A 57,671-nucleotide genomic window follows, 5' to 3' on the forward strand; every position below is an offset into this window, starting at 1 on the left:
GGTTTTAACGCCTTTTCAAATTTCGCCCGCAGTGGATGACTTTTAAAATTATTCCAAAATTTAAGTGCATAAATGGTGATGATTGAAGACGGACCAAACTTCGCAAAAGACGTCACGATCAGTCCCATTGGCCCAGCGACATGCCATCCCACTAAAGGAACAATCATCATGTTGGGACCGGGTGCAGCTTGCGCCATTGCAAACATAGAGCTGAATTGCTCAGCAGTCATCCATTGGTGAATCACAACCACCTGATGTTGCATTTCAGGTAAGATGGCATTCCCGCCACCAAAGGCCAATAAAGACAGTTGAGTAAACACTAAAGTCAGTGCGATGAGAACATACATCTTATTTTACTCCTGAATCACTTTAGTTTGATTAAATGCTAAAACTGCCATATTCACGGTGACTAAAATCAACAGCGTCAGTGCCAAGGGCAATTTAATCAACAGCATAAAAATAATGGTCAAGATAATGGTGAAATAGGTCAGCTTACTTTTCATGATTGGTTTTAACATCTTAAAACCTGTAGCAAACAGTAGACCCGCAGCAGCGGCAGCTAAACCTTGAATCATGTGCTGTACCATTTGAATATCTTGAAAGCTGCTATATAACTGGTACAAAGAGATGACAATAATGGTCGGGGCCAGCATAAGACCCAATACCGCACTCATCGCACCTTTTACTCCAGCAAAGTCATAACCAATCGCCACTGCCATATTTACAATATTTCCACCAGGTAAGATTTGGCAGACACCCAACAAGTCGGTAAATTTTTCAGATGTTAACCATTTCTGATCTTCTACAATTAAACGATGTGCGAGAGGAAGTACCCCACCAAATCCCATGAGGCCAAGTTTCATAAAACCTAAAAATAATGCTTTGCAATTGGGTATGGTCATGGATTGTTCCATTGGGATTGCTTCAGTATTCATTTAGACCTCTTCAATTTGCTGTGATGTACTTGGCTTGAATGTGATTATCTGCTTGTTGAGTCATAAAGAAAAATGCTATTTTTGCTGTTATCCATACCTAAAAAGTATGCTTTGAACGTGGATTAGCACGAAAAAATGAAAAGATCGATATTGAGGTGAAAAGATGATTGATATTCATAAGCTTAATGCGTTTATCGCTGTGGTTGAGGAAAGTAATATTTCTCGGGCAGCGGTACGTTTGAATATGCAGCAACCGCCTTTAACACGAATTATCAAAAACTTAGAAGATGAATTAGATACGGATTTATTGAAGCGTTTACCGCGTGGCGTAGAGGCAACTGAAGCGGGTAAGGCCTTATACCAAGAAGCACTTACCATACTTGCACACGCTCAGGCTATCCCCAAACGCGTGCAAAATATTTCTAAAGGTTTGGAAGGGCAAATCAATATTGGTTTTACCAACTCAGTTGGCTTACATTCCTTTTTACCTGCTTTACTGCGTAATTTTCGTGAAGTATTTTCAGCGGTGTCTATTCATTTGGAAGAAGATGGCAGTAGCTCCCTGATTGATTCGATCATCAATGAAAAGAATGACATCGTTTTTTTGCGTAAGCCTGCACCGATTGGTTTGGGACTCACCAGTTTGCATGTACTTGATGAGCCCTTAATTGTGGCATTGCCCAATAATCACCCCTTAGCTGAACATCCAGATGCCATCCAGTTACTTGATTTAGAGCCTTATGATTTTGTGCTGTATCGCCGTTTAGCAGGACAAGACTTGTTTGATAATATTTTGGCCAGCTGTTATCAGGCTGGATTTAGTCCAAAGATTGTTCAAGAAGCCCCACGTTTAACGTCGAGTTTAAATCTGATTGCAGCTGGAATTGGTTTGTCGATTGTTCCAGAGGCCATTCGAGATTTTTGGAACAAGCAAATTATTTACAAAGCGCTTAAAGCGGATACGCCGTGTATTGCACCAATTTATGCAGTCTATAAGCAGGCTGCTGAAAATATCCGTTTAAAACATATTTTAAATTTGCTCGCTTAATTTATAGGTTGACTTACTAAAGCTCCAGCTAAATAAGTGGATTTATATATTTTGAATGTTGATGCTGTTCACAGTGATTAAAGATTTAGGCTTAAATTGAGTTTTTTGGAATAATCTATGCTGTGAAATTCTATCTTGAAAACAAAATCAGTGAATCATTGCATTTTTGCTACACATAAAGTCTGAGCTCAAGATTACTATTATTGTTTTAAATTCAAACCTTAGAAATAAAATTGAGGATATCGCTTTGAAATTTGGATTTGTAAAAAGTGTTTTAGCATCTGCAATCATGTTGTCATCTGCACCAGTATGGGCTGAAACAACAGGGCAAATCACTCAAATCACTTCAGCTATTGTGAAAGATCAAAAAAAATCGGGGATTGATCATCAATATTTTGATCAAAATATAAAAGGAAATGATGACTTTTATCAACATGTAAATGGAGGATGGTTGAAAAATACTGAAATTCCTGCAGATAAATCACGGTGGGGAACTTTTGATATTTTGCATGAAGAATCATTAAAACAATTGCATGACATTGTCGATGAGCTTTCAAAACAGCAATTGGTGGAAGGAAGTTCTGAGCAAAAAGTGGCAAGTCTATATGCTAATTTTATGGATGAAAAAAGTATTGAAGCATTGGGGATCCAGCCGATTCAAGCGGAAATTACCAATGTTGATGCATTGAAAAGCAAAAAAGATATTGCGCAATTGGCCGCACATTTTTCACGTATTGGTGTAACCAGCCCTTTTGATGTGGGCATTGACCAAGATATGAAAAATTCAACTGAAATGGTGGCAATGCTTGGACAGAGTGGTTTAGGGTTACCTGATCGTGATTATTATTTAAAAAATGATGCCAAATTTAAGAAAATCCGTTCGCAATATTTAAAGTATATTGAAAAAACTTTAAGCCTAGCTGGAGACAAGCAAGCCGCCCAGCATGCGCAAGGGATTTTAAAATTAGAAACTCAAATCGCCAAGATACAATGGAGTAATGTCCAAAACCGTGATGTAACAAAACTCTATAATATTTATAAAACGCAAGACTTAGCCAAACTTAGTCCAAAAATTGATTGGCAAACTTATCTAGAAAAACAAGAATTGTCCGATAAGATTAAAACCATACAAGTCATTCAACCGAGTTACTTCAAAGGTTTAGGCCCAATTGTTGACAATACCTCATTAGAGGTTTGGAAAGCTTATTTTAAATTTCATTTAGTCAGTGATTTTTCATCACTGCTTAGTCAAGCTTTCGTAGACAATAGCTTTGATTTTTATAGCAAACAGCTCAGAGAAATCAAGGAACAGAAACCACGTTGGAAGCGTGGTGTGCAATTGGTTGAAGGAACTTTAGGTGAAAGTCTGGGCCAGATTTATGTGAAAAAGTATTTTTCTGCTGAGAAAAAACAACGCATGGAAGTCTTGGTGCAAAACTTAATGAAAGCATACTCTCAAAGCATAGACAAACTGGATTGGATGAGTCCAACAACGAAAGTTCAAGCGCAGAAAAAGTTAGCAAGTTTTGCGGTGAAAATTGGTTATCCAAACAAATGGCGTGATTATTCAGCTTTAGAAATCAAAAATAATGACTTGATTGGAAATGTGATCCGTTCACGTGAATTTGAACATCAATATGCCTTAAATAAATTGGGCAAGCCTGTTGATCGTGATGAATGGGGCATGACACCGCAAACCATCAATGCGTATTACAATGCCTCTTTAAATGAAATTGTCTTTCCAGCAGCGATTTTACAACCCCCATTCTTTGATATGGATGCCGATGATGCAGTGAACTATGGGGCGATTGGTGCAATTATCGGACATGAAATCAGTCATGGTTTTGATGATCAAGGCAGTCAATTTGACGAATTGGGCAATATGAAAAATTGGTGGACGGCAGAAGACCATCGAAAATTTAAAGAAAAAACCAATACATTGGTTGCTCAATACAACGCTTATGAGCCAATCAAAGGCTATCATGTCAATGGTGAGTTAACTTTAGGCGAAAATATTGCAGATAACTCTGGATTGGCAATTGCTTACAAAGCTTATCAACTGTCTTTAAATGGCAAGGCTGCGCCAGTATTGGATAATTTAACAGGTGAACAACGCTTTTATATTGGATGGGCACAAGCATGGCGTTCTAAAATTACTGATGCAATGCAAGTTGAATTCTTAAAAAGAGATCCGCATTCACCTGATAAAGTTCGTGGCAATGCTACCTTGCTAAATCAAGCGCCATTTTATGATGCTTTTCATATTCAGCAGGGCGATAAAATGTATTTACCTGCCAATAAACGCGTGACCATTTGGTAATAATCTGACCTAAAAGCCTGCCAAGCTGTATCAACACTTGGCAGCTTTTTAACATTTTTTTCACATGTTGTATAAATAAATCGCAATGGAATAGATGTCTAGATAGAGCTTTTTAAGTTTTAACTTAATTGATTATCTCTAATCATTTTTTTTGTGACTTTTTTATCACTTTATTTCGATAAATAGTTAATAAATTCAATGTAATAAGTTTGTTGTTTTGAGTATTTTAAGATATTTTTATGCATAAATATAATTGAGAAATGTCAGGTGAATTTAAAAATATTCTTATTGTTGAGTGGGGTAGGTTTTGTATTGCAGGGTTGTACAACCATGAATACATCAACATCAGACGCTTTTAAACAATATGCTTCTGCTCAAGAACTCATTGAGAAGTACAATATTAATGAAAACAATAGCGCATCTAAAGAATATGTTTATGATTGGGGATCAAAGCAAAGTGATCAGCAGGTGCAGTCTTTAACACCCAAAAGTTACTTAAACCGTTATTGTAGTGCCAAAGGTGGTCATTTTTCTCAAGTGCAAAAAAGCACAATGAGTTCGGTTAAGGATATTTGGGCAAAAAAATTATTAAATACTTATAGCAGTGTTAAACAGGGGATCGGTGCATACCAATGTACTGAAAGTAATGGTCAGCAATGGTATGTATCTATCGAACCTTTATCTGAGCGTAAACTTGATCAAACTGGAACTCGAGTTGTAAATTTGCAAACCAAAGTTTTATCTTTGGATGAGCTTAACAAATTCTATAACAACAAAAGTAATATGGCGACAGTTACCCAAGAAAAGAAATCTAAAAATAGTCATTCAAAAAGCAGTGATGCAAAAAGCACTGATATAAAAACGAACAATTCAAAAAATATTGCTATCAACAACGTAGCAAAAACTGCCCCTGTTAAAGTCGTGGAAGAAAAAAAGCCAGTCGCCACAATTGCAGATGAAGTAAAAGAAAGACTTCAGCCTGAAAAAATCGTGACTACACCGCAATCACAACAGATGCAATTATATACATCAGCGCGTAAGGATTTAGGGCGGGGGCAAAATCAGATCAATGCCTGTAACAATGCAGAACGCGCCTATAATTATGGACGCTTGCATGGGGCAAGTGGAATCAATGTCTATGCCGAATCAGGTGTAATGGTGGCAAGATGTTTAACCAATGTGCCGGGTTACAGTCAGCGTTTTTCTAATCCGCAAGATCGAGCCAAACGTATTTTACAGAATCTGGCGGCTAATCAAAATCATGCTGTTGCCAAACATATGTTAAAGCAGATTAAGTAATGGAATGGGGTATTTCATCTCAATGGAGTGAAATACCCGAATAAACAAAAAGCTTTATTCATCATTTAATGAGCATTCAAAACTACTCGGATTCTCTTTACAACGAACTTTTTTGAGGAAATTCATCATTTGTGGATCATAAATACCTGATTTAGTCAGTGCAATACGAGATTCACGCATCATTTTGATATAGTTTAGTTGTTCATTGGCTGGGATATTCATCCAATATTTTGCGGGAATTTCTTTTTCATATTTTGCTACGATGTTAAATGTTCTGCCCAATTGACTCGCGACCCAAGTTCGAGATTTTTGTCCAAAGCCTTGAGGGAATTTGTCTTTGCGAATAATAAAATTGGCCGAAATTTGAGTCAGTGGAAATTTTACAATTCCGCCTTTTTCTCCTAGGCCCTTATAGAGCTCAAAAGGTTTAAATGCGACAACAGGTGCAGGAAGAATATCAATTTCATGATTGTTAAATTTAGCGCCTGCACTGGTGACATCAACAGAAACAGCTTGTGCGCCCACTTGTTGAACCAATTTTGGTTGCGCTTCGTCATAACGGAACACCCCAATTTTTTTACCGGCAGCTTTTGCTAAAGTATTGATATTTTTGTCATTTACAAAAAGATATGCTGGGCCAATTGTACCTAATCCTGCAATTTCATAAGGACCATTGACCATTTTCTCCGCTGCTCGAGGTAAAGACAATAATTTATAGGCTGAAATGGCTGTTTTCATATCCGTTAATGCACCGATCGCATCTAAGGAGCCAATATATTTATTAAATTGGCGCCCACGTAAACCACTGATAATGGCACCATCACATTTACCCACTTTTAAGTCTTCTGCGGCGAGCCTTTCGTCAGTAACGGCTCTTAAATCTATATCAGCACCCCAATTTTTTGCTTCAAGTGCATAATCTTTAGCTAGGGCATATGCATCACCTGCTTTACCAACCGGATCAAAAACACATACAACTTGCTTTGCAAAAGCAGGTATTGAAAGTGCGAATAAAGTAGTTATTGTGAGAGTTTGAACCATTTTCATATATATTTCCCTATAAACAGTTATGGCATATCTTATTAAAACGTATGTGCTATTGATGAACTAATGACCATGAGGATTGTTTTTTATGTCAAAAAATCCAACAAATGTAGGTTTTTGAATATAGATTATCGATTGAGATCTGAGATATTGGTCTTTTAGATCTTTAATCAGTTTAAGTTAGATGATGGATTAAGAAAGTATTTTATTTTTGAAATTTGAGATGCTTTCTATTTTTAAATACAACCTAAATATTGAATCGAGTTTAGCACAGCAAACAAGATTATTTTCATTAGTGGTTGTTTACAGAGTCATAACAGGCGAATAGGTAGCGCTTGTGATACAAAGGATTTAATTTCGAATTGGACTTTGTTTATGTCACGCCAAATTTTCTCCTCAATGTATTCTAAATTTTCCCATATGGGTCGTTCTGTATTTATGGCGACGGCATTAATGGGAACAGCACAATTTGCTGTCGCAGGACCAACCGTTGATCAACTTAGCGATTGTTTGGTAAAAGCAACCACAGCAACAGATAAAACTACAGTATTACAGTGGACCTTTGCTGCGTTATCTACACACCCTGATCTAAAAGCATTGAGTAATGTTAGTGATGCACAAAGAACACAACTCGATCAAAAGTTTGCTCAGGTTTTACAACGGGTGATTGTAGAGCAGTGTGCCGCACAGACCAAAGCAGTGATTGCCGCTGAAGGTGTGCAAGCAGTAGGTGACAGTTTCCAAGAGCTAGGTCGTACGACAGGTGAAGATATTATTAAAAACCCTGAAGTGAAAAAACAGTTACAGGGTGTATTGCGTTATATCGACTTAAATAAATTGGTGATGACTTTTTTAACCCCTGATATTTGGAATAAGTTGGGTGTGATTCGTCCATAAATCACTTTACCTTTACAGAGCAAGACTTCTTATCTGTTTAAAGGAGTGGGAGTCTTGATGATTCAATTGAAATAATTATAGAAATTTCAACGAAGCTCTTCTTATTATTGAAAGGGTTTGGGGAGTGGAATGAATGCATCAAGAAAGCTTATTAAAGCTAAATTGAGTCTTTGTGTGTAAAAACGTGGCATTTGAGGATATTTAAAAGATTGGTTTTTTTCAGTGATTGCATGCTATCTTGATGATTTGATTCAAAGAAAGCTTTAGGTCAATTTAATGAATTTTGAAAAACTCTTTTTATATAAACAATGGTCAGATCAGCGGTTATTTAAAGCCGTAGATCAGATCAATCAAGTGCAATATTTAGAAGATTATAATTTTGCCAAGCAACAATTCAATCATATGATCATTGTCGAAGAGCTATTTAGATCTCGACTAGAAAACAAAAAAGCATTGCACACCCAAACCAATACTGAATTTTTACCCTCCTTAGATGAACTTAAGCATCGAATTGCTGAATCACATTTATGGTTTATTGAATTTGTCCAAAATATTCCATCGAATCAACTTGCTGAAATTATTCATTTTCAATTTATAGATAAAAAAACGGGCAGTCTTTCAATAGAAGAGATCTTCTTTCATATCATCAATCATGGAACATACCATAGAGGCAATATCGCACATGCTTTACATCATGCTCAGGTGGTTCATCCTGCCGATACATATACAGTCTTTATTCATCAGTATGAACCTGAACGTAGAGTGGGATAAATCATTATCATGATATATGTAAGATGTTGAATTAAAAAATTAAGTGAATAGATAAATAAACATGGACAAGAAAGCAGTCAAAATTTTACTTAAAACCATTAAAAGCTCGCAGGATCAAAATTTAGAGAGCTGGTTTTATTGGGATACATACATGCAATTCATTACTGAAGATGAGTTTGAATATGCAAAAAGCCATTCCGTTATGTTTGAACAAGAAAAAATAAGTCACAATGAAATCTGTCGAAGAATAAAAACAGCAGTTAATCAAATTGAAAAGCAATCTGTGGTGGATGCATTTATTTACAGTCTAAGTACAAGACGATTGGAGTATCGATCTTTTTTATCAAGTTACTGTATTGGTAAAAGTTTGATTGAACATGACTTTGTTTCCAGTCCAGAACCAAACTCAAATATATGTGCAGTTTGTGGGCTATATACGTATGAGTTTGAAAGACTCATTGAGTTTAATACACTCAATTTCTTTAAATACAAACATGGAAGCTGTACCGATAATTTGATTTCTGTTTTATTTGATTTGGAACAATTTCTTAAATTTCCTGTCGTTGAACCAAGCGATGAAGATTACAACATTCTCAATGAACTCAAAACGATAATAGAGACAGCTCAACCCAATGACAGAATAGCTCAACTTAAAAAGAGTATTTCTAAAGCACTCAATTCCAATGACGATGAGCGTTTGGGGCTTTTAGAGATTTTTGGAGTGATTGGTATTTTGCATGATGACAAGCATTTTGGCTATGCTGAAAAATATGTGACATATCCAGAAAGAGAGCACCGACCGATTAGAAATGATGATGTGAACTATCCAACACGATGGTGGCAAGGACAGTTTGGCGTTGATCGTGAGAAATGGGATTATTGGTTTAATAATAAATGATCAGTAGCGCTCCTCATCTCGTAAACGGAGGGAGAACATTCATTATTGGATGAATAGCATTATTAAGATCATATGAAGCTCCCTCTGGGAGAGGGTTGGGTACCTTCTCACAAAAAAATGACATTGAAAAGAAATAATCTATTTGGATATCTGGGAGAGATTTTAAAAACTAAGGGTATATATTTTATGAACTATAAGATCGCTCTTGAATAGTATCATCTTGCCGATACATATACGGTCTTTATTTATCAGTATGAACCTGAACGTAGAGCGCTTTGATAGTTTAAAAATAGCAGATGATTTTTGCTTTCTGATATTAGAAATAAGTTAGGTATGCGAAATCAATCGTTGTCTCATTTGGTTAAAATTTAATTGTTAAAAATTAACCAATACGTATAATTAATTAAATGATACGTATGAGGTGAAATCTTATGCAAGCGAAATTAACTTTATCTATAGATAAAAAAGTGATTGAACGGGCGAAACTTTATGCTCAGGAACATGAGCAGAGTGTTTCGAGTTTGGTTGAAGCTTATTTAGATCGTATTTCAGCACACACTGAAATTTCGAGTGATGTTCAAGCGCCTATTACTGGACGTTTGACAGGGATGTTTGCCGTTCAAGATCAAGGGCAGGATTATAAAGCATTGCTTTCTGAAGCTCGTATGGAAAAACATAAATGAGCGAGCGGATATTTATTGATTCTGATGTAATTTTGGATGTGGCTTTAGCCCGTCAGCCTTTTGTTGAGGCAAGTCAAACTGTTGTAGCGTTGTATGAGAAAGGGCATTTTACAGGGTGTATTTCTTCGAACAGTGTTGCCAATATTTATTATATTTTGCATAAGTTGGGCGGTGATGAGAAAGCGCATCTTTTTATTCAATAACTTTTAAAAATTTTGGTGATTATCCCTGTCGATCATGTTGGGATTTCTCAAGCACTGGTGTCTAAGTTTTCTGATTTTGAAAATGCAATTCAATATTTTTCTGCGTTGAGTTTTGGTTGTAGCAAAATGGTGACGAGAAATATTCAAGAATATAAATTTGCTGAAATAGGTGTTGTTTTACCGAGTACTTTTGTAGGCTGAAGGTATGTTCCCAGATACAAAATTTTGAGAAAATAATAGATTTAAATGTCTCCCAAATTTTAAAAACTAAACATATAAATACTTTAAACAAAGAAAACCCGCTCTAAAGCGGGTTTTCTTTTAAAATTAAATCAGCTTAACCAATCAATTTCTTCATCAATTCATTGACTTGAGCAGGGTTGGCTTTACCACGAGAGGCTTTCATTACTTGACCAACGAGACCGTTGAATGCTTTCTCTTTACCAGATTTATACTCTTCAACCATCTTCTCATTGGCAGCAAGCACTTCTTTGATAATGGCTTCAATGGCACCTGTATCAGTTTCCTGTTTCAAGCCTTTTTCAGCAATGATGTCATCTGCAGTTTTGCCTTCTTCCCACATAAAGCCAAACACTTGCTTAGCAATCTTACCGCTAATGGTATTGTCAACAATACGTGCGATCATCCCACCCAGTTGTTCTGCTGAAACAGGAGAGTCTTGAAGTTCAAGGCTGGCTTTATTTAAAGCACCAGAGAACTCACCCATCACCCAGTTGGCAGCAACTTTACCTTGAGCCGCGCCGCCAGAAGCAGTAACAACCGCTTCATAGAAGTCAGCCAATTCACGAGATAGAGTCAGTACATGTGCATCATATTCAGTCACAGCAAAGTCTTCGATAAAACGCGCACGACGCGCTTTAGGTAACTCAGGAAGTGCAGCACAAGCAGCTTCGATTTGCTCATTGGCAATGATCACTGGAAGCAAGTCAGGGTCAGGGAAGTAACGGTAATCGTTGGCTTCTTCCTTAGAACGCATTGAACGTGTTTCCATTTTGTTCGGATCGAACAAACGGGTTTCTTGATCAATACGACCGCCATCTTCCAAGATGTCCATTTGACGTTGAATTTCAACATTGATGGCTTGTTCGATAAAACGGAATGAGTTGAGGTTTTTTAACTCACAACGGGTACCAAATGGTTGCCCAGGACGACGTAACGATACGTTACAGTCAGCACGGAATGAACCTTCAGCCATGTTACCGTCAGAAATCCCTAACCAACGCACCAAAGTGTGAATCGATTTGATATAAGCAACAGCTTCTTCAACTGAACGCATATCAGGTTCAGACACGATTTCAAGTAAAGGTGTGCCAGCACGGTTTAAGTCGATACCAGACATGCCTTCGAATTGATCGTGAATTGATTTACCTGCATCTTCTTCCAAATGCGCACGGGTCACGCCTATACGCTTCACTGTGCCATCTTCAAGCTGGATGTCGATATGACCTAGCCCGACGATAGGATTGTCCATCTGGCTGATCTGGTAGCCTTTTGGCGAGTCTGGGTAAAAGTAGTTCTTACGCGCAAATACAGAGGCTTGATCGATATAGGCATCAATCCCCAAACCAAAACGAATCGCAAGATCAACCACTTCTTGGTTTAGCACAGGAAGTACACCCGGCATTGCCAAGTCAACAAGGCTGGCTTGAGTATTCGGATCTTGACCAAATTCAGTTGATGAACCTGAAAAGATTTTAGACTGAGTTGCAAGCTGTGTGTGAATCTCAATACCAATAACGACTTCCCAACCGTCAATCAGCTTTGACACGGACGGTGCTAACTTTTGAGCTTCGGTCATTATGCATTCTCCTCAGCAATTGCCGCACGTTTAGTATGCCAATCTGTATTTTGTTGATATTGATGCACAATTGAAAGCAATTGTGATTCTGACCAATAGTTACCAATTAACTGTAAACCTACTGGGAGATTATTCGTATCAAAACCAACAGGTGCGTTAATGGCTGGTAAGCCCGCTAAGTTCACCGCAAGTGTATAGATATCGCCTAAATACATTTCGGTTGGACTCAAGTTCGCACCGATTTTGTATGCTGTCGTTGGTGCAGATGGCGCTGCAATGACATCGACATTCTCAAAAGCTTTTAAGAAATCCTGTTGGATTAAACGACGAACTTTTTGTGCTTTCACATAATAAGCATCGTAATAACCAGCAGAAAGCGCATAAGTACCAATCAAGATACGACGTTGTACTTCTGCACCAAATGCTTCTGAACGAGAGCGTTTATAGAGATCTAAAATATCTGTTGGGTTTTCACAACGGTAGCCATAGCGAACACCATCATAACGTGACAAGTTAGAAGATGCTTCCGCAGGTGCGATCAAATAATAAGTTGGTACATAGGCTTCAGTCATGTTGAGGTCAATTTCAACCAACGTTGCGCCCATGTCTTGCAATTTTTTCAACGATTCTTCAACACGTGTCTTAACTTCTGTATCGAGGCCTTGAACATTGAAGTATTGTTTTGGAATACCAATACGTAAACCTTTCACAGCTGTTGCATTTAAGTTTGCAACATAGTCATCCACTTCTTTGTTGATAGAGGTTGAATCTTTGAGGTCATGTCCAGCAATGGTGTTCATCAAAAAAGCACAGTCTTCAGCAGAACGTGCCATTGGGCCACCTTGATCCAGTGATGATGCAAACGCAATCATCCCGAAACGAGAGACACGGCCATAAGTCGGTTTAAGACCAGTTAAGCCACAGAAAGAAGCTGGCTGGCGAATTGACCCACCTGTGTCGGTACCTGTTGCCAGCGGTGCAAGATCAGCCGCGACAACAGCAGCCGAACCACCAGAAGAGCCTCCAGGAACATGTTCTAAATTCCATGGGTTTTTAGTCGCACCGTAGAATGAACTTTCAGAGGTTGAACCCATTGCGAATTCATCCATGTTCACTTTACCTAAAGTCACTAGGCCAGCTGCTTTGGTTTTTGCCACTACAGTTGCATCATAAGGTGAAATGAAATTGTCCAGCATTTTTGAACCCGCAGTGGTTTTAATCCCTTGGGTACAAAAAATATCTTTATGCGCCAGTGGAACACCAGTCAATACGCCAGCTGTTCCAGATTTTAGTAAGTTGTCAGCAGCATCAGCTTGTGCCAACGCTTGTTCGGGAGTGACCGTTACATACGATTTGACACGATCATCAATTTTCGCAATACGATCCAAATAATGCTGAGTCAATTCACGAGATGAAAATTGGGCAGATTTTAAGCCTTCTGTCATTTCACGAATCGATAAACGGTGTAAATCAGTCATGAGTACAATTCTTTACGATTAATTTTTTAAAATAAGTTCATTTGATCAAATATTATTCAATCACTCTCGGAACAAGGTACAAACCATCCTGAGTTGCAGGAGCAATGGCTTGATATTCTTCACGATGATTCACTTCAGTCACAACATCTGGACGAAGTGGTTGCGGATTATCAAATGGACTCTTAAGTGGCTCAACACCATCGGTATTGATCGCTTTTAAGGTCTCCATCATTCCTAAGATTTTATTTAAACTTTGAGCATATTCAGCAGATTGCGTATCATTCAGCGACAATCGAGCAAGATTGGCGATTTGCGATACAGTTTGTGCATTTAATTCTGCAGAATGCTGAACATCTGAACTTGACATGATGTCTCACCTAATCAGTTTTAAAAAAATTCAAAATATCGTGCGTTATAATAAGCGATTGACTTGTTCAAATCATCACATTTAGTTAAAGTTGCCATCTTGCGTCCATATAAAGTTTAAACTGAGAACGACCCGTGATTCTAAAACGACTAATTGGCTTGTTTTCGCCAGATCTAGCCATTGATTTAGGTACTGCAAATACACTTATTTATGCACCAGGAAGGGGCATTATATTAAACGAACCGACAGTTGTGGCAATTCGTCACAGTGGTTCGCAGAAAATTGTTGCAGCTGTAGGTTTAGATGCTAAGCAAATGCTTGGTCGTACCCCAGCCAATATTTCTGCAATCCGTCCGATGAAAGATGGTGTTATTGCAGATTTCGAAGTTACTGAAACCATGTTAAATCAATTTATTGGTAAAGTGCATGAAAAACGTTTATTTCCACCTGCACCTCGTGTAGTGGTATGTGTACCATGTAAATCAACATTGGTAGAACGCCGTGCGATTCGTGAAGCTGTGTTTAACGCAGGTGCACGTGATGTACGTTTGATTGAAGAGCCTATGGCTGCTGCGATTGGGGCGGGTATGCCTGTTGAGCAAGCGTGTGGTTCTATGGTCGTAGATGTGGGTGGTGGTACAACTGAAATTGCCATCATTTCCTTACAAGGTTGTGTGTACGCAGATTCTTTACGTATTGGTGGTGATGTTTTTGATGAACAAATTATTAACTATGTACGTAAAGCACATGGTTGTGTAATTGGTGAAACAACGGCTGAAACTATCAAAAAAGAAGTGGGTATGGCTGTTGCTGACGGCACAACTTTAGAAATTGAAGTTCGTGGTCGTAACCTTGCTGAAGGTGTACCGCGTGCGATTACGGTTACCTCAGATGAGATTACCCAAGCGATTTCTGATCCATTACAAAGTATTGTTTCTGCTGTGAAATCGGCACTTGAGCAAACTCCACCTGAGTTATCTTCAGATATCGCTGAGCGTGGTATTGTGCTGACAGGTGGTGGCGCATTACTGCGTAACCTAGATAAGTTGCTTGCTCAAGAAACAGGTCTACCTGTTGTTGTAGCAGAAGATCCTTTAACTTGTGTAACACGTGGTGGCGGTAAAGTCTTAGAATTCTTTGACAATCCAAACCATGATATGCTTTTTGTAGGCTAAACTATACTCGATTAAGTTTAAGGATGAGGCGGTGCAACCGAATCTCTTTTCAAGACAACCGCCATCTTTTCGCTCGTTCATCATTGCGGTCATCACTTGTTTGGTAGTGCTGTTTTTTAACTGGCGCATGCCACAAGTGATTCAACCGGCAAGAGATGTCTTGTATGCGGCATATAATCCAATTTATGCCTTAGCAAGTTATCCTGTATTGTCGAAAGAATGGCTAAATCAACAAACTAAATCTGAGGCTCAGTTACGTCGTGAAAATACTGCGATGCAAGCTGAATTGCTTCAGGCTCAAGTACGTCTGCAAAAACTCTCTGAACTTTCTGCTGAAAATACCCGTTTACGTGGTTTGCTTGATACGCCATTGATTATCGATGGGCGTATGGAAATTGCAGAAGTGATTGGAACCGATGCTGACCCATTGCGCCATATCATTATCATCAACCGCGGTGAAGCTAATCATTTAAAAGTCGGGCAAACCGTTTTAGATGATAAAGGAATCATGGGGCAAATCATCAACGTCTATCCCCATAGTAGTCGCGTTATGTTACTTTCCGATAAAGAACATTCTTTATCTGTACGTTTAGAAAGCTCAGGTATGCGCGCCATCGTGACGGGTACTGGTGATTTAGGACATTTGAAAATGGAATATGTTCCAACAAGTGCCAATATCAAAGTGGGTGATAAGGTCTATAGTTCAGGCTTAGGTCAACATTTTCCAGCCGGTTATTTGGTCGGTTCAGTATCTAAAGTTATGCGTCACAACACGGGTGAGTTTGCGCAAATTGATGTGGTTCCAGCTGCACAATTAGCAGGCGGTCATCATGTTGTGGTACTTTTCTCAGATTCTTTAGCGATGGAGCAGCCAAATGTTGATCGCTAAAAGATTACCTTCTGAAAAGCAACGTAAAGATCCATTATGGATCATTGTTGTATCCATTATTATTGGTTCAATTTTAGTGGTGTATCCGATGTCCTATGCGATAGCAGGATGGCGACCACTATATATGTTTTTGATCATGCTGTTTTGGGTGTTGTGTCAACCTACATGGTGTGGAATTTGGTTTGCATTTACCATGGGTCTATTTACCGATCTATTATTAGATGCACCTTTGGGGATGAATGCGTTGAGCTATGTGCTGATTGCATTTTTAACTCGTTATTTTATTCGAGAAAGACGTGTGCTGACATTTAGTAATCTTTGGATTATTAGTATGTTTGCAATCCTAGCACATTTGGTATTTACCTTTATGGCACAAGTGATGGCAGGTACGCATTTTTCGATTACCCGTCATTGGCAGACATTGGTTTCGAGTATTTTTTGCTGGCCAGTTCTTTATTATTTATTAAGAAGATGGCGCATTTAATTCTGGCCTCAGGCTCGCCAAGGCGTAAAGAGCTGCTTTTACAAGTGGGCTTGGATTTTAGCATCCACAGCCCAGATATTGATGAATCTGTCTTAGAGCATGAACAGATTGAGCAGTATGTACAACGTTTGGCTGAAAGCAAAGCCAAAGTGGTATTGAAATTGTACCCGCAAAGCACTGTCATTGCAGCAGATACAAGCTTGGTTTTTGCCAATCAAATTATTGGTAAGCCAACATCTAAGCAGCATGCTTTTGAAATATGGACATTATTGTCAGGTCAAAAACATGAAGTATTGACAGGTGTTTGCGTTGCAAATGCACATCAATTATTGAGTGTCGTGGTTCGCACGCAAGTTGAGTTCCAACAATTCAGTCTGAATGATATGGAAGAATATTGGGCTACAGGTGAACCTTTGGGGAAAGCTGGCGCATATGCAATTCAAGGCATTGCGGCAAAGTATGTGATAGGTATAAATGGTAGTTATAGCAATGTGGTTGGGTTACCGTTGCATGAAACGATACAGTTACTTGATCGTATAGATCAGCGCAGTTGAGGCACTAAATTAACTGCTGAAAAGAATTTTTATAATGTTTTGAGTTTAGTTATGTCTGACGAGTTATTGATTAACGTCACACCTATGGAATGTCGTGTGGCGCTAATTCAAAATGGTACGGTTAACGAACTGTTTGTTGAGCGGACTGTTAAACGCGGGTTAGTCGGGAATATTTATAAAGGAAAAGTTGTCCGTGTACTTCCAGGGATGCAAGCAGCCTTTGTGGATATTGGCTTATCACGTACTGCATTCTTACATATCAATGATATGATTTGGTCGCGTAATCAACCTACGCCGAATGTCTTTGAGTTATTACAACCCGGTCAAATTCTGACAGTTCAAGTGATGAAAGATATGTTGGGTACTAAAGGTGCACGACTGAGTACAGATCTTTCTATCCCATCTCGTTATCTTGTTTTGATGCCATATGGCAGCCATATTGGGGTATCACAGCGGATTGAGTCCGAAGAAGAGCGTGACCGTTTACGTTCAATGATTGAAAGGATTCAAAGTGAGCATAAGTTGCCTGGTTCGGTCATTGTACGTACAGCTGCTGAAGGCATTGAAGAGGCTTCAATTGCTCAAGATATGGCGTATTTAGCCAAGCTTTGGGAATTTATTCAGAAAAAACAAAAAATTATTGCAGTTCCTTCGTTGATTTTTGAAGAGCTTCCTTTACCACAACGTGTTATTCGCGACTTAGCCAATGATGATACGGCAACGATTTATGTCGATTCAAGAGAAATACATGCCAAGTTGCAAGAGTTCGTTTGTGAATTTGTACCGAGTATGGAAAGCCGTTTGCAGCATTATCCTGGTGAACGTCCACTTTTTGATTTGTACAATGTCGAAGAAGATATTCAAAAAGCATTACAAACCCGAGTTGCATTGAAGTCGGGTGGTTATCTGATGATTGATCAGACTGAGGCGATGACTACAATTGATGTCAATACAGGTTCCTATGTCGGTGGTCGTACACTAGAAGACACTGTGTTTAAAACCAATATGGAAGCAACTCAAGTGATTGCACGCCAATTACGTTTACGTAATTTGGGTGGCATTATTATTATCGACTTCATTGATATGCAGGAAGCTGTACATCGTGAAGAGGTCATGAATCAATTTGATAAAATGCTTGAACGTGACCATGCAAAAACTAAAATTACTCAAGTTTCCGAACTTGGCTTAGTTGAAATGACACGTAAACGTACACGTGAATCTTTGGAGCATTTGTTGTGTGAATCATGCCCAACATGTCAAGGGCGCGGATTTGTGAAAACAGCTGAGACAGTATGTTACGAAATTTTTCGAGAAATCTTAAGATATACCCGTGCTTATGAGTCTAAGAGTGGCTTTACTGTTATAGGTCATCCATCTGTAATTGATCGCCTGCTCACTGCGGAAGCCCCAGCAGTCGCGGATTTAGAGCATTTTATTAATCGTGTGATTAAATTCCAAGTCGAAAATTTATACACGCAAGAGCAATACGATATCATTTTAAGTTGAAATTGTAACAGGATATCGTTAAACAGTTGTTACATCTGAAATTTTACTTTTAGGACTGATTTCACAATACTAGATTACAAAGGTAGCCAAAGACTTTCTCCCTTCCACAGTCTTAGCAAGTGAGGTCAAAAATGAGTGTAAGTGAACAATTAATCAGTCGTAGTATAAAACATGTATTGGAAAGCCAACCTAAAAATACATGTGTCATGTTAGATGACAATGGTCAAGAAGTGAAAATTACCAAAGACATGGTTGTAAATGTCTGTCATCAACTGTTAAACAAGTGTCGTAATGTTAAAGATTAAGGGGCATTAATTAGCCCCTTAATTTTGAATCAATTTATGTTTTATATTTAAATTAACCCTAAAATAAAATCAATTATAAAATCAATTATAAAATCTTATACTGACTTTCGTTCGGCAATAGATTCTTTCAGTTTGGCTTGAGTATCTGCTTTTGTTTGAGCATTTGGCTTTTTATCGGCAAGTTCAACTGCATTTTTCTCAGCAATAATGTGCTCAAATTTTTGGATTTCATTTTCTAAATGAGTCAGAAGATTTTGCAATTTAGGCAGAGATTTACGGCAACCGGTTAAACCCACTTCTAATTTGTCTAAATAACTAGTCATGGTGATATTCAGTGCTTGACCATCCAAAACAATAGAAACAGGGTATAGGGCATCTAATTTAGCGCCATTCCAATACAAAGGTTCACGTGGTCCAGGTACATTGGAAATAATCACATTAAATGCCTGACGCTTTGGCATAAGTCCTGATGCAATATTGATGCCTGCTGCACCAAAAACGAAAGCACTATAGTTTAAGATTTGATCGGAACCCATACGTTTAAAACGATTTTTTGCATTTTGTACACTGCGCTTAATGATGTCTAAACGTTCTAACGGACTCTCTTTATGGGTTCCTAAATTTGCCAAAATCATGGTGATACGATTACTCATATCTGAGTCATCATCACGTAATGAGGCAGGAACCATTGCAATCAGTGGCTTTTTCGGTAAAGCCTCTTGTGTGATTAAATAATCACGTAACGCGCCCGCACAGACAGCCAGTACTACATCATTAATCGTGACGCCAAGAGCTTTGGAAATATCTCTGAAACGGTCAAGTTCAAAGGACTGGGCAGCGAAACGACGTGATGAACTTACGCGTTGGTTAAATAAACTACTGGGTGCTTGAAAGCTTGAAACATAATCGGGGTTTTTCCCCATTTCTTTAAATACAGTTTGGAACAGCTCTTGGGTGACCTTGGGGGCTGCTTCAACTTGTCCTTTTAGTGCAGAGAATATTTTTTTAGCTTTATCCAGTTTGGTTTCCTTTAAACGTTTTGCACGTTTACCTTCGACACACCAAGGAGGAATAATAGTTTTGGAATCAGCATCTTTTGAAAATGATTTTTCTAAAAGACGCATACCTGCTACACCATCAATCATGGCATGGTGGATTTTAAAGTACATGGCAAAACGATTGCCTTCAATGCCTTCAATAATATGACAAGTCCAAAGTGGCTTTGCTCGGTCAATCAGTGAACTGTGTTCTTGTGAAATATAAATCAATAATTCACGGATACGTCCTGGATGAGGTAATGCGATATGACGGAAATGATGATCAATATCAAATTCTTCATCTTCATCCCAAAACATACCACTTAAGCGATTGTTAAAAGGTGGGACCGGGATAGATTTTGAGTTACGAATATCCGCAACGAGATCTTGAATGAATGTAGAAGGCGCATGTTCGGGTATTTCAAATAAGAATAACCCACCAACATGCATGGGTTGTTGACGTTTTTCTAAATTTAAAAAAATAAAATCAATGGGGTGTAATGGGCGCATAGTCTTGGATTGCCTCACTGCAATTTCTACCACAACTCATTTATGAGTTGGTGAATTGTTAGAATTATAGAACCGTGTAACTTGGGTCTGTTGATCATTCATCCATGGTTACAACGATGACATGTTGGAAAACAATTTGTACATCGCTGCGTCTTGTGGTGCCGACAAAGCAGTGCTTTGTAGATACTCAGTGTATAGCTAAAATTATCTCAGTCTGTGTGATGAAACTTGAAAATAGTATTGCTATTTTTACATGTCGTTACCTACTCAACTCTAGCCCACAACGCAAGCTATAGGGGAAATATCAACAAATCTTAGTATAAAACTTTTCTAAGCGTAAAATCCAAGCATTTCGATGAACGATAAGTTAATAAGAAGCCATGAGTTTTCATGACTTTTTCTACTATTACTTTTTTAAGTTACCTGCATGTAAGCCACATTCTTTATGCGTTGCTTCTTCCCACCACCAACGGCCTTCGCGTTCATGTTGATTTGGCAATACTGGACGGGTACATGGTTCACAGCCAATTGAGATAAAACCCTTTTCATGTAATGGATTATAAGGAATCTCCATCATACGAATATAGTTCCATACATCCGCACTGGACCAATTTGCCAATGGATTATATTTAATTAGTTGTTTCCCTTCACCAGAAAAACCACTATCCACTTGAATAACTGGTATTTCTGTACGTGTGCCTGGACTTTGATCTTTGCGTTGTCCTGTGATCCAGCCATCTAAAGTGGCTAATTTTTTACGTAAGGGCTGAACTTTACGAATACCACAGCATTCTTTATGATCATCTTGATAGAAACTAAATAAGCCTTTTTCATTAACCAATTGTTGAACGGCATCAGCTTCAGGAAAGCAAATTTCAATTTTAATCCCATAGTGCTTACGAACTGTTTCAAGAAATTGATAGGTTTCAGGATGTAAACGGCCAGTATCTAAACTAAAAACACGAAATGGTTTGCCTAAATTATGTGCCATATCGATAAGAACAACGTCTTCTGCGCCAGAAAATGAAATTGCAATTTCACCTTCCTGAGAAAGCGCAAGTTCTAAAATTTCAGAAGGTGATTTGTCGGCATACTCAGTCGCAAGTGCGTCCACAAGATCTATGGTTGGAATGGCGGTCATATCTGCTCCTGGCAGTTAGCTTGAAGCTACATTTTTCGTAAACATATTCAAAAGATATTTGAATTTAAGCATTTTGGCAAAAATTAGCTCAATTCAACTTCTGTGAATTGCTGCTTTTGACAATCAAGATATTTTAAAGTAAATGAAATATGCCACTTAGCAGATTAATTAAAATGCTTATGAATAAAACAGATTTGTAAACATTTACAAGCCTTATGCATAACCAAATGAAATAGATTTGCTGTAAAAACTTTCAGCATTCTTTTTAAACTTTAGTGCTATGATAAGCCCAAAATTTTTAACTGACATTTGGGAGAACCCATGGAAATCGTATGTCTTGATCTTGAGGGTGTATTGGTACCAGAAATCTGGATCAATTTTGCTAAAAAAACAGGAATCAAAGAATTAGAAGCAACAACTCGTGATATCCCTGACTACGATGTGTTGATGACTCAACGCTTAAATATTCTTAAACAGCATGGTCTAGGCTTAAATGACATTCAAGCTGTGATTGCAGACATGGGGCCATTTCCGGGTGCAAAAGAGTTTGTAGAATGGTTACGTACCCATTTTCAGTTGATTATTCTTTCAGATACATTTTATGAGTTTGCACATCCGTTGATGCAACAGTTAGGTTGGCCAACAATTTTCTGTCATAAATTAGAAACTGATGAAAATGGTATGATCACTGCGTATAAATTGCGTCAACCTGATCAAAAGCGTGAAGCTGTAAAAGCATTACATGGTCTAAATTACCGTGTCATCGCAGCAGGCGATTCGTATAACGATACAACAATGTTGGGTGAAGCTGATCATGGTTTCTTATTTGATGCGCCTGAAAATGTGATTCGTGAATTTCCACAGTTCCCACCAATTCATGGCTATGACGCCCTTAAAGAAGCAATTCGCAAAGCATCTATCCGTGATATTCCTGCTTAATCTAAGATTTAAATCCAAAGGCGCTCAATGCGCCTTTTGTTTTGCTTTGATTTTTAACATACTTTAGTGGATGTTCTGTTTATTTTTAAAAGCAAAAACAAACGCCAAGCTGGCCAACAAAATAATCATACAAATATAGACATCTGCTGTAAAAATTAAGCCAACTTTATTGACAAAGTATCCAGCAATAATCGCAGGTATACTAAAGGCCAAATAGCTTTCAACAAAAAACGCGGCCATTAAACCTGCACGTTGTTCAGGTAAAGCTAAGGGCATTACAGCACGAATTGCACCCATAAAACCTGTACCAAAGCCAATCCCAGTCACCACAGCACCAATAAACAATAAGATTGGTTGCACCAGATGAATGCCAAGCAAAATAACACTTGAGCCCAAGACAATCGTAATTGCAGCAGTAATTAGAATTTTAAATGTTGACGCATTGCGCAGTGTTAAAATCCCAACAGCCCCTGAAACTGATAGAGTAATAAACATCATGCCATTCAGCCATGCCGATTGCACATGGAAAGCTTGAGCCAGCAATGAAGGCATTAACGAGAGGAAGAACCCACTGACCATCCATAACGAGATATTAATTGGACTTACGATCAAGAGTGCTTTTCGGGTTTGTACTGGAATAGTCAGTTGCGGTTTTAATGATGCCAAAGCACCCACACGTTTAGTTGCTGTTTCAGGGCTAAAAATTGCGATAAAGCTGGTAGATACAAAAAGAAAGATGAGTATTTCAAAAATTAGTGTCAATGGAACAGTTGAAAACTCTAAAACAATACAGGTCATCAGCATACCCGCAGCCATGCCGAGCATGGGAGAAATACTATTAATTAAAGAACCCTGTGTTTTACTTAAATCAAGTAAAGCTGCTCCAAATGTAGATGCGGCTAAAGCCGTGGCAATACCTTGCAAACCTCGTGCGATAAACAGCATTTCGATATTGGATGCAAACAAGAAAAAGCCCATGGACATAATTTCTAAAATCAATGCCACAAAAATAACTGGCTTACGTCCAATATAATCAGACAATGATCCTGCCACCAATAAGGTTAATAGCAATGCAAACGCATAGGTGGCAAAGATAAGCGTTAATAAAACAGGAGAAAAATGGAAGTGTTGTTGATACAAACGATATAACGGTGTTGGTGAGCTTGAGGCTGCCAAAAAGGTCATCAGGGTAAAAGTATGTGTGTACAGTGCAGCATTATGGCTTAATTTATAGGAAGTCACTTGACGATTAAAATTAGAGTTGCGCATAATCAACATGTACATAAAAGCTATTAATTAGCTTTTATACCGTATTTTGGATTAAACACAAAGGTTTAGCTAAGATGATTTTTGCTTAAAGCTGTTCTTTAATTATTAACCCATTGATAGATTTTCATTTATAGATTTGTAGTGATTTGCTGATGACGAAAGTGATTACAGGTTTGCGTCCCGGTGGGCGCAGTGCACGAATACAAGCTGCAGTTCATAATGCAGTGCAAACATTACAGCAAAATGTTGCTGTGGCAGATTTGACGATTCCGATGATTGCTGAATTTGCAGGGGTCACCCCCTCTACGATCTATCGACGTTGGGGAGATTTATCTCAACTGCTTGCAGATGTTGGCTTTAATATTTTACATCCAGACAGTGTACCTGCGGATCTTGGTAGTTTTAAGCAAGACTTATATGCATGGATGGAGCAATATTTTGAGGAATATGCCTCACCCGTTGGGCGTACAATCTTAAGCGATATTGTGGCGGAAAATGATTCGCCGACCTCTGGTAAGTGTTATGACTTTTTGATTCAACAGTTAGACATTATCCAGCAACGTGCCCAGCAAAGGAATGAAACAAGCATCGAAAATCAACTGATTATTGAAATTGTTATTGCACCGATGTTACATCGGATTCTATTTACCGAACAAGAATCGAGTTTGGACTATATTTACCATTTATTAGCGCGTTTATTTAATTTTGCGGATGTCCTTAAAAACACGACATCCGATTTAGTCAAATAAACAGCTGCAATCATTTCGGCTTTGAGAAAAAATTAAAGCGCGCCTCGAATTAAAGGATAAATATTATCTAGCAGAATTTTCTGTGCCGTTGCATTGGGGTGGATTAAGTCTTTTTGCATCAAACTTTTATTGCCTGCAATTCCATTCATAAAAAACGGATGCATTTTAACTTTGTATTGTTGGCTTAGGGTTTGGTAATTTTTCTCAAAAGCTTGGCTATAAGCTGCGCCATAATTCGGTGGAATTTTCATACCCAATAAAATGACCGTGGCTTGGCTGTTCTGGCTTTGTTGAATTAATTGCGCAAGATTTTTATGAATCATTTGTGGCGGTTGACCGCGTAAACCATCATTGCCACCCAACTCAATCACCACGATATCAGGTTTATGGCTTTGTAATAGTTTTGGAAAACGCGCCAACGCACCACTGGTGGTTTCACCACTTACACTGGCATTCACCACATTATGTTGTTTAGGAAATTGTTGGTTTAAGCGTTGCTGTAGCAAGAAAACCCAGCCTTGTTGTGGGCTAATACCATAACCCGCACTTAAGCTATCACCTAAAATCATGATTGTTTTTGCAAAACTACTAACGGGCAACAGACAGAATATGCTAAAAAATAAACAATGAATTAGATTTTTCATCATTTTCAAATTTAACAATTTTTTGATTTGCATATAAGGTACTTTATGATGTCTAAGGTTCAGGATGATTCAACTTCTCCCATCATGCCACAAGTGATAATTTCTGCACAGCAACTTACACAAAAGATAGAATTACCTCATCAAACGCTTACAATTTTTGAAAATCTAAATCTTAATATTTATACAGGTGAACAGGTCGCGATTACTGGACGTTCTGGTTCCGGAAAATCAACTTTATTAGGCATCCTTGCTACTCTCGATCAAGCCAGTGCAGGTCAACTCAGTGTTTGTGGTGAATCAATTGAGCATTTAAATGAAGAACAACGTGCGTTGATTCGACTTCAATATATTGGTTTTGTATTTCAATCTTTCCAGTTGCTCCCACATCTTTCTGCCTTAGAAAATGTGATGTTACCATTACGTTTACAGAAGAATTTTAATTATGCACACGCAGAACAAAAATCTTTAAGTTTATTGGCCAAAGTTGGTTTAGAACGACAAAGCCAGCAAACACCGAAAGTATTGTCTGGTGGGGAGCAACAACGGGTTGCCATTGCACGAGCTTTAATTTCTGACCCCAAAATTATTTTTGCCGACGAACCTACAGGCAATTTAGATGAACATACCGCCTTTGAAATTGAACAACTCTTATTTGATTTAAATAAAGAACTCGGTACAACTTTAGTGCTTGTCACTCACGATTCGCAATTGGCCGCACAGTGCCAACGTCATTATGAATTAAAAGATGGTCAATTGATTGAACATGTGCAAACTCCTCAATCGAATGAGGTGGTGTAATTTTGACCTTGTTTAAACCCTTATTTAGGCAAAGTTTTGCCAGTTCAGGCATATATCTGCTGATTATTGCATTGAGTTTAGCCATTAGTGCGACTACTGCATTAAAGTTTAGCAATGATCAAGTCAAACAAGCAGTGACCTTACAAGCTGCCAAAATGCAAGCTGCAGATTTACAACTTAGTGATACAGATCCAATTGACCAACAATGGATCAAACAGGCTGATGATTTAAAATTAAAACAGTCCCATGTCACCATTTTTGGTTCAATGGCCTCTACACAGGATCAGTTTGTTATGGTCAATGTGAAAGCCATTGACACAGCATTTCCCTTACGTGGTGAATTAAGGATTGCGCCAAAACAAGCCTTACAAAGTGGCGGGGTTTGGCTAAGCAAACGCGCACAAGAGTTATTAAAATTAAACCTAGGCGATAGCGTTCAAATTGCCAATGGTCAGTTTAAAGTTACTGGCATCATTGAACATGATTCAAATCAAGAATTAGGCTTTTCTGCCTTTTCGCCAACCGTGATTATCTCTCAAGCAGATGTTGCAAAAACGGGTGCAATTCAAGTTGGAAGTCGGATTGAATATCGTTTGTTGATGGCAGGGGATGCGGAGTCGATTGCAACATATCAGCAATTTTTTAAGACTTTTAAAGCGCAAGAAAAGCAAAATGTGAATCCAAAGATTGCACAAAATTCGGATGCAGATTCAGCTTTAAGTGCACCAAGTGCCACTACATCGACTGAAAATCAGCCAGCAACACACTCACAAACAGATCAATCCATACAAGATCAACAAAATGCGGATAATGAACTAGATGCACAAAGTAATTTAAGACTACGTAATGCAGATGAGGGTAATTCACGCTTACTTAAACCAATTGAAAACCTCGATACTTTCTTACAATTGGCCAATATTCTGACGATTCTTTTATGTGGTTTAGCCATCGCTTTAACCAGTCAGCGTTATGTACAGCAGAACCAAGATCATATTGCACTGATGCGTTGTATGGGGGCAACGAAACGGCAGATTTTTCAAACCTATCTCGGGTTGCTGAGCGTTGTTATTTTAATCGCCATTGTCATTGGCAGTATTTTAGGACTGATTTTAGGTTATTCGTTGTTGCAATTGATGTTGCAGATGATTCCGAACCTAGAGTTGCAATTTTCAATGTTGCAGATGCTGGTTGGTCCTTTGCCTATTGCAATTTTTACCAGTGCAATTGTATTGATAGGATTTATTTTACCGAGCTTGTGGCAACTGTTAAATACACCGCCTATTCGGGTGATACGCCAACAAGAAAAGTCGGCACGTTCAATGTTGTGGATGATGGCTACAGGTTTAGTCAGCTTGATTATTTTTAGTTTGGTCTTGACCGAAAATCTGATACTTACTGCGTTGGTAATGGGTGCAGTCATTGTGTTAACAGCTTTGTTATATGCAGTGGTTTGGATGATTTTAAAGACTTTAAAATCAATGAAAAATAGGCTCTCAGCCTATATCCGAACCCCTTCGCAAACCGCATTGCAAATTACAGCTTTGGCATTGGGTTTAAGTCTGATCACGGTACTTGCTGTATTGAGAACTGATTTATTAGAGCGTTGGCAGCAACAATTGCCTGAAGGAACGCCTAACCAGTTTATTTATGGTCTACCACCATTTGAACTGGATGCCTTTAAGCAACAATTAGCACAGCAACAATGGAAAAGTACACCGTTATATCCCAATGTAAAAGGGCGCTTATTGGCAAAAAATGGTCAAGCTTTTCCTGCCCAATTGGTAAAAACCAATAATTCTTTACGTCGTGAGTTAAATCTCACCCAAGCAGATCATTATCCACAAGATAATATTATTGTTGCGGGAAATGCTCAATTAACTCAAATTGGGCAGGTATCTGTAGAGGCCAAATTGGCTGAAGAATTGGGCATTAAAATTGGTGATCGTTTAACCTTTAGTTTGCCTGAGGGAAATTTGGACGCGCAAGTTGTGAATTTGCGTACCGTGGAATGGCAAAGCTTTAGTCCAAACTTTTTCTTTATTTTTACTCCAAAGACGTTGGATGAAAACGCAGGCAGCTACTTAGGGAGTTTTTATGTGCCACCGAGTGAAAAAATCAAGATGGTTAATCTGATTCAGCAATTTTCCAATACGGTATTTATTGACGTCACTTTAATTTTTGATGAAATTAAAAACTTGGTTTCTGTGTTGGTCAAAATCATTACAGTTTTGGCAGTATTGGTAAGTTTATCTGGTTTTTTGGTGCTGATCGCCTGTATCAATTTGCTGATGGATGAACGTAAAAAAGAAGTGGCATTGTTACGTTCTTTTGGTAGTTCAAAGCGTCAGTTAAAAAATATGATGAGTTTTGAAATCGGTTTTATTGGATTATTGGCGGGGATTGTTTCCTGTTTCTTTGCAGAGGTGATTAGTGCAGTTGTCAGTTATCGTATGGAAATGGTGGTGCAATTACATTGGGAAATTTGGTTGATTTTACCAATTTCGATGGCAGTGTTGTGCGCATTGATTGGACGTTACCGATTGAGCTATTTATCTGAAATCCCACCATTGCAAAGTCTAAGAGAGTTGAATTAAACCGCTTTGTTTAAGTGGTTTTATTTGACTGTTTAATCTCAGTTGAGCCTTTAAAAGGCTGCCCAGTGAAGACAGTAAATTAAAAAATGGCAACCTACTAGGTCGCCATTTTTTATGCTTCTTGAATTCAGTGTACTCTGTAATGTTTTATTACGGCATAGACAAGCTATTTTAGAGATTAAAAGTTTAATTGCTCACGCATTTGTGCAATGGCTTGTTGCCAAAGTGGGCTAAGTGGTCCAACGAGATGCTGGCAATAGAGATAAACGCCATAGGTTGCTGCAATCCCTAAAATCACAATGATAATATTGGCAGCTTTACCCATTTTGGCACGCTGTGTTGCATACCAAGCCAAAGCCATGACCGCACCCATTAACATCCCACCGATATGGGCAGCATTGTTAATTCCAGAGGCTAAAAAGCCAAAAGCTAAGTTGACCGCAAGTACGGTTAAAAGTGATCTTTTATCTAAAATGAATCTTTGATTCGGGGTAGGTGGGAACAACGATAGTAGTGTCAGTGCACCACCAAGTCCCATTACAGCACCCGATGCACCTGCAGATACATGAGGAAAGAGTTTTTGATCAAAATTTTGCAGCAGTTCGTAGCTATTTCGAATATCCAAATAACCACTTAATAAACTTCCCATGAGTCCAGCAAGGATATAAAGTCCAAGGAAATAAAACTTTCCTAAAGTTTTTTCAGCAACATCACCAAAAATATACAGTGCCCACATATTCATCATTAGATGCAGGATACCGAAGTGAAAAAACATACTGCTGAATAAGCGATATGGTTCCTCTAAGAAGGTTAAAGGTGCATAATCAGCACCCCAACGCAACGCGTCCAATGTTGTCGGGTCAGTAATATTGACACCTGATAAGACTTGGATGGCAAATAAACCGACATTGATGACAATCAGCAATAAGGTTATTTTACCAATAGAATTGGGTTGGCTATAAGTTGAAAGATCTTGATATTTAGACATGCTATTGCTTAGCTTTTTATAGATAGATTCAGCTTAACATGAAACGTCAGAATTTTCGGAGTAAGCAGCTGACATGAAAGCTTTTATTGTTCGTGCTTTGTTAATTGTGGTCAGTATTTTGATCATGATTCAGCTATGGATTTTCTCAAGTTTAATTTATTGGCGTACCCATGATGTAGAAACCACCATGTTTATGCGTTGGACATATCTGTCTGATTTTGAGCCGATTCAACATCAATGGCGCGACTATGACAAGATCAGTGATAACTTTAAACATGCAATTGTCGCTGCTGAAGATGCTAAATTTCTCGATCATCATGGTTTCGACTGGGATGGTATTGAAAATGCACTACAACGTAATCTAAAAAAAGACAAAGTAGTCGCTGGTGGTTCAACGATTTCTCAACAATTGGCTAAAAATTTATTCTTCTATAATCGTCGCTCATTTATCCGCAAAGGTCAGGAAGCGATTGCCACCACCATGATGGAGCGGATGTGGACTAAACAGCGCATTTTAGAAGTCTATATGAACTCTGTTGAATTTGGTGATCATATCTATGGTGTTGAAGCTGCATCACAACATTACTTTTCTAAGAGTGCGGCAAGTTTAAGTCGTGAGCAGGCCGCATTTTTAGCGGTGATTTTAACCAATCCGAAGTATTATCAAAAAAATCGTGATGATTCTAAGCTTCATTACCGTAAGCGTTTGGTTTTGAAGTATATGCGTTATACCCGTATTCCAGATTGACACTAAATAAATGAATTTAAAAAAGCACAAATTGATGTGCTTTTTTTATGAAATTGTCACAAATTTGAAGCATACTAGAATTAAGACATTTTTTTTGATGCAGGTTTATTGCATGAATACCGCAGTGACGACAACAACGCCTACAGAATATTCTTATAATGAACGATATATAAATCGTGAGCTTTCAATTTTAGATTTCCATTTACGTGTTTTAGAGCAAGCCGTTGATCCTTTACACCCCTTGCTTGAACGTATGAATTTCTTGTTGATCTTTTCTCGTAATATGGATGAATTTTTTGAAATCCGTGTTGCAGGAATGATGGAGCAATTAACTTTAGGGAATGAAAGTCGTTCACCAGATGGTTTGACGCCAAAACAAGTTTTAGACCAAATCTCTAAAACTGCACATGAAGCGATTGAGCGTCAGTACCGTATTCTTAATGAAGAAATTTTTCCTAAGTTACGTGAAGAAGACATTTGTTTTTTACGTCGTGGTGAGTTAACGCCTGCACAATCTGTGTGGATTAAAAAATATTTCCAAGAACAAGTTGCACCAGTACTTACCCCAATTAGCCTTGATCCTGCACATCCATTCCCACGACTGGTCAATAAAAGCTTAAACTTTATTGTGACTCTAGAAGGGAAAGACGCATTTGGTCGACAAATTGATTTAGCAGTTGTACCAGCACCACGTTCGCTTCCTCGTGTAGTGCGTTTACCTGATGAGCTTACAGGCGGTAAAGAACATTTTGTGATGTTGTCTGCGATTATTCATGAGCATGTATCGGATTTGTTCCCTGGGATGACAGCTACAGGTTGTTATCAGTTCCGTGTCACACGTAATGCGGATTTGGCGCTGAATGAAGATGTAGAAGACTTAGCCAAAGCATTGAAAGGCGAATTGAGTTCACGTCGTTTTGGCCGTGCAGTACGTTTAGAAGTGACAGAAAACTGTCCAAAACATATTTATGAATACTTGCTTGAAGAATTTGATCTAGAACAAGAACAACTTTATAAAGTGGATGGGCCAGTAAATCTGGCACGTCTTGTGTCAAATTTTAAACGTCCACATATGCGTTATGATTCGCATGTACCCGCGATTCCAAAAGTATTGAAAAAGTCTGAAAATATTTTTTCAGCAATGCAAAAACAAGACATTCTCTTACACCATCCATTTGAATCATTTGCACCAGTTATTAACTTGTTGCGTGAAGCTGCACGTGATCCCCAAGTGCTAGCGATCAAACAAACCTTATATCGTAGTGGTGCTGACTCTGAAATTGTTCAGGTACTTGCAGAAGCGGCACGTAATGGTAAAGAAGTCACTGCTGTGATTGAGTTACGGGCGCGTTTTGATGAAGAATCAAATATCGCCGTTGCCAATGTATTACAAGAGGCGGGTGCTGTTGTGGTTTATGGCATCGTGGGCTATAAAACGCACGCCAAAATGATCTTGGTGGTACGCCGTGAAAATAATAAGTTAGTACGTTATGTGCATTTGGGTACGGGTAACTACCATGCAACAAATGCTCGTATTTATACCGATTATGGTTTGCTCACTACAGATAAAGAGCTCTGCGAAGATGTACATCGTATTTTTCAAGAATTGACTGGTATGGGGAAAATGGCAAAGTTGAAAAAACTGTTACATGCGCCGTTTACTCTTCATGCTCAGTTAATTGCTTTTATTGATGATGAAATTGCCAATGCCAAAGCGGGCAAGCCTGCACAAATTATTGTTAAAGTTAACGCGTTAACTGAAGTTCAATTGATCAATAAATTATATGAAGCTTCGCAAGCAGGGGTACAAATTGATCTGATTATTCGCTCAATTTGCTGTTTACGTCCAGGGTTACCAAATCTGTCTGAAAATATTCGAGTTCGTTCAATTGTCGGGCGTTTCTTAGAACATACCCGTGTCTATTATTTCGGAAATAATGGCAATCCACGTATATACTGTTCCAGTGCAGACTGGATGGATCGTAATTTATTTAATCGTGTAGAAGTGTGCTTCCCGATCGAAGATCCAGCATTAAAAAAACGCATTTACCAGCAAGGTTTAGTCAATTACTTAAAAGACAATATCCGCGCTTGGCTATTGCAAGGCGATGGGACTTGGACTCGTGTGCAACCTAAAGAAGGCGAGGCAATTTACAATGCTCAACAAACTTTGCTTGAGCACTTTGTAAATGGTTAAGCCAAGATAATCTGATTGTCTTAAGCCCGATTAAAATTAATCGGGCTTTTTTGTATCAGTCAGTCGGATTTTAATGAAATTGAATGACTTGGTTATTTTAGATTTAAGCTTTTTTAAATCAGCAATCAACGCTTCTAATAAAGCATTGAAGTTCTTAAATACTAGGATGACTTAAGCTGTTGTGGTTTTAAACTCGATAAAATTGCAGGTAGTGCAATTAAATAAATCATCGCGACAACCAACCATATAGCGCCAGTCCATCGTGTTTGGAAATGAAAGTAAAGTGTAGAAAACAATAAGGGGGCAATAATCGAGGCTAGACTAATGGTTGAGGTGATAACACCTTGAAACTGTCCTTGCTGTGCAGCTGGGATTTTTTGTGAAACAACAGCTTGTAGTGCAGGAGTACCAATACTTCCTAGGGCAAAGATCGGCATGATTGCAAAAATGATCCAAGCGTGTTGGGTAAAAGCCATGATGATTAATGCCATACATATACATGCCAGACCAATCAGCACGGTATTTCTTTCACCAAAATATCGGACGGCATGTTGAGGTATAAATGACTGAACCAGTACTTGGCATAAACCAAAAGTGCCTAAAGAAAGACCAACCCAAAATGTATTCCATTTAAAGGTATCATGTCCCCAAAGTGCCCAGCAGACACCATAAGCTTCACCGCAGGCGCTAAACAGAAAAAATATCAGTAAAATGGGCAGTATATTTTTTTGAGCAAGGATAAAACTAAGACTTTTAAATGGATTCATTTCTAAACTGGAAAGTAAAGAAATCGCAGGTCGAGAAATGGTGGGTAAAGGATTGTTGCTTTGGGATTCAGGGAGTAGCCAGAATGCGATAAGCAAGTTAACTGTTGTTAAAATTGCCGCAACGAAAAAAGGTAGCCGTAACCAATACCCGCCCAATAATCCACCGAGGATAGGACCGAGAATAAATCCTATACCAAACATGGCACTCATTAAACCGAAGTATTTTGCTCGATTTTCTTCTGACGTGGTATCAACGATATAGGCTGAAGCCACGGACATATTGGCACTACTTATTCCAGCAATGATTCGTCCAATGAACAGCAAGATAAGAGAGGGTGAGCAAGCAAGAAAAAAATAGTTGATTGCAGAACCCGCAAGTGAAATCAGCAAAACAGGTCTTCGACCAATGCGGTCACTCAAAGCACCTAAGATCGGGGAGAACATAAATTGCATAAGCGCATACAGGCTTAGGAAAACCCCCATTAACAAGGCAACGTTATGCTGATGGCTTAGGTCTTTCAGTAGTGAGGGAAACAGAGGGAATACGATGCCAATGCCAATTGCATCTAAGACAATCGTTGAAAAAATAATATATAAAGGTCGGTTCATACGCGTCCTATCGAAAATTCAGGCACAGAAAACTGTGAAAACCTGTTAACGATGCTTGGAAGATTCAAGCCCTGTGGAACGCTGACCAATGCAAAGGATTGGATATGTGTCGACGAGATGGATGCATGCTTTTTAAAACAAGCTGAGGATAGGTCGATTTTTCGCGATTTTCATCGTAACAATACATACAAAAATAAGCGAGTATTTTGTACTGCTCAAATATTATCATTCTTGATCTAGTAAAAACAAGATCGTTTTAATTTTGCTTATGCTGAGGTGATCTATAGACTTTTTAGATCTTCAATAAAAAAGGAGTCAATTATGACTCCTTTTCAGTATTGGAAAATTAACGTAAATTTGGCGTGATTTTTTGAAGAATTTGTACCAACACATCAAATTCACTTTGTAGCGGTGTACTTTTACGTGTAACCAAAGCCAAAGTGCGTGAAGGCGCATTCTCAATAGGTTTAACCACAATCTGATCATTGTTTTTCAGCATATGTGCATGAATTGCAATCTCAGGAAGCAGTGTATAGCCTAAGTTTGAACTGACCATTTCCACTAAAGTTGGCAATGAGCTTGCTTTTAAACGGTGATCATTTTTACGCTCACCGATTGGGCAAACACTTAAGGTATGATCACGTAAGCAATGACCTTCTTCAAGGAGCATGAGATGAGAAAGATCTAAATCATCTAAGCTTCTTGCATTCATCGCATTTTGATCTGCTTTATTGCAGACTAAGAATAAATCTTCTTTCGCAATTTCAGCAACTTTCAAACCACGTGTGTCGAATGGTAAAGCCAGCATGATCACATCTAGATTGCCATGCTCAAGTTTTTCAACAATTTTTTCACTTTGTGCTTCATGCAGATGCAACTGAATTTTTGGAAGTTGTTTATGCACTTCTTCCAAAAGCTGCGACAAAATGAAAGGGGCGATGGTTGGAATAATCCCTAAATGCAAATCACCAGTTAACGGTTCACTCATTTCTCGACTTAACCGCATCAAGTCCTGAGCATCGGCGAGTAGAACACGGGCTCGGGCAACAACTTGCTCACCTAGAGGAGTTAAACGTACGTTTTGGCGATCACGTTCTACGAGTACGCCACCCAATAAACGTTCTAACTCCATGATTCCACCAGATAAAGTAGATTGAGTTACAAACGAACGGCGCGCTGCTTCAGTGAAGTGCAGCGTCTCAGACAGTGTCACTAAATATGACAACTGTCTTAGGGATGGTAATGCAGCCATAGTGTCCTAATGCTTATGATTTAAAATGATGTGCAAATAAGCCGCTAAGTTGAGGAACAAAATGCGGTGGGATATCATGCCCCATTCCCTCAATTAATTCAAATTTAGCGCCTGAAATTGCTTTAGCAACTGCCTTACCATGACTTGGAGGTAGTAACCGATCTTTAGAGCCATGTAACACTAAAGTTGGCTTTTTGATCTGCTTATCCAATTTAAGTAAGGAACCTGTACATAATATTGCTAAAAACTGTTGAAGTACACCCGCTGGGTGATAACTACGACGATATAATTTACGTGCAGTTTGAATTGCTTCAACTTGGTTGATATAACCAGGTGAACCAATCATATGAAATACCTTCAAGGAATGATTCACAATCCCTTCTTCATCACGTGATTCAGGTTTACCGATAAGACTAAAGAGTTGTTTTGGAAACGGTGGTGGTAGCAAAGGTTGATTATTACTAGTAAAGAGTAAGCCGACTTTATCAATTTTCTCAGGATATTTTGCTGCTAAAATTTGAGAAATCATACCCCCCATTGAAGCACCCAAAATATGTGGTTTTTCAATGCCTAAACGATCAATTAATAATGCAACATCATCCGCCATATCAAATAAGTTATAAGGCGCGCCGTCATTTGGTAAGCCCAAAGCAAAGCGACCCATCAGCTTATAAGAGTTTAAACGTGGACCTTGGTGGCGAATTTTTGAAGATAAGCCAATATCACGATTATCAAAGCGGATCACATGAAAGCCTTGATCAATCAGTGATTTACAAAAAAAATCAGGCCAAAATAACATTTGCGCACCCAAACCCATAATCAACAGAATGGTTGGGTGTTGTGGATTTCCACCAGTTTCAACATGAAGCTGAATACCATTACCTAAGTCGACTTTGGTTTCATTCATGAACGAGGCATAAGGTGAAACTTGAAATTGAAGTGCGCTATTCATTGTTATTTTCCTAAGCAAGGATATTCTTTGATTAAAAAATATCCTTGCTATTAAAACCTTAAACGGATGCAGGAATCAAGTCTGGAACCAGTTTTGTTAAAGTTAAACGCTGTTTTCCAGCAGTTGCACCTAACAATACAAAACCACGTAAGGTACCTTCAGCATCTGTTGCTTTAGATAACATCCCATCTTCAAACTCTTCATTCTCCCATGTAACATCAACATCAATTGGAGCTGGAAGTACAGTCAAAGGTGCAGCTGGAGTTTTCACCGCGACTGGCATTGCAGGGTAGTGTACAGTGGTGGTTTGTCCACTCAAGGTTTTGGCTAATGCACGCGCTTGTTGCATGATTGGCATGACAAATGGCAAGAGTGTTCCATTCACTTCGGCACAGTCACCGATGGCAAAAATATCTGCTTGACTGGTTTCGAGCAAGGTGTTGGTAATGACACCACGACTGGTGTTGATTTCCGTAGCTTTAGCCAAGGCAATATTAGGTTGTAAGCCAATTGCAGAAAGCACAACATCCGCGAGCAAGGATTGACCACTGGCCAATGAAACGATATAACCACGCTCAGATTTAGAAACTTTTTCTACAGTGGTACCCAAGGCAAATTTAATTCCTGATTGTTCAAGATTGTCTTTAAATGCTTGTGCAACATGATTAGGCAATAAACGCCCTAAAGGTTGTGGTGCTAAGTCGATCACCGTAACCTGATGCCCAGTATTTTGTAAGTCATTGGCAAATTCACAACCAATTAAGCCCGCGCCTAAAATCACCACACGTTTGTTGCCACATTCACCCGTGCTGCAATTGTCTAAAGTTTCACGGAATGCTCGATAGTCAATTAGTGAGTTAACCACATGAATATCATCACTCCCATCACCAGCAATCGCTAATCGAATCGGATTTGCGCCCACGGCAAGAATAAGTTTTGAGTAGCCTAGAGTTGAAGATTGTCCATCTTTTTCAAGGGTTAATTCATGTTTCTCTACATCAATATTTTTAACCCATGTCTCTTTTTCAATCCGCATGTTCAGTTGGGCGCTCATCTTTTCAGCATCGCCTAAACCAATTTGTTCAGGTGCTTTTTTCCCAACTAATGCATTAGATAGGGTCGGTTTTGCATAATTCACCGCATCATCTGCGCAAATCATCACCAATTCCTGTTCGGTGTTTAACTTACGAAATTCTCTTGCAAGGGTATAACCCGCCATGCCAGAACCTATGATGATAATCGGTTGCATATCTTTCTCCATACCTGTTTCAAATTTAGCGGTGAATTGAGTAATTTTGTAGTGTTGAAAATAAATGTAAAAAGACCATGTGAACATGGTCTTTACGCAATATCTTAGATTTCGACCATTTCAAAGTCTGCTTTAGAAACACCGCAGTCTGGGCATGTCCAGTCATCAGGAATATCTTCCCACTTGGTACCTGCTGCGATGCCATCTTGTGGCCAACCTTCTGCTTCGTCATAAATCCAACCACAAACGATGCATTGATATTTCTTCATCTGATTCTCCGATATCTGACAGATGTTATGTTTTTTCTGTCAGTTAAATTCCTTCTGCTGCTTGACTCAAATAATATGCAAATAAAATGTGTACATATTCCTCTAAATTCTTACGCAGTTCTGTATCTAAAGTAAAGTAAATATCGGAGTTTATCTAACTAATCTCAAAGCTGAATGGCAGCTCAGGACAAAAGCGATGTTTATTATGCCAACTTTGTCAGACAATTTTAATTATAATCGTGTCGCTACAAGGGATGAGTACTGCTATAAATGTTTAAATTTTTTGTATTTAGACCAAGGTTAGATGAATATTTTAGACAATAATATTAAGCTAGAGTCAGTATGTTATATAGCCATTATTTTGTGTGAAAATGGACTTAATAAATTCAATAACTTAGGGTGATTTCAATAGAGGGTAGATAGCGAACTGCTGTCTATTTTGACTAAAAAACGTTAAAATTCGCATATTATTTATTTTTTAAATCTCTCCCTATGATCAACATATCTACTGCTTTGTGGTCAAATATCCGTGCTGTCCCGAATTTTCCAAAACCAGGTATTTGTTTTTATGATTTAACCCCATTGTTTATGAACAATCTTGTGGAGTTAACCGATGCATTGATTGCAAGTATTCCAGTAAAACAATTAAATGCAGTGGATAGTTTTGTTGCAGTTGAGGCGCGAGGTTTTGTTTTAGCAAGCTTATTGGCACAGCGTACGGGCAAAGGTTTATTACTGGTTCGTAAAGCAGGTAAGTTACCACCCCCAGTGATTGGTGTAGGCTATAGCTTAGAATATGGTTTAGATCGCTTGGAAATGTCAGCTGATATCAAAGCACAGAAAGTGATTATTGTAGATGATGTATTGGCTACAGGTGGTACTTTAAAAGCAGTCAATCAATTAATGCATAAATGTCAACACACCGTATTGGGTGCGAGTGTTTTTCTTAATCTAACTGATTTACATAAAGATCTTGATTTAAAGATTTGGTCAGTGCTTGATGAGCATTCAAAGCCAGTTGAACAAGCGGTTGCTTAAAGGCAATAACAGGTTAAGTTTTCGAACTCAATTTTTGTCATTGAATACTTAAATCATTTTGTTTGTCTGTCTCGTCGTGAAAAAAGCCTTGTAAATACAAGGCTTTTTTATGCCAAGTACGCCAATTTGTGCTTTGCTGATTTTTTTCAAGCAATAAAGGTTTGTTCCATATATTCAATTAAATGATTTAAGTTTTCAGGTTGGACTAAACGATGATGTCCACCTTCAACAGCTTCAATCTGCATATAGGATTCTAGTTGCTCAACTACTTTATACATATCTAAAACCTCATCACCAAGCTCCAGATAAGCAATCTGTGGTATATCATGGTCTAAATCATGTTCATCAATCGCTACATAATCCTCACGGAAATCTGGATCTAAGCTTGGATTTGCAATGATTGCAGGAATTCGATGTTGTTGTGACATTTTTAATGCCCAATATCCCCCTAAACTATGACCTACCAATAAATCGGGTTTAATTTTTTCGATAATATCTTGATAGAAACATTCAACCGTTTTGTAGTTAAGGTTACGGTAATCCACATCAATGCAGTATTTTTTTTCAGCATTTATTGCATGGAATTTTGTCGATTCTTTGGAAGAATCTAGTCCATGTAAAAATAAAATTTTAGAATGAATATTCTTCATTGTTATCGTTTTCATATGGTCTTTCTTTATTGAGCAAAGGTAGAAATTGAATAAAGCTAGAAAAAGTTATCAACGGATTTAAAATTTTCCATCTAACTATTTTTATATTCAAATATTCTACTTAGCTGCACTTTTTTAAAAACTTAGATTTTGGTCTAAGAGTATTATGTAACAGATCAATATGCTTGTTATTTATTGTTTAACATATTGAATGTTTAGGTTTAAATTTTTTAGGTTATGGATTTTTATTAACAAAAATTAATCATTCTGGGTTTTTATTGTACTAAGCTATAGATTGGATTAATAAAATAAGAGAAACAAATGATTACTTTAAGCTACGACATTGTCATTCAAGCGAATGCACAAACAGTATGGAATATCCTTTGGGATACGCATACTTATTCAAAATGGACCCAACCATTTTCTGAAACTTCGCAGATGCAGTCTGACTGGAAAGTTGGCGGGGAAACCTTATTTCAAGATGCCAGTGGCAATGGCATGGTCGCCACCATTGTAGAGTTGGAGCAGTTTAAAAAAGTGGTATTTAAACATTTGGGTGTTTTGAAAAATGGTGTTTTAGATTCAACAAGTGAAGATGTTGAAAGTTGGAGTGGCTCTTTAGAAAAATATTTCTTAAATGATCAGGATGCAACAACCACATTATCTGCTGAAATAGAAACCTCTGAGGAATATAAGGACATGATGGATCGTGCTTTCCAGCAAGGGTTTGCCATAGTCAAATCATTGGCTGAACAAAACCATTGAGAAACTTTGCGCTTACTGCGTAGCTTAGCCCTGATGTTTTTTCTCATTATTTAATGGCATTGAATGATCAGTGGTTGTTCAATAGAAAATGTTTTTGCCACACCATTTTCATTACGTGGTTGGAAGCGAATTTTTTCTAGTAAGGGTTGGAGTATTGATTTCATATGTTCGTGAATTAAAGGGGGGTAACGGATATTAAGGATTTGCCCTTGTGCCTCTACTAAAAATTTTGCTGAGAGCAAGATATTACCTTGTTGATCAAATTTAATTTTATTCTGAGATGGCGTCTTACTTTGAGTACAAAAAGGTTCTAAAGCGCTTTGTAGTTGTGAGAAGTTAGGTTTTATGGCGTATTGGACGGTGGTGGGAAATTTAATAAACAGATAAACAGAATGTATTTTCCATAATAGTATTTTGTTTTTGCGATGTTTTGCTCATCAAAATTAAGCGCTTTATTTTTAAAATCATTAGTGACCTGTGGTAATTGATCTAGAGTGAGTTTTTTTGCCAGTTCTAAAGCCCTTAAATTGAGTGCTTTTTGAGTGGGGTGTGGATTCATTAATTTGACTTGGCTTTGCAGACTAGTTCGATTTGGAGTGATTTCTAATTGCCAAATATAATCTTGATTATTGAGATTGGTACTTTCAATTTTTATGGGAAGATCTTTTTGAGTATTGCTCATAACAATGATTTGCTCGGCTCCAACTACAGTTGAAAATGACAAAACATTGAAAAGAATGATACTTTGGGCGAATCTTTGCCAGTATTTACTCATGATTTTTAATTTTTAAATGGTTCGTAGAGTTATATTCATACGCATTATGTTGTAAATCTGCTATGCTATGCAACTTCCGTTTTTTAATATAATCGAGGCAGAGATGACGCAACATAACGCTCAATCGACTTCTGAACAACACATTTCCGAAAACGATTTAATTGCACAGCGTCATGCCAAGTTAAAGCAAATTCAAGATCACGCCAAGGAAACAGGTGTTAGCGCATGGCCAAACACATTTAAACGTGAGCATTATGCGCAAGATCTACAAGAACAATTTGCAGATCAATCTAAAGAACAAATCGAAGCAGGCGAGCAAGTTCACGTATCTGTAGCGGGTCGTGTGATGTTGAATCGTGGTTCATTTATCGTGATTCAAGACATGACGGGCCGTATTCAATTATATGTGCCACGCAAAGAGCTTGCACCAGAAGTTTTAGAAACTGTAAAAAGTCTAGATCTTGGTGATATTATTGCTGTACAAGGTTATATCGGTCGTTCTGGCAAAGGTGATTTATATGTTCATATTGAACATTTTGAATTATTGACGAAATCTCTTCGTCCACTTCCAGACAAGTTTCATGGTTTGAATGACACAGAAGTAAAATACCGTAAACGTTATTTAGACTTAATTGTGAATGAAGAAACACGTAAAACTTTTGAAATTCGTGCAAAAGTTGTGTCTGGTATTCGCAACTATCTCATTAATGAACGTTTTATGGAAGTTGAAACTCCGATGATGCATGTGATTCCAGGTGGTGCGTCAGCGCGTCCATTTGAAACACATCATAATGCATTAGATATGCCATTATTCTTGCGTATTGCACCTGAGCTTTACTTAAAACGTTTGGTTGTTGGTGGATTTGAGCGTGTATTTGAAATTAACCGTAACTTCCGTAACGAAGGTGTTTCAACGCGTCATAACCCTGAATTTACGATGATTGAATTCTATCAAGCTTATGCTGATTACAAAGATCTTATGGCTTTGACTGAAGGTATGCTAGTAAAATTAGCAATCGACATCTTGGGCTCAACGGATGTTCCTTATGGTGAAGAAGTGTATAGCTTCAAAGGCCCATTTAAGAAAATCTCGATGTTTGATGCGATTCTTGAGCATAACCCCAATTTCACTGCTGAAAATGTTTCGGATCGTGAATTCTTGGCAACATTTATTCGTGAAGAGTTAAAAGAGCAAGTTAAACCAGGTTTTGGTTTAGGTCGATTACAAACGATCGTATTTGAAGAAACTGTTGAAACTCAATTACGTCAGCCGACATTTATCACAGAATATCCTGCGGAAACTTCCCCGTTAGCGCGCCGAAATGATGATAATCCGCATATCACTGACCGTTTCGAATTCTTTATCGGTGGTCGTGAGTTGGCAAATGGTTTCTCGGAATTAAATGATCCAATTGACCAAGCTGAACGCTTCCAAGCGCAAGTTGCTGAAAAAGATGCGGGCGATGATGAAGCAATGCATTTCGATGCTGACTTTATTGAAGCATTAGAATACGGTTTACCTCCTACAGCAGGTGAAGGTATTGGTATCGATCGTTTGGTGATGTTATTTGCCAATGCAGCAAGTATCCGTGATGTGATCTTATTCCCACATATGCGTCATAGAAATTAATTTATGATGTTATAAAAGATGTTGTAAAAAAAGCCACTGAATTCAGTGGCTTTTTTTTGCTTAGACAATCAGGGCATTTTAGAAATGAAATACGCCTAAACCATTTTTAATTTCATCTAAAGTATCTTGAGTGATGATACGGCATTTTTCCGTACCAGTTTTTAAGATATCCATGATGTAATCTGGATCTTTGGCAAGTTCCATACGACGTTCACGAATTGGTGTAATCAACTCTTTTAACACACCTTCAAGACGTTTTTTCACAGTACCGTCACCTAAACCACCACGACGATAATGTGCTTTAAGTTCTTCAACTTCTTCTTTATTTGGATCAAAAGCATCTAAATAGGTAAATACAATATTTCCTTCAACCTGACCAGGATCTTCAATACGCAGATGGTTTGGGTCGGTATACATTGCATTGACTGCTTTTTTGATGTCTTTATCGGTTGCATCTAATACAATGGTATTGCCCAATGATTTCGACATTTTTGCTTTACCATCGAAGCCAGGTAAACGGCTCATGTTAGATAAAAGCGCTTTACACTCTGGTAAAACCTCTTGTCCAATTTGACGGTTTAAACGCCGAACAATTTCATTGGTCTGTTCGATCATTGGAATTTGGTCTTCGCCAACTGGCACGACAGTGGCTTTAAATGCAGTAATATCGGCAGCTTGTGCAACAGGGTAGCAAAGAAAACCAGCTGGAATGTCACGCTCAAAACCACGTAATTGAATTTCAGCTTTGATGGTTGGGTTACGTTCTAAACGTGAAACCGTCACAAAGTTTAAATACAACATGGTGAGTTCATTCAACGCGGGTAAACAAGATTGAACACAGATTGTAGTTTTTGTTGGGTCAATGCCGACTGCTAAATAGTCTGTTGCTACTTCAAGAATATTACGACGAACTTTTTCAAAGTTATCCGCATTATCTGTTAAAGCTTGAGCATCTGCGAGAAGGAGGTGTTGATGATGAGAATCTTGTAAGCCTACTCGTGAGCGCAAAGAACCTACAAAATGTCCCAAATGTAGTTGTCCAGTAGGACGGTCGCCTGTCAAAATCACAGGACGATTATCTTGATTCGTCATTATCGCTTCCAAAGTCTTTATATAGACAGTCGTGTTTTATGAATGGGCACTATTGTACGAGATAATTTATTTTAATGTCAGCGAAAAATGGTGTAGAACCAATTTTTATCAATAAATGTGAAAATCTACAAAATTTTATATAGAAAAATGAATTTTCACTTTAAAATGACAGGATAACTAAAATTTTGGATAAAAAATGGCAAGTAGTCTATTAATATTATTAGATGATATCGCAGCGGTACTCGATGATGTTGCAGTCATGAGTAAAATGGCGGCTAAAAAAACTGCGGGTGTTTTAGGTGATGATTTAGCACTGAACGCACAACAAGTGAGTGGTGTAAGAGCAGAGCGTGAACTTCCTGTGGTTTGGGGTGTCGCGAAAGGCTCATTTATCAATAAATTAATTTTAGTACCTTTGGCTTTGTTGATCAGTGTAGTTGCACCATGGTTGATTAACCCATTGTTGATGATTGGTGGTCTGTTTCTTTGCTATGAAGGTGTTGAAAAAGTTCTACATAGTTTGCAGCATAAAAAAGCCAAAACAGGTGAAGCTGCGCAAGAGGAATTTGAACAAATTGAAACTGATTTAGCCACATTTGAAAAAGATAAAATTAAAGGCGCAATACGTACAGACTTTATTCTCTCTGCTGAAATTGTGGTGATTTCTTTAGGCACTGTTGCGGCTGCAACATTTGGTACCAAAGTGATGGTGCTATCTGTCATCGCAATTTTAATGACCGTCGGTGTCTATGGCTTTGTCGCCATGATTGTAAAGATTGATGATTTAGGTTTGTATTTAACCCAACAAACATCAAATGTTAAACAAAGCATTGGCCGTGGTTTACTGGTATTTGCACCAAAGTTAATGAAGACTTTAACAATTGTTGGAACCATTGCAATGTTCCTGGTCGGTGGGGGGATCATCACCCATGCTGTTTCAACTTTGCATCATTGGTCAGAAGAAGCCGTTGATCATATTCAACATATTCCAAACGTTGGTAGTGTTATTGGTGCATTAACGCCAACGTTAATCAATTTACTGATTGGTATCGTAGCCGGCTTAGCTGTGGTATTGGTTGTTGGACTTATTCAAAAAGTTCGTGGAAAATCAACTACTGCATAAATGCAAAGCACATTCTAAATGATAGCCAATATAAAATAAAAGGACCGATCTATGCGTTGGAAAGGACGTAGAGAAAGTGATAATGTCGAAGATCGCCGTGGTGGTGGTGGCGTAAAAGCGGGTGGGATTAGTGTACTAGGCTTAATCGTCGCTTTTGTTGCATGGAAATTCTTTGGTGTTGACCCACAGCAAGCCTATCAAGCGACTAAACAGGTGACTTCGGCTGGTGTAAGTCAAAATTCTGCACCGACGAATTTAACCCCTGAACAGCAGGAAACCTCATCTTTTGTTAAAACGGTTTTGGCAGATACCGAAGATACCTGGAAGCCAATTTTCCAACAACAAGGTGTACAGTATGTTTCACCTAAGCTGGTGATGTTTAGTGGTGCGATACAATCGGGTTGTGGTACGGCTGAATCTGCGATGGGGCCATTTTATTGCCCAGCAGACCAAAAGGTGTATATCGATACCCAGTTCTTTAAAGATATGCGCCAGCAGATGGGTATTTCTGGTGAAAAAAATCAATCTGAGCTTTCAGCTAAAGATGAAGCAGGTGATTTTGCTCAAGCCTATGTGATCGCGCATGAAGTGGGGCACCATGTACAGAATTTATTGGGAATATCATCTCAGGTTCAGCAAGCACGCCAGCGTGCCAGTGAAACTCAGGGCAATCAACTATCAGTTCGTCTAGAATTACAAGCAGACTGTTTAGCTGGGGTCTGGGCCAATCGTACTCAACAACGGACTCAGTTCTTAGAACAGGGTGATATTGAAGAAGCGATGGATGCAGCTGAAAAAATTGGCGATGATTACTTGCAGAAAAAAGCACGGGGTTATGTTGTTCCAGACAGCTTTACCCATGGTACCAGCCAGCAACGTATGCAATGGTTTAATATTGGTATGAATTCTGGTGATATCAATGCATGTGATACCTTTAAATAGATAGCTACTCAGTATTGCGTTAAAAAAGGGAACATCATGTTCTCTTTTTTTCTGAATCAATTTTTTCAAGCATTTTTTATGTTAAAAAATATAACCAGTAATCATCATATTTCAGTTTTTTTTGTACAATTATCCAGATTGTTAAATGGTCTCTTATTTTATATTTTATAAAAAAATGATTGAGTGTTTGATGTGCATTTAAATTAAAAATCTAAACAGGTTTCTGATGGGTAACTATTTCTTTCTTCAGGTCTTTACAGTCATTTTTGCGCTTTCTATCGCGACTACAATTTTTAATAAGCGAATATTAGGTTTCCCTCAAGCCATCGGTGTTCCCATTGTCTCTGCAATTTTTGTCTTTATTTTGCAATGGGGCGCCAGTTTACTTAATGGCAATCAATTTATCTCTATTAATATCCATAATATCGAAGAAGCTGTAAGGCATGTCGATTTTTATGATTTTTTAGTCAATGGCGTTATTTGTTTCATTCTGACATCTTCAGCGCTTAAATTTAAAGTTTCAGATTTAAAAGTTTATTGGAAGCCGATTAGTATATTGGCAACGATTGCCTTACTGCTCTGTGCTGTATTTTTTGCAGGATTGGTCTTTGGCTTTCAGTTTTTGATTGGTAATCCAGTCCCAATTTTAGTTTTATTATTACTGGGTTCAGCATTAGGTGCAACAGATCCGATTGGGATCAAAGGTGTTCTCAGTTCAGTACGAGCGCCACATCATCTCATTGTTAAATTGGAAGGTGAATCCTTATTTAATGATGCGATGTGTATCGCGGTCTTCATGACTTTATTAAATGTCCTTGAAGGTGAGCATTTTAGTTTAGTTGCAACATTACAAACATTCTTATATGAAATTGTGGTTGCGGTCATCATTGGTTGGGCTTTTGGTTTAGGAATCTTGCGTTTATTACGTGGCAAGCATGAGATGGAATCATTGATTCTCACAACTGCGTTATTGGCATGTGGCTCTTATCTTGTTGCATTATTTGCTCATGCATCGGCACCAATTGCTTGTGTAATTGGGGGCTTAATCGTAGGTAATAAGTGGAAAGAAATTTTACAGGATCGTGAGATTCGAGAGGTTAATCATTTTTGGCATACAGTAGAAGGGATTATTAATTCTTTTCTCTTCACACTGATTGGTCTAGAAATCTTTATTTTAGACTTAAGCACAAGTCTGATTCTTGGCGGTATTTTTGCATTCTTTGCATTGCATCTTTCTCGTTTTGCTGCAAATTTCTTAGCTTTTGCATTTTTCCCATCATTTCGCAAAAAGAGTTATAACGGTAGTCTAGCTATTCTTTCGTGGGGAGGGGTTCGTGGAGGAATTTCCCTTGCATTGATCCTTGCTGTGGCAAACGTCCCTGAGCTACGTGATTACAGTAGTATTTTAATTGGTTATACCTTCATTAGTGTATTACTTTCAGGTGTGGTCTGTGGGCTGGGTTTACCAGCAGTCATGAATGCATTTTATTACAACCCAAATGAAGAAACACAAGGTTTTAAAGGTTGGTATCAGCGCATGTGCAATAAAATGAATCGTAAAGGTATCAAATATATTGTGGGGGAAGATAACGAAGGACATGAAACCATTACCATTTATAATCCTGAAGCGCTTGTTGACAAGAAAGCTGCAGATGGTGTGGCATCGGTACATCATCCTGAAAAAGCCCAGGAAATGAAGCGATTGGAACATCCTGGTAACTTTTAAACATAGCGCATTAAGCTAAATGAATAGTTAAGGTATAAAACTGAGCGACTAAAAATTAAATATTTTTAAAGGTTTAGCGCCATAAAAAAGCCAGTAACAATACTGGCTTTTTTATTAGAGCTGTTACTTTGCGTTTTTGGCTAAGAAATCGAGGTAAGGTTTCACCAAAAGTTGCTCTTGTTCTAAAATCGGTAAATGCCCGACTCCTTTGAGAATTATCGGCTCTTGTGCATTTTTCAATAAGCCTTTGAGTTCAGCCGCAGCTTCAACATTGATAATTTGGTCTTTGTCTCCCCATGCAATCAATACGGGTTGGTCAATAGAGCGTGCTGCAATTGCAAATGAATCTGGGGTAAATAATTTAGACATGACAATCAGTTGTTCAACCAATTTGGTTGTGTTTGCAGATTGGCTGATCATCAATTTTTCTTGGGCATCTTTTAATTCTTTAGGAATAAAAGGAGGCATGCTGGTTGCGATTTTCATTAAACGATCAAAATCGCCTGGTTTACTGACAATCATGTTGCGTAAAGTTGTTGGATCTTTTAAATAAGGCGTATTGGCTGATTTAAACACACCCGCACTATCAATCAGAAATAATGATTTAGTATCGACAGGGTATTGTGCTGCGTAAAGTAATGAAATAGATCCCCCCATAGAGTGACCTGCGACGTTTAAGCCATTGTCTACTTTAATCGCTTCGGCAAAACGACGTAATTTTTCAGTTAGATTAGGCAATGAATAATCAAAATCATTTGGTACCTTACTGTCACCTTGACCTGGAAGATCAGGAATTATTACATGGTAATAAGGGGTTAAATAGCGTGCAACACGATTCCAGTTGTCACGACTTCCTGCAAGTCCATGAACTAACATGATCGTCGGTTTACCTGCTGGCCCACCTTCACTATATGCCCAGTCAATATCACCTACTTTTACACGTTTGGTTTCCATGCCAGCCCACGCTCGTTCTTGTTGCAGCACACTTTGGATGTCAATTGCTGGAGCAGCATAGCTTGCAGTTGATATACCAACTGTTACCACAGAACCCATTGCCAATGCCGTTGATAAAATCAGTTTGTTGAAGATTCCTTTCATCTTTGAATACTCTTGTTGTTGTATTTGATGTACGATTTAAGATTAGTTTATGTACAGTCAAATTACATTTGCCTAAAATGTTTAAAGCTTATTTTCAAAGTCAATTTAACGTTATTTGCCAAGACGATTATGAATATTATTTTTTATTACTTGATTGATCTGAAAAATGTCAAATCATGAGCTCGCTCAGATGATCTTAAGTGTCATCATTCAAATCCCCAAAGGCAAAGTAGCCAGTTATGGTCAAGTGGCTAAATTTGCAGGCTTACCTAAACATGCACGATTGGTTGGGCGTGTCTTAGGACAATTACCTGAAGATCATAATATCCCTTGGTATCGAGTGGTCAATTCACAAGGTCGAATCAGCTTAAAAAAACTGGACGAAAAAGGTATGTGTATTCAGACGATAAAGCTGTTGGCAGAAGATGTGGTTGTTATTGATGGCAAAATAAATTTAAAAAAATATCAATGGATACCATAATTCCTCACTTTCAGATGTAGTGAGGAATCATAAAAGGAATGACAAAAATTATTTAATCACTAAGACTGGGATTTGCAATTCAGTTAATAAACTTTGCGCCACACTGCCCATAATAATTTTTTTTAGCCCCGTACGACCATGTGAGCTGAGAATGACCAAATCAACTTTTAAATCATGTACAGCTTGATTTAAAGTATGCGCAATGTTTTCGCCTTCGAGTAACCGTGTTTCAACTTGAACGCCTTCTGCAGCAAATTGATCTTTAGCTACATTGATATTTGCTTGAATAAATTCACGAGCCCGTTCAATCAGCATATTGCTTTGACCATTTGCCAAATATTCTGATGCAATATAAGGGTCTAAAGTCATCACTTGCACAACCGTGATTTTACTGTTAAATGCTTTTGCAAACTCAACTGCATGTTTCACAACAGATAATGAAGTTTCTGAACCATCAACTGGAACGAGGATATTTTGATAAGCCATGTCTATTTTCCTTATTTTACCGAAAAGCTGAGATGATTATTTATTACAATTCTAAGTTTATAGAACCATCATAACGTGAATATGAGATGAATAAAACCGAGTAAATGTGTATGGATAATTCATATAAATATCATAAATTTAATTAAAAGCATTGGCATCAAGTTACATCGTTTTGTTGCTTTTAAATGCAACTAAATAAAAGATAAATCAATCAATAAAATAAAGATCGAGATGCAATCTAGCACGATCAAAGTAAAGCTTTAAATGGTTTAAATAAAAGACATACACAATTGAGAAAATATAGAGGCTGAATGAAACAATTGGCAAATTGTAAATCCATTTCTTCCTTTAAAATATTTTAAATATAAATACTGAACAGAATAGAACATTACAATTTAAATCATGGATTAAAAGGAAAAGACAATGGAATATCAAACAATTATCGTCGAAGAAAAAACGAAGCTGGATATTTGAGCTTAAATCAGCTTGAACGCTTTAATAGTTTTACAGCGCAAATCTGCCTTGAAATTGTATAGGCTTTAACATAATTGAAAGATGATACTGGAAGCCGCATTATTGTGATTGCTGCGATTGGAATAGCTTTGCGAGTCTGTATGCAAAATGATTTTACCAGCCCAGTTAAAGTTGAGCAGGATTTGCAAAGATAGGCGGGGTAGTCAGCAGATTTTTTTAAAGGTGTTCACGTTTTTTAATGAAAGATAAGCTAAATTTAAAGTACGATAAATGATGTTTATCCTTAAGATTCAAACGATCAAGACATTAAAATGAATGATGTGCTCTGGATTATTCTTTTTCCAAAAAACAGGCAATTGCGGATCAAATCAAAGCAATTCCACAGGTTAAAATGGATACTTAAACAGGTCAGTTCAAGCACATTTTGCACAAAAATAGTATGCTCGACTTTATTAAAATAAGAAATAAAATTACATATAACATAATTTGATTATGTATTGCATAAATCAAAGCTTTCTTGTAGGATAAATTTAGTGTTAAACGTCACTGTAAATGCAGCTTAAACTTAGAGCTTTACGTGGACTAAATTATGGAAAGGAAGAGTTCAAATCAGAATATTTTGTCGATTGACCTAAATACCTGTGATCTTTTCTCGGCATTAAAAAACGGATGAATTTATTCAAATAAGGGAAACTAGATGGATATTTTAGATAACCCATTAGAACTATGTGGCTTTGCTTTTATTGAGTTTGTTTCGACGGAAAATGGATTAGATCAAATCTTTGAAGCAATTGGTTTTGCTAAAGTCGCAAAACATAAATCAAAAAAAGTTTATTTATGGCGTCAGGGTAATATCAATATTATTTTGAATTATCAACCTGAATCTTATGCATCATTCTTCTTTAAAGAACATGGCCCATCAGCATGTGCAATGGGATTTAGAACACGTGATGCAGCCAAAGCTTTTAAAAATGCAATTGAACTTGGCGCAGAGCCAATGTATTCGCAAGCAGGACCAATGGAATTAAATATCCCCGCGATTAAAGGCATAGGCGGTATGCCAATTTTCTTGGTCGATCGTGATATTTATGAAAATGATTTTTTATTCTTTGATGACGAAAATCGCAACCCACGTGGTGCTGGTTTAAATGAAATTGATCATTTAACCCATAATGTCTATAAAGGGCGTATGGATTATTGGGCAAATTTCTATGAAAAAATCTTTAACTTCCAAGAAATTCGTTACTTTGATATTAAAGGTGAATACACGGGTTTAACCTCTAAGGCGCTGACTGCACCTGATGGGATGATTCGTATTCCTTTGAATGAAGACTCAGACAAAGGCAATGGGCAAATCGCCGAGTTTTTGGCTGACTTTAATGGTGAAGGAATTCAACATATTGCTTTTATTACCGATGACTTAATTTCCACATGGGATAAGTTAAAAGGTTTAGGGCTGAAATTTATGACGGCGCCTCCTGAAACTTATTATGAAATGTTAAAAGATCGTTTACCTGATCATGGTGAACCGACAGAAGAACTGCAAAAGCGTGGTATTCTGTTAGATGGCAATACCAAAGAAGGTCAGAAGAAACTATTATTACAAATTTTTTCTGAAAATATGCTTGGTCCTGTGTTCTTTGAGTTTATCCAGCGTAAAGATGACGATGGTTTCGGTGAAGGCAACTTCAAGGCATTGTTTGAATCAATCGAACGTGACCAAATCCGCCGTGGTGTGTTAGAAGCCAAATAACAAAATCGTATTGAAAGTGAAAAGCCAAGAATTAAATTCTTGGCTTTTCACGATCTTTCGCTAAAAACTTAACGTGTTTGTATGTATTGATTTATCGTAGCAACTTCACGTTTAAATAGTTCAAGTTTTTCACTGCCCGCGTTGACTGGTAAAAACATTTCACTGTCTAATGCAACAATGCAAAACTCCATTGCAAGATGCGCATTGAAAATAGGTAAACCCACAGCATTGATGCCAACAAGTAAGTCTCCTTGAGCAATCGCCATACCTTGTTGTAAAGTATTTTCTTTTAAAACAAGAAATTCATCCCAATTGTTTGGTTTAATTTGAATATGATTGAGTGCTACTTTTTCCCATTCTGAGTGCATTAATGGTTTAATTACTGCTTCAGGCAAATATGAGGCAAAAACCCGCCCAGCAGCCGAATTGACTAAGGGCATGATCGAACCTACTTTGGTCACAATGGAAATTGGATGATTTGATTCAATCGACTGTACAACTAAAGGGCCTTTAGGTGACCATTTGCTGATTTGAATACCACAACCAATTTTACTTTGTAGTTCATAAATAAGATGCTGAACAAGTTGTAAAACATCTGTGTGCTGTATACAGTTTAAGCCCAATCGCCAAGCTTGATCCCCTAGCGCATACTGACCATCTTCAAGTTGTTTTGCATAATTCATGCGAATCAGACTAACAAGGTAACGATGTACCTTAGCTGGATGCATATCAAGTTTACTGGACAGCTCTTTTAAAATAATCGGCTTGTTATGCTCCAAAAGGGCATTGAGAACGGCTAAGCCCACCTCAAGTGATTGAACCCCACCAGACAACTTTTCTTCAATCATTGAATAACCCTTAATCTGCATACGATTTAGCAGTGTTCATTTGCTGTCGATATTTGATTTACAAATTTAACACATAGTGCCTGAGCATTGTACAAAATAGAAATCATCTTTTTAAATGATTTAAATAGGCGAATGCTATAAGCATACAATTGTTTTTCGAGGTGTTACATATTATTTGTTAAACAACAGTACATCATCAAAAGATCTAGACCATTAAAGTTCAGCCGATAAAAATCGGTATTGGAGTTACAACGCTTCAATACCGATGAGTTCTAGCATTGTCCAACAGCAATATTTTAAATACTGATTGCTGTTGTTAGCTGAAGCTTATATAAGCTTCAGCAAAACGAGCATTGTGTACCATTAAAGCTGCTTATTATGATGTTCAACTAGATATAGGATACCAAATCATGAATTATTCGATTAATAAACTTAGTAAATACCAAGTCGGCTTTGGCACCTAGACATATTCAATTGAGTATGATTATGCTCCCAACTCGTCTTCATGCAAAAAATGAGTATGCTGAGGTGCGCGTTTGGTACGACTCCACTCATCCAGCATTTCTAATTTCATTTCTTCGGTAATTCGTGCAATTTTTGCATCTGCATGCACATCGTTATAGGTTAGTTCTAAACGGTGACCATTGGGATCAAAGAAATAAATCGAGTGGAAAATGCCATGGTTGGTGATGCCAAGAACTTTAACGCCATGTGCTTCGAGATGCTCTTTTGCAATCAGTAGAGTATTCAGGTCTTCAACTTCAAATGCGATGTGTTGAACCCATTGAGGGGTATTTTCGTCACGCCCCATATCTGGTTGAGTAGGCAGCTCAAAAAATGCCAATACATTTCCTTGCCCAGCATCTAAGAACAAATGCATATACGGATCAAAGGCTTTGGTCGAAGGCACATGGTCTTCAGCAAAGGCCAAAATAAAATCCATATTGAGCATTTTTTTATACCATTCCACGGTTTCTTTGGCATCTTTACAACGATAAGCCACATGGTGAATTTTTTTAATCGCAAAGCTCATGATAAAACTCCTTTATCTTTATTCCCAATCAGGTTGTTGTTCTGGAGCAGCATTGAAGAAGGCTGGAAGGGTTAAACAGTGTTGACTAATCGACTCAATCTTTGCAAAAGTGCTTAAATCAATTTCAAAGCGTTTGGCGTTATAGACTTGAGGAATCAAACAACAGTCTGCAAATGTCGGTTGTGTACCAAAACAGAATTTCCCATTTGAATCTTGTAGTTGGGCTTCTAAGCTGTTAAAACCCTCTAGGATCCAGTGTTGGTACCAGTGTTTTTTTTGCTCGTCACTGAGAGCAAGATCATCTTGTAAATACTTTAAGACTCTTAAATTATTTAACGGATGAATATCGCAGGCGATCGCTTGTGCAAAAGCACGTACTTTACTTCGCGTGACGATATTTTCAGGCAATAATGAAATTGCTGGATAACGTTCTTCAAGATATTCCAAGATACTGAGTGACTGTAAAAAGCTTTGATCTTCATCCACTAAAGTTGGAACACATTGGCTTGGATTAACGGCTCGGTAAAGCTCTAGTAGTTGCTCATTCTTGACCAAATGCACGGGTTGTATTTCATAACTCAGTTGTTTGAGATTCAGTGCAATCCGAACCCGATAAGCCGCAGAGCTACGAAAATAACTATACAGTTTCATAGCTCAAGTCTTCTGTTTGATGGAAGCTAAACTGGCGCGCTGGCAAAATGCGATTGGCAACCTCACCAAAGCCCACACGGATCCCTGCTTTTTCACAGTAGCCTTTCATCACGACACGGTCACCATCTTGCAAGAAACCACGTTTTTCTCCATTCGAGAGAGTTAGCGGTTTGGTGGTATTCCATGTCAGTTCAAGTAAGCTACCATAAGCATCTTCTGTAGGACCTGAAATTGTGCCTGAACCCATCAAGTCACCGACTTGGACATTACAACCTGCAACTGTGTGGTGGGTGAGTTGCTGTGCCATAGACCAATACATATATTTAAAGTTGGTTTGGCAAATCACATCAGCTTGTGTTGATAGAGGGCTTTGAACCTCAATACTGAGGTGAATATCATAGCTGTTGGCAATATTTTCTTCTAAATAGCAAAGTGGTTTAGGTTGTTGTTCTGGACCTTTGACTTTAAACGGTTCCAGTGCTTGCATGGTCACCACCCAAGGTGAAATTGCACTTGCAAAAGTCTTGGCGTTAAACGGGCCTAATGGTACGTATTCCCATTGTTGAATATCACGTGCCGACCAGTCATTGAGCAAAACCATACCAAAAATATGATCCCAAGCATCTGCAATCACGATAGGCTCACCCAATTCAGTCGCTTTGCCAACGATAAAGGCAGTTTCTAATTCAAAATCGAGTTTACGTGTTGCAGAGAAAACAGGGCGTTCTTGATCAGGTAATTTGATTTGCCCAGAAGGTCGAACAATATCTTTGCCACTGACAATCACAGAGCTGGCACGACCATTATATCCCACAGGAAGTTCGCTCCAGTTTGGAAGCAATGCATTCTTAGGATCTCTAAACATGGTTCCGACATTGGTGGCATGTTCTTTGGACGAGTAGAAATCTGTATAGCCAGAGACTTGAATAGGTAAGTGCAAAGTGACTGTATTTTGCTTAAATAATGCGTTTTGGCGTAAAACCACATCATCACGAAGTGTTGGATTTTCAGCAGAGAGTAGACTTTGTAATGTAGTACGAACCTTTTGCCAGTTGTGTTTACCCGTTTCTATAAATTTATTCAGTGTCGCTTGATTAAAACAATCTTGATGTCCATTGATCGCTAATAGTCCATGTGCCTCTAAGTGGGCAAGGTCTATGACCCAATCTCCAATGGCAACACCCACTCGTTTTGTGCCTTGGGGTGTTTCACTAAAAATACCGTAGGGCAAATTATGTATGGTGAAATCTGATTGTGAGTCAATTTCAAGAAAACAAGTTAAATGTGAGCTCATGATTTGCTTTCCTTGTCTTTAATTTTGTTAGAGAAGATCAAAATCTTTGATATTTTTCTTAAGTATTTGAAAAACAAATGAATATAGATTTATTTAAATGCCTTATTCAAATGACTCAAGCAAGCTGTCAGTGTCTTATGATTTCTATCATACTGAAAATATTTAATTACGCAATACATAATTTAATTACATAATTCATAATAATTGTTATTTGTTGAATTTTCTGCTTATATGCGCGGTTATGAGAAAAGTAAATCAATTATTTTTCGATTAGATATAGGCATTTTTGATTAACTTATGATATACGTAATTTTGAATACAAAAATTACGAGACAAGGATGAGAATAATCATATGTCAAAACATGAGCAAGGAAACCTGAAACATGGTTTAAGCAATCGGCACATCCAGCTTATCGCGCTAGGTGGTGCAATTGGTACAGGATTGTTTCTGGGTATCTCGCAATCGATTAAGCTTGCAGGTCCTTCAGTCATACTCGGTTATGCGATTGCTGGATTTATTGCGTTTTTAATGATGCGACAGTTAGGTGAAATGGTGGTGCAAGAACCAGTCAGTGGTTCATTTAGTCACTTTGCCTACAAATACTGGGGCTCATTTGCAGGTTTTATGTCTGGCTGGAATTATTGGGTACTCAATGTTTTGGTCTGTATGGCAGAGCTGAGCGCAATTGGTCTTTATATTCAATATTGGTGGCCTGAAATCCCAACTTGGATTTCAGCATTGGTGTTTTTTGTTTTAATCAACGGTATCAACTTATTGCATGTAAAATTTTTTGGTGAAATGGAATTTTGGTTCTCTATCGTCAAAATTTTGGCAATCCTAGCCATGATCGGCTTTGGTTCCTATCTACTTGCAACAGGTACAGCAGGGCCACAGGCAAGCATTAGTAACCTTTGGGCATTGGGTGGGTTTTTCCCATTTGGTGTGGAAGGTTTAGTCATGGCAATGGCTGTGATTATTTTTGCCTTTGGTGGGATTGAGCTATTTGGTATTACTGCAGCAGAAGCGCGTGATCCTGATAAAACTTTGCCTAAAGCAGTCAATCAAATTATTTATCGTATTTTGATTTTCTATATTGCAACACTGTTTATCTTATTTGCACTTTTTCCATGGAACCAAATGGCAGAAGGTGGTAGCCCATTTGTAATGGTATTTGCTTCACTGGATAGTCATGGTGTTGCGACCTTACTGAATTTTGTCATTCTTACCGCAGCTGTTTCGGTGTATAACGGGACCAGTTATTGTAGTAGTCGAATGTTACTTGGTTTAGCACAACAGGGTAATGCACCGAAGTTCCTTAAGCATATTAATAAGCGTGGTATTCCAACCAATGCGGTTTATGTTTCAGCTTTTGTTACGGTTTTATGTGTACTACTCAATTATGCATTTCCAGAAAAAGCATTTGGTTTATTGATGATGTTGGTGGTTGCTGCAATTGTGATTAACTGGGTGGTTATTTCATGGACTCATTTAAAGTTCCGTAAAGCCATGCAAACACAAGGGCAGACCACCAAGTTTCCAAGTATTGCTTATCCATTCAGTAATTATCTTTGCATTATCTTTATGTTGGGTATTCTGGTGGTAATGTCATTCACCGAGAATATGCGTATTGCGGTAATGATGATTCCAGCATGGATTCTTTGTTTGATGCTTGCTTATTATCTGAAACAACGAAAGTTAAAAAATGCACAACAAAATGTTGTGTTAAATTCTGATGTGTAGCAAAAGATTTTAATCTTTGCAAAAGGGCTAAATTGATATTTAGCCCTTTTTGCTTTTTGTGTGATTATTAACCTATACCGAGGGTATTATTCTGCTGCTTTTAAAAAATCAATCAATTGATTGATATCATCGCTTTGTAATTGTTCACGAATTTTTAAAACCTGCTTCTCATCTAAATCATACAATTTAACTGATTGTAATTTTTCAGTCTGATCCTGAGAAAACCGATATTTAATGAGTTTTGCCGGTACACCACCGACAATTGCATACGCTGGCACGTCTTGAGTGACGACTGCACCTGTAGCAACGATGGCACCTTCACCTAGCGTTACCCCTTGCATAATCATGGCACGACTGCCAATCCAACAGCCATCGCCAATCACTGTATCCCCAGCGGGTAAAAAGCTACGGGTATCAAAAGGAAATGTAGAGATCCAGTCAGAGCGATGTAATTGATTGCCACCCATCATGACCACACATTCCGCCCCAAAACAAACAAAGTTACCAATATATAATTGGTCAATTGGTTTCTCTACAGTTGACGGCTTATCATGCAAATAACGCACCACGCAACGTTCAAATCCCTGATCCCAATATGCCGAATAATAAGATTAATTTCCTTTAATATGAATATTGGGATTTTTCACAGTTTTAGAAATAAACTCAAATTCGCACCAGTGTTTT

At 38.0% G+C, this 57,671-nt stretch carries 55 protein-coding genes and 1 pseudogene (2 of these 56 running past the window's edge); 30 read left to right on the forward strand and 26 right to left on the reverse strand.

The window, feature by feature from the left end:
* Together AC4CVF_RS02260 and AC4CVF_RS02265 are read right to left on the reverse strand one after the other, a co-directional pair.
* Positions 1-347, reverse strand: the 5' portion of a protein-coding gene (locus AC4CVF_RS02260) for a chromate transporter (RefSeq protein ID WP_004823357.1). Its footprint begins 172 nt before the window's first position; 347 of the gene's 519 nt are visible here — the first part of the coding sequence; its start codon is at positions 345-347; its stop codon lies off the left edge, out of view.
* 6 nt (positions 348-353) lie between these two features.
* The gene (locus tag AC4CVF_RS02265; protein ID WP_490788832.1) at positions 354-935 is read right to left on the reverse strand and encodes a chromate transporter; all 582 of its coding nucleotides are present in this window, start codon (positions 933-935) and stop codon (positions 354-356) included.
* 163 nt (positions 936-1,098) lie between these two features.
* Between AC4CVF_RS02265 and AC4CVF_RS02270 the strand changes: the two genes are divergently transcribed.
* From AC4CVF_RS02270 to AC4CVF_RS02280, 3 genes are all read left to right on the forward strand, one after another.
* Complete coding sequence (locus AC4CVF_RS02270; protein ID WP_336951872.1) at positions 1,099-1,983, forward strand: LysR family transcriptional regulator; 885 nt, start codon at positions 1,099-1,101, stop codon at positions 1,981-1,983.
* Positions 1,984-2,230: 247 nt separating this feature from the next.
* Entirely contained in the window at positions 2,231-4,303 is a 2,073-nt protein-coding gene (locus tag AC4CVF_RS02275; protein ID WP_490788833.1) for a M13 family metallopeptidase, read from the forward strand.
* A gap of 267 nt (positions 4,304-4,570) precedes the next feature.
* Positions 4,571-5,602: a hypothetical protein gene (locus tag AC4CVF_RS02280; protein ID WP_490788834.1), complete on the forward strand. Its 1,032-nt coding sequence runs from the start codon at positions 4,571-4,573 to the stop codon at positions 5,600-5,602.
* Between the two features lie 54 nt (positions 5,603-5,656).
* Here the strand turns inward: AC4CVF_RS02280 and AC4CVF_RS02285 are convergent, their stop codons facing one another.
* Positions 5,657-6,649 carry a putative solute-binding protein gene (locus AC4CVF_RS02285; protein WP_336951869.1) on the reverse strand — a complete coding sequence of 331 codons (993 nt, stop codon included), beginning with the start codon at positions 6,647-6,649 and terminating at the stop codon, positions 5,657-5,659.
* Between the two features lie 372 nt (positions 6,650-7,021).
* Between AC4CVF_RS02285 and AC4CVF_RS02290 the strand changes: the two genes are divergently transcribed.
* The 6 genes from AC4CVF_RS02290 (at position 7,022) to AC4CVF_RS02315 (ending at position 10,299) form a co-directional block, all read left to right on the forward strand.
* A complete protein-coding gene (locus AC4CVF_RS02290) occupies positions 7,022-7,543 on the forward strand; it encodes a hypothetical protein (protein ID WP_336951868.1) in 522 nt (173 codons plus the stop codon).
* Between the two features lie 276 nt (positions 7,544-7,819).
* The gene (locus AC4CVF_RS02295) at positions 7,820-8,314 is read left to right on the forward strand and encodes a DinB family protein (RefSeq protein ID WP_336951867.1); all 495 of its coding nucleotides are present in this window, start codon (positions 7,820-7,822) and stop codon (positions 8,312-8,314) included.
* Positions 8,315-8,465: 151 nt separating this feature from the next.
* Positions 8,466-9,212, forward strand: a complete 747-nt coding sequence (locus AC4CVF_RS02300; protein ID WP_490788835.1) for a hypothetical protein — start codon at positions 8,466-8,468, stop codon at positions 9,210-9,212.
* A gap of 431 nt (positions 9,213-9,643) precedes the next feature.
* Positions 9,644-9,895 (forward strand): DUF6364 family protein, encoded by a 252-nt coding sequence (locus tag AC4CVF_RS02305; RefSeq protein ID WP_239045162.1) that lies wholly within the window; start codon positions 9,644-9,646, stop codon positions 9,893-9,895.
* Complete coding sequence (locus tag AC4CVF_RS02310) at positions 9,892-10,098, forward strand: PIN domain-containing protein (RefSeq protein WP_490788836.1); 207 nt, start codon at positions 9,892-9,894, stop codon at positions 10,096-10,098. Before AC4CVF_RS02305 ends, AC4CVF_RS02310 begins: the two co-directional genes overlap by 4 nt.
* Positions 10,099-10,113: 15 nt before the next feature.
* Positions 10,114-10,299: a toxin-antitoxin system, toxin component, PIN family protein gene (locus tag AC4CVF_RS02315; RefSeq protein WP_490788837.1), complete on the forward strand. Its 186-nt coding sequence runs from the start codon at positions 10,114-10,116 to the stop codon at positions 10,297-10,299.
* A 136-nt stretch (positions 10,300-10,435) separates the two neighbouring features.
* On the opposite strand, the gene gatB is transcribed toward AC4CVF_RS02315, so the two are convergent.
* Genes gatB through gatC form a run of 3 tightly spaced genes read right to left on the reverse strand, consistent with a single transcriptional unit; the run spans position 10,436 to position 13,762 of the window.
* A complete protein-coding gene (gene gatB / locus AC4CVF_RS02320) occupies positions 10,436-11,917 on the reverse strand; it encodes an Asp-tRNA(Asn)/Glu-tRNA(Gln) amidotransferase subunit GatB (RefSeq protein ID WP_490788838.1) in 1,482 nt (493 codons plus the stop codon).
* On the reverse strand, positions 11,917-13,395 hold the full coding sequence (gene gatA / locus AC4CVF_RS02325; RefSeq protein WP_336951863.1) for an Asp-tRNA(Asn)/Glu-tRNA(Gln) amidotransferase subunit GatA: 1,479 nt from the start codon (positions 13,393-13,395) through the stop codon (positions 11,917-11,919). Before gatA ends, gatB begins: the two co-directional genes overlap by 1 nt.
* A gap of 52 nt (positions 13,396-13,447) precedes the next feature.
* Positions 13,448-13,762 (reverse strand): Asp-tRNA(Asn)/Glu-tRNA(Gln) amidotransferase subunit GatC, encoded by a 315-nt coding sequence (gatC, locus tag AC4CVF_RS02330; RefSeq protein WP_336951862.1) that lies wholly within the window; start codon positions 13,760-13,762, stop codon positions 13,448-13,450.
* A gap of 134 nt (positions 13,763-13,896) precedes the next feature.
* Between gatC and AC4CVF_RS02335 the strand changes: the two genes are divergently transcribed.
* The 6 genes from AC4CVF_RS02335 to AC4CVF_RS02360 all read left to right on the forward strand — a co-directional run bounded on the left by AC4CVF_RS02335 (position 13,897) and on the right by AC4CVF_RS02360 (position 18,675).
* Positions 13,897-14,937 carry a rod shape-determining protein gene (locus tag AC4CVF_RS02335; protein ID WP_004717418.1) on the forward strand — a complete coding sequence of 347 codons (1,041 nt, stop codon included), beginning with the start codon at positions 13,897-13,899 and terminating at the stop codon, positions 14,935-14,937.
* A 31-nt stretch (positions 14,938-14,968) separates the two neighbouring features.
* Positions 14,969-15,826 (forward strand): rod shape-determining protein MreC, encoded by an 858-nt coding sequence (mreC, locus tag AC4CVF_RS02340; protein ID WP_004717416.1) that lies wholly within the window; start codon positions 14,969-14,971, stop codon positions 15,824-15,826.
* The gene (mreD, locus tag AC4CVF_RS02345) at positions 15,813-16,310 is read left to right on the forward strand and encodes a rod shape-determining protein MreD (protein ID WP_336951861.1); all 498 of its coding nucleotides are present in this window, start codon (positions 15,813-15,815) and stop codon (positions 16,308-16,310) included. The genes mreC and mreD overlap by 14 nt, the downstream gene beginning before the upstream one ends.
* On the forward strand, positions 16,298-16,864 hold the full coding sequence (locus AC4CVF_RS02350; RefSeq protein ID WP_336951859.1) for a Maf family nucleotide pyrophosphatase: 567 nt from the start codon (positions 16,298-16,300) through the stop codon (positions 16,862-16,864). The genes mreD and AC4CVF_RS02350 overlap by 13 nt, the downstream gene beginning before the upstream one ends.
* A gap of 51 nt (positions 16,865-16,915) precedes the next feature.
* On the forward strand, positions 16,916-18,370 hold the full coding sequence (gene rng / locus AC4CVF_RS02355; RefSeq protein ID WP_336951858.1) for a ribonuclease G: 1,455 nt from the start codon (positions 16,916-16,918) through the stop codon (positions 18,368-18,370).
* A gap of 131 nt (positions 18,371-18,501) precedes the next feature.
* Positions 18,502-18,675 carry a PA1571 family protein gene (locus AC4CVF_RS02360; RefSeq protein ID WP_004717412.1) on the forward strand — a complete coding sequence of 58 codons (174 nt, stop codon included), beginning with the start codon at positions 18,502-18,504 and terminating at the stop codon, positions 18,673-18,675.
* A gap of 95 nt (positions 18,676-18,770) precedes the next feature.
* Here AC4CVF_RS02360 and AC4CVF_RS02365 read toward each other — a convergent pair whose 3' ends face one another.
* Positions 18,771-20,222: a WS/DGAT/MGAT family O-acyltransferase gene (locus AC4CVF_RS02365; protein ID WP_490788839.1), complete on the reverse strand. Its 1,452-nt coding sequence runs from the start codon at positions 20,220-20,222 to the stop codon at positions 18,771-18,773.
* Positions 20,223-20,628: 406 nt separating this feature from the next.
* Positions 20,629-21,363 carry a phosphoadenylyl-sulfate reductase gene (locus tag AC4CVF_RS02370; RefSeq protein ID WP_336951854.1) on the reverse strand — a complete coding sequence of 245 codons (735 nt, stop codon included), beginning with the start codon at positions 21,361-21,363 and terminating at the stop codon, positions 20,629-20,631.
* Between the two features lie 321 nt (positions 21,364-21,684).
* Here AC4CVF_RS02370 and thrH point away from each other — a divergent pair, with 321 nt between their 5' ends.
* Entirely contained in the window at positions 21,685-22,302 is a 618-nt protein-coding gene (gene thrH, locus AC4CVF_RS02375) for a bifunctional phosphoserine phosphatase/homoserine phosphotransferase ThrH (protein ID WP_004717409.1), read from the forward strand.
* 63 nt (positions 22,303-22,365) lie between these two features.
* On the opposite strand, the gene AC4CVF_RS02380 is transcribed toward thrH, so the two are convergent.
* Positions 22,366-23,571 carry an MFS transporter gene (locus AC4CVF_RS02380; protein ID WP_336951852.1) on the reverse strand — a complete coding sequence of 402 codons (1,206 nt, stop codon included), beginning with the start codon at positions 23,569-23,571 and terminating at the stop codon, positions 22,366-22,368.
* Between the two features lie 152 nt (positions 23,572-23,723).
* On the opposite strand from AC4CVF_RS02380, the gene AC4CVF_RS02385 reads away from it, so the two are divergent.
* On the forward strand, positions 23,724-24,320 hold the full coding sequence (locus tag AC4CVF_RS02385; protein WP_336951850.1) for a TetR-like C-terminal domain-containing protein: 597 nt from the start codon (positions 23,724-23,726) through the stop codon (positions 24,318-24,320).
* Positions 24,321-24,352: 32 nt separating this feature from the next.
* Here the strand turns inward: AC4CVF_RS02385 and AC4CVF_RS02390 are convergent, their stop codons facing one another.
* The gene (locus AC4CVF_RS02390; protein WP_419359381.1) at positions 24,353-24,967 is read right to left on the reverse strand and encodes an arylesterase; all 615 of its coding nucleotides are present in this window, start codon (positions 24,965-24,967) and stop codon (positions 24,353-24,355) included.
* 45 nt (positions 24,968-25,012) lie between these two features.
* Here AC4CVF_RS02390 and AC4CVF_RS02395 point away from each other — a divergent pair, with 45 nt between their 5' ends.
* Together AC4CVF_RS02395 and AC4CVF_RS02400 are read left to right on the forward strand one after the other, a co-directional pair.
* Positions 25,013-25,762, forward strand: a complete 750-nt coding sequence (locus AC4CVF_RS02395) for an ABC transporter ATP-binding protein (RefSeq protein WP_303576326.1) — start codon at positions 25,013-25,015, stop codon at positions 25,760-25,762.
* A complete protein-coding gene (locus tag AC4CVF_RS02400; RefSeq protein WP_483770760.1) occupies positions 25,762-28,356 on the forward strand; it encodes an ABC transporter permease in 2,595 nt (864 codons plus the stop codon). Before AC4CVF_RS02395 ends, AC4CVF_RS02400 begins: the two co-directional genes overlap by 1 nt.
* Positions 28,357-28,534: 178 nt before the next feature.
* On the opposite strand, the gene AC4CVF_RS02405 is transcribed toward AC4CVF_RS02400, so the two are convergent.
* Positions 28,535-29,344, reverse strand: coding sequence for a rhomboid family intramembrane serine protease (locus AC4CVF_RS02405; RefSeq protein WP_336951842.1), 810 nt, complete (start codon positions 29,342-29,344; stop codon positions 28,535-28,537).
* Between the two features lie 73 nt (positions 29,345-29,417).
* Here AC4CVF_RS02405 and mtgA point away from each other — a divergent pair, with 73 nt between their 5' ends.
* Together mtgA and ppk1 are read left to right on the forward strand one after the other, a co-directional pair.
* Complete coding sequence (mtgA, locus tag AC4CVF_RS02410; RefSeq protein WP_490788840.1) at positions 29,418-30,092, forward strand: monofunctional biosynthetic peptidoglycan transglycosylase; 675 nt, start codon at positions 29,418-29,420, stop codon at positions 30,090-30,092.
* 112 nt (positions 30,093-30,204) lie between these two features.
* Positions 30,205-32,289, forward strand: coding sequence for a polyphosphate kinase 1 (ppk1, locus tag AC4CVF_RS02415; RefSeq protein ID WP_004823258.1), 2,085 nt, complete (start codon positions 30,205-30,207; stop codon positions 32,287-32,289).
* 161 nt (positions 32,290-32,450) lie between these two features.
* Here the strand turns inward: ppk1 and AC4CVF_RS02420 are convergent, their stop codons facing one another.
* The 5 genes from AC4CVF_RS02420 to rubA form a co-directional block, all read right to left on the reverse strand.
* A complete protein-coding gene (locus tag AC4CVF_RS02420; RefSeq protein WP_490788841.1) occupies positions 32,451-33,665 on the reverse strand; it encodes a TCR/Tet family MFS transporter in 1,215 nt (404 codons plus the stop codon).
* Between the two features lie 346 nt (positions 33,666-34,011).
* Positions 34,012-34,917, reverse strand: coding sequence for a LysR family transcriptional regulator OxyR (gene oxyR, locus AC4CVF_RS02425; protein ID WP_004717396.1), 906 nt, complete (start codon positions 34,915-34,917; stop codon positions 34,012-34,014).
* A 13-nt stretch (positions 34,918-34,930) separates the two neighbouring features.
* Positions 34,931-35,869: an esterase EstB gene (gene estB, locus AC4CVF_RS02430; RefSeq protein WP_004823254.1), complete on the reverse strand. Its 939-nt coding sequence runs from the start codon at positions 35,867-35,869 to the stop codon at positions 34,931-34,933.
* 58 nt (positions 35,870-35,927) lie between these two features.
* On the reverse strand, positions 35,928-37,118 hold the full coding sequence (locus AC4CVF_RS02435; protein ID WP_483770762.1) for an NAD(P)/FAD-dependent oxidoreductase: 1,191 nt from the start codon (positions 37,116-37,118) through the stop codon (positions 35,928-35,930).
* Positions 37,119-37,222: 104 nt separating this feature from the next.
* Positions 37,223-37,387: a rubredoxin RubA gene (rubA, locus tag AC4CVF_RS02440; RefSeq protein ID WP_004678010.1), complete on the reverse strand. Its 165-nt coding sequence runs from the start codon at positions 37,385-37,387 to the stop codon at positions 37,223-37,225.
* 492 nt (positions 37,388-37,879) lie between these two features.
* Here rubA and AC4CVF_RS02445 point away from each other — a divergent pair, with 492 nt between their 5' ends.
* Positions 37,880-38,425, forward strand: coding sequence for an adenine phosphoribosyltransferase (locus tag AC4CVF_RS02445; protein ID WP_483770763.1), 546 nt, complete (start codon positions 37,880-37,882; stop codon positions 38,423-38,425).
* 146 nt (positions 38,426-38,571) lie between these two features.
* On the opposite strand, the gene AC4CVF_RS02450 is transcribed toward AC4CVF_RS02445, so the two are convergent.
* Positions 38,572-39,075 (reverse strand): YqiA/YcfP family alpha/beta fold hydrolase, encoded by a 504-nt coding sequence (locus AC4CVF_RS02450; RefSeq protein WP_336952131.1) that lies wholly within the window; start codon positions 39,073-39,075, stop codon positions 38,572-38,574.
* A 321-nt stretch (positions 39,076-39,396) separates the two neighbouring features.
* Here AC4CVF_RS02450 and AC4CVF_RS02455 point away from each other — a divergent pair, with 321 nt between their 5' ends.
* Positions 39,397-39,840, forward strand: coding sequence for an SRPBCC family protein (locus AC4CVF_RS02455; RefSeq protein ID WP_336951834.1), 444 nt, complete (start codon positions 39,397-39,399; stop codon positions 39,838-39,840).
* A gap of 343 nt (positions 39,841-40,183) precedes the next feature.
* On the opposite strand, the gene AC4CVF_RS02460 is transcribed toward AC4CVF_RS02455, so the two are convergent.
* Positions 40,184-40,522: a hypothetical protein gene (locus tag AC4CVF_RS02460; protein ID WP_490788842.1), complete on the reverse strand. Its 339-nt coding sequence runs from the start codon at positions 40,520-40,522 to the stop codon at positions 40,184-40,186.
* A 196-nt stretch (positions 40,523-40,718) separates the two neighbouring features.
* On the opposite strand from AC4CVF_RS02460, the gene lysS reads away from it, so the two are divergent.
* Positions 40,719-42,245, forward strand: a complete 1,527-nt coding sequence (lysS, locus tag AC4CVF_RS02465; RefSeq protein WP_490788843.1) for a lysine--tRNA ligase — start codon at positions 40,719-40,721, stop codon at positions 42,243-42,245.
* 78 nt (positions 42,246-42,323) lie between these two features.
* Here the strand turns inward: lysS and trpS are convergent, their stop codons facing one another.
* Positions 42,324-43,337 carry a tryptophan--tRNA ligase gene (gene trpS, locus AC4CVF_RS02470; protein ID WP_004717376.1) on the reverse strand — a complete coding sequence of 338 codons (1,014 nt, stop codon included), beginning with the start codon at positions 43,335-43,337 and terminating at the stop codon, positions 42,324-42,326.
* Positions 43,338-43,533: 196 nt separating this feature from the next.
* On the opposite strand from trpS, the gene AC4CVF_RS02475 reads away from it, so the two are divergent.
* The 3 genes from AC4CVF_RS02475 to AC4CVF_RS02485 all read left to right on the forward strand — a co-directional run bounded on the left by AC4CVF_RS02475 (position 43,534) and on the right by AC4CVF_RS02485 (position 47,128).
* Positions 43,534-44,460 carry a DUF808 domain-containing protein gene (locus AC4CVF_RS02475; RefSeq protein ID WP_419359391.1) on the forward strand — a complete coding sequence of 309 codons (927 nt, stop codon included), beginning with the start codon at positions 43,534-43,536 and terminating at the stop codon, positions 44,458-44,460.
* A gap of 51 nt (positions 44,461-44,511) precedes the next feature.
* Positions 44,512-45,402, forward strand: coding sequence for a KPN_02809 family neutral zinc metallopeptidase (ypfJ, locus tag AC4CVF_RS02480; RefSeq protein WP_419359393.1), 891 nt, complete (start codon positions 44,512-44,514; stop codon positions 45,400-45,402).
* Between the two features lie 226 nt (positions 45,403-45,628).
* A complete protein-coding gene (locus tag AC4CVF_RS02485; RefSeq protein WP_419359395.1) occupies positions 45,629-47,128 on the forward strand; it encodes a cation:proton antiporter in 1,500 nt (499 codons plus the stop codon).
* Between the two features lie 123 nt (positions 47,129-47,251).
* Here AC4CVF_RS02485 and AC4CVF_RS02490 read toward each other — a convergent pair whose 3' ends face one another.
* On the reverse strand, positions 47,252-48,226 hold the full coding sequence (locus AC4CVF_RS02490) for an alpha/beta fold hydrolase (RefSeq protein WP_419359397.1): 975 nt from the start codon (positions 48,224-48,226) through the stop codon (positions 47,252-47,254).
* Positions 48,227-48,392: 166 nt separating this feature from the next.
* On the opposite strand from AC4CVF_RS02490, the gene AC4CVF_RS02495 reads away from it, so the two are divergent.
* A complete protein-coding gene (locus AC4CVF_RS02495) occupies positions 48,393-48,707 on the forward strand; it encodes an MGMT family protein (protein ID WP_336951825.1) in 315 nt (104 codons plus the stop codon).
* Positions 48,708-48,755: 48 nt separating this feature from the next.
* Here the strand turns inward: AC4CVF_RS02495 and AC4CVF_RS02500 are convergent, their stop codons facing one another.
* Positions 48,756-49,193 carry a universal stress protein gene (locus AC4CVF_RS02500; protein WP_336951823.1) on the reverse strand — a complete coding sequence of 146 codons (438 nt, stop codon included), beginning with the start codon at positions 49,191-49,193 and terminating at the stop codon, positions 48,756-48,758.
* A gap of 1,171 nt (positions 49,194-50,364) precedes the next feature.
* Here AC4CVF_RS02500 and hppD point away from each other — a divergent pair.
* On the forward strand, positions 50,365-51,420 hold the full coding sequence (hppD, locus tag AC4CVF_RS02505) for a 4-hydroxyphenylpyruvate dioxygenase (RefSeq protein WP_490788844.1): 1,056 nt from the start codon (positions 50,365-50,367) through the stop codon (positions 51,418-51,420).
* Positions 51,421-51,488: 68 nt separating this feature from the next.
* Here hppD and AC4CVF_RS02510 read toward each other — a convergent pair whose 3' ends face one another.
* From AC4CVF_RS02510 to fahA, 4 genes are all read right to left on the reverse strand, one after another.
* Positions 51,489-52,268, reverse strand: a complete 780-nt coding sequence (locus AC4CVF_RS02510; protein WP_336951820.1) for an IclR family transcriptional regulator — start codon at positions 52,266-52,268, stop codon at positions 51,489-51,491.
* A 484-nt stretch (positions 52,269-52,752) separates the two neighbouring features.
* A complete protein-coding gene (locus AC4CVF_RS02515) occupies positions 52,753-53,301 on the reverse strand; it encodes a VOC family protein (protein WP_336951819.1) in 549 nt (182 codons plus the stop codon).
* An 18-nt stretch (positions 53,302-53,319) separates the two neighbouring features.
* Positions 53,320-53,952, reverse strand: coding sequence for a maleylacetoacetate isomerase (gene maiA, locus AC4CVF_RS02520; RefSeq protein WP_419359402.1), 633 nt, complete (start codon positions 53,950-53,952; stop codon positions 53,320-53,322).
* Positions 53,939-55,246: a fumarylacetoacetase gene (fahA, locus tag AC4CVF_RS02525; RefSeq protein WP_419327146.1), complete on the reverse strand. Its 1,308-nt coding sequence runs from the start codon at positions 55,244-55,246 to the stop codon at positions 53,939-53,941. The genes maiA and fahA overlap by 14 nt, the downstream gene beginning before the upstream one ends.
* Before the next feature lie 352 nt (positions 55,247-55,598).
* Here fahA and AC4CVF_RS02530 point away from each other — a divergent pair, with 352 nt between their 5' ends.
* Positions 55,599-56,987 (forward strand): amino acid permease, encoded by a 1,389-nt coding sequence (locus AC4CVF_RS02530; RefSeq protein WP_004823234.1) that lies wholly within the window; start codon positions 55,599-55,601, stop codon positions 56,985-56,987.
* An 86-nt stretch (positions 56,988-57,073) separates the two neighbouring features.
* Here AC4CVF_RS02530 and AC4CVF_RS02535 read toward each other — a convergent pair.
* Positions 57,074-57,671, reverse strand: a pseudogene (locus AC4CVF_RS02535) (CatB-related O-acetyltransferase) (it continues 26 nt past the right edge of the window).

Source organism: Acinetobacter sp. LipI_19, from assembly GCF_058242925.1.

Coding starts and splice junctions, on each gene's coding strand:
- AC4CVF_RS02265 (WP_490788832.1), bottom strand. CDS start 935: ATGAATACTGAAGCAATCCCAATGGAACAATCCATGACCATACCCAAT.
- AC4CVF_RS02270 (WP_336951872.1), top strand. CDS start 1,099: ATGATTGATATTCATAAGCTTAATGCGTTTATCGCTGTGGTTGAGGAA.
- AC4CVF_RS02285 (WP_336951869.1), bottom strand. CDS start 6,649: ATGAAAATGGTTCAAACTCTCACAATAACTACTTTATTCGCACTTTCA.
- AC4CVF_RS02290 (WP_336951868.1), top strand. CDS start 7,022: ATGTCACGCCAAATTTTCTCCTCAATGTATTCTAAATTTTCCCATATG.
- AC4CVF_RS02295 (WP_336951867.1), top strand. CDS start 7,820: ATGAATTTTGAAAAACTCTTTTTATATAAACAATGGTCAGATCAGCGG.
- AC4CVF_RS02300 (WP_490788835.1), top strand. CDS start 8,466: ATGCAATTCATTACTGAAGATGAGTTTGAATATGCAAAAAGCCATTCC.
- AC4CVF_RS02305 (WP_239045162.1), top strand. CDS start 9,644: ATGCAAGCGAAATTAACTTTATCTATAGATAAAAAAGTGATTGAACGG.
- AC4CVF_RS02310 (WP_490788836.1), top strand. CDS start 9,892: ATGAGCGAGCGGATATTTATTGATTCTGATGTAATTTTGGATGTGGCT.
- gatB (WP_490788838.1), bottom strand. CDS start 11,917: ATGACCGAAGCTCAAAAGTTAGCACCGTCCGTGTCAAAGCTGATTGAC.
- gatA (WP_336951863.1), bottom strand. CDS start 13,395: ATGACTGATTTACACCGTTTATCGATTCGTGAAATGACAGAAGGCTTA.
- gatC (WP_336951862.1), bottom strand. CDS start 13,762: ATGTCAAGTTCAGATGTTCAGCATTCTGCAGAATTAAATGCACAAACT.
- mreD (WP_336951861.1), top strand. CDS start 15,813: ATGTTGATCGCTAAAAGATTACCTTCTGAAAAGCAACGTAAAGATCCA.
- AC4CVF_RS02350 (WP_336951859.1), top strand. CDS start 16,298: ATGGCGCATTTAATTCTGGCCTCAGGCTCGCCAAGGCGTAAAGAGCTG.
- rng (WP_336951858.1), top strand. CDS start 16,916: ATGTCTGACGAGTTATTGATTAACGTCACACCTATGGAATGTCGTGTG.
- AC4CVF_RS02360 (WP_004717412.1), top strand. CDS start 18,502: ATGAGTGTAAGTGAACAATTAATCAGTCGTAGTATAAAACATGTATTG.
- AC4CVF_RS02365 (WP_490788839.1), bottom strand. CDS start 20,222: ATGCGCCCATTACACCCCATTGATTTTATTTTTTTAAATTTAGAAAAA.
- AC4CVF_RS02370 (WP_336951854.1), bottom strand. CDS start 21,363: ATGACCGCCATTCCAACCATAGATCTTGTGGACGCACTTGCGACTGAG.
- thrH (WP_004717409.1), top strand. CDS start 21,685: ATGGAAATCGTATGTCTTGATCTTGAGGGTGTATTGGTACCAGAAATC.
- AC4CVF_RS02380 (WP_336951852.1), bottom strand. CDS start 23,571: ATGCGCAACTCTAATTTTAATCGTCAAGTGACTTCCTATAAATTAAGC.
- AC4CVF_RS02385 (WP_336951850.1), top strand. CDS start 23,724: ATGACGAAAGTGATTACAGGTTTGCGTCCCGGTGGGCGCAGTGCACGA.
- AC4CVF_RS02390 (WP_419359381.1), bottom strand. CDS start 24,967: ATGATGAAAAATCTAATTCATTGTTTATTTTTTAGCATATTCTGTCTG.
- AC4CVF_RS02395 (WP_303576326.1), top strand. CDS start 25,013: ATGTCTAAGGTTCAGGATGATTCAACTTCTCCCATCATGCCACAAGTG.
- AC4CVF_RS02405 (WP_336951842.1), bottom strand. CDS start 29,344: ATGTCTAAATATCAAGATCTTTCAACTTATAGCCAACCCAATTCTATT.
- mtgA (WP_490788840.1), top strand. CDS start 29,418: ATGAAAGCTTTTATTGTTCGTGCTTTGTTAATTGTGGTCAGTATTTTG.
- ppk1 (WP_004823258.1), top strand. CDS start 30,205: ATGAATACCGCAGTGACGACAACAACGCCTACAGAATATTCTTATAAT.
- AC4CVF_RS02420 (WP_490788841.1), bottom strand. CDS start 33,665: ATGAACCGACCTTTATATATTATTTTTTCAACGATTGTCTTAGATGCA.
- oxyR (WP_004717396.1), bottom strand. CDS start 34,917: ATGGCTGCATTACCATCCCTAAGACAGTTGTCATATTTAGTGACACTG.
- estB (WP_004823254.1), bottom strand. CDS start 35,869: ATGAATAGCGCACTTCAATTTCAAGTTTCACCTTATGCCTCGTTCATG.
- AC4CVF_RS02435 (WP_483770762.1), bottom strand. CDS start 37,118: ATGCAACCGATTATCATCATAGGTTCTGGCATGGCGGGTTATACCCTT.
- rubA (WP_004678010.1), bottom strand. CDS start 37,387: ATGAAGAAATATCAATGCATCGTTTGTGGTTGGATTTATGACGAAGCA.
- AC4CVF_RS02445 (WP_483770763.1), top strand. CDS start 37,880: ATGATCAACATATCTACTGCTTTGTGGTCAAATATCCGTGCTGTCCCG.
- AC4CVF_RS02450 (WP_336952131.1), bottom strand. CDS start 39,075: ATGAAGAATATTCATTCTAAAATTTTATTTTTACATGGACTAGATTCT.
- AC4CVF_RS02455 (WP_336951834.1), top strand. CDS start 39,397: ATGATTACTTTAAGCTACGACATTGTCATTCAAGCGAATGCACAAACA.
- AC4CVF_RS02460 (WP_490788842.1), bottom strand. CDS start 40,522: ATGAGCAATACTCAAAAAGATCTTCCCATAAAAATTGAAAGTACCAAT.
- lysS (WP_490788843.1), top strand. CDS start 40,719: ATGACGCAACATAACGCTCAATCGACTTCTGAACAACACATTTCCGAA.
- trpS (WP_004717376.1), bottom strand. CDS start 43,337: ATGACGAATCAAGATAATCGTCCTGTGATTTTGACAGGCGACCGTCCT.
- AC4CVF_RS02475 (WP_419359391.1), top strand. CDS start 43,534: ATGGCAAGTAGTCTATTAATATTATTAGATGATATCGCAGCGGTACTC.
- ypfJ (WP_419359393.1), top strand. CDS start 44,512: ATGCGTTGGAAAGGACGTAGAGAAAGTGATAATGTCGAAGATCGCCGT.
- AC4CVF_RS02485 (WP_419359395.1), top strand. CDS start 45,629: ATGGGTAACTATTTCTTTCTTCAGGTCTTTACAGTCATTTTTGCGCTT.
- AC4CVF_RS02490 (WP_419359397.1), bottom strand. CDS start 48,226: ATGAAAGGAATCTTCAACAAACTGATTTTATCAACGGCATTGGCAATG.
- AC4CVF_RS02495 (WP_336951825.1), top strand. CDS start 48,393: ATGTCAAATCATGAGCTCGCTCAGATGATCTTAAGTGTCATCATTCAA.
- AC4CVF_RS02500 (WP_336951823.1), bottom strand. CDS start 49,193: ATGGCTTATCAAAATATCCTCGTTCCAGTTGATGGTTCAGAAACTTCA.
- hppD (WP_490788844.1), top strand. CDS start 50,365: ATGGATATTTTAGATAACCCATTAGAACTATGTGGCTTTGCTTTTATT.
- AC4CVF_RS02510 (WP_336951820.1), bottom strand. CDS start 52,268: ATGATTGAAGAAAAGTTGTCTGGTGGGGTTCAATCACTTGAGGTGGGC.
- AC4CVF_RS02515 (WP_336951819.1), bottom strand. CDS start 53,301: ATGAGCTTTGCGATTAAAAAAATTCACCATGTGGCTTATCGTTGTAAA.
- maiA (WP_419359402.1), bottom strand. CDS start 53,952: ATGAAACTGTATAGTTATTTTCGTAGCTCTGCGGCTTATCGGGTTCGG.
- fahA (WP_419327146.1), bottom strand. CDS start 55,246: ATGAGCTCACATTTAACTTGTTTTCTTGAAATTGACTCACAATCAGAT.
- AC4CVF_RS02530 (WP_004823234.1), top strand. CDS start 55,599: ATGTCAAAACATGAGCAAGGAAACCTGAAACATGGTTTAAGCAATCGG.